This window comes from Bacillus sp. AC266, from assembly GCF_979253805.1.
The window spans coordinates 1-57,671 of the sequence record NZ_CEEDEC010000010.1 but is presented as its reverse complement, the minus strand read 5'-3'; the positions used below and the strand labels follow the sequence as shown (position 1 = coordinate 57,671).

General features: G+C 35.4%; 56 protein-coding genes, 2 tRNA genes, 2 pseudogenes and 3 riboswitches (1 of these 63 running past the window's edge). Of the genes and pseudogenes, 22 read left to right on the top strand and 38 right to left on the bottom strand.

Going from position 1 to position 57,671, the window contains the following annotated elements:
* Both abc-f and AC0IXC_RS27155 read right to left on the bottom strand, forming a co-directional pair.
* Nucleotides 1-692: the 5' portion of a ribosomal protection-like ABC-F family protein gene (gene abc-f, locus AC0IXC_RS27160; protein ID WP_471653598.1), read on the bottom strand. Its footprint begins 1,195 nt before the window's first position; 692 of the gene's 1,887 nt are visible here — the first part of the coding sequence; its start codon is at nt 690-692; its stop codon lies beyond the left edge, outside the window.
* 124 nt (nt 693-816) lie between these two features.
* Nucleotides 817-951: an RAxF-45 family protein gene (locus tag AC0IXC_RS27155; protein WP_002139888.1), complete on the bottom strand. Its 135-nt coding sequence runs from the start codon at nt 949-951 to the stop codon at nt 817-819.
* A gap of 420 nt (nt 952-1,371) precedes the next feature.
* On the opposite strand from AC0IXC_RS27155, the gene AC0IXC_RS27150 reads away from it, so the two are divergent.
* Together AC0IXC_RS27150 and AC0IXC_RS27145 are read left to right on the top strand one after the other, a co-directional pair.
* On the top strand, nt 1,372-1,500 hold the full coding sequence (locus AC0IXC_RS27150; RefSeq protein ID WP_002029408.1) for a hypothetical protein: 129 nt from the start codon (nt 1,372-1,374) through the stop codon (nt 1,498-1,500).
* A gap of 135 nt (nt 1,501-1,635) precedes the next feature.
* A complete protein-coding gene (locus AC0IXC_RS27145; RefSeq protein WP_471653597.1) occupies nt 1,636-2,430 on the top strand; it encodes a DUF4931 domain-containing protein in 795 nt (264 codons plus the stop codon).
* A gap of 11 nt (nt 2,431-2,441) precedes the next feature.
* Here the strand turns inward: AC0IXC_RS27145 and AC0IXC_RS27140 are convergent, their stop codons facing one another.
* Nucleotides 2,442-2,975 (bottom strand): transglycosylase SLT domain-containing protein, encoded by a 534-nt coding sequence (locus AC0IXC_RS27140; RefSeq protein ID WP_000713256.1) that lies wholly within the window; start codon nt 2,973-2,975, stop codon nt 2,442-2,444.
* Between the two features lie 248 nt (nt 2,976-3,223).
* Here AC0IXC_RS27140 and AC0IXC_RS27135 point away from each other — a divergent pair, with 248 nt between their 5' ends.
* Nucleotides 3,224-4,873, top strand: a complete 1,650-nt coding sequence (locus AC0IXC_RS27135) for a DUF2334 domain-containing protein (RefSeq protein ID WP_471653596.1) — start codon at nt 3,224-3,226, stop codon at nt 4,871-4,873.
* 31 nt (nt 4,874-4,904) lie between these two features.
* Here AC0IXC_RS27135 and AC0IXC_RS27130 read toward each other — a convergent pair whose 3' ends face one another.
* The 5 genes from AC0IXC_RS27130 to AC0IXC_RS27110 form a co-directional block, all read right to left on the bottom strand.
* Nucleotides 4,905-5,675 carry a TatD family hydrolase gene (locus AC0IXC_RS27130; protein WP_002140148.1) on the bottom strand — a complete coding sequence of 257 codons (771 nt, stop codon included), beginning with the start codon at nt 5,673-5,675 and terminating at the stop codon, nt 4,905-4,907.
* A gap of 745 nt (nt 5,676-6,420) precedes the next feature.
* Entirely contained in the window at nt 6,421-6,777 is a 357-nt protein-coding gene (locus tag AC0IXC_RS27125; protein WP_002029403.1) for a YxeA family protein, read from the bottom strand.
* 249 nt (nt 6,778-7,026) lie between these two features.
* Nucleotides 7,027-7,863 carry a YitT family protein gene (locus AC0IXC_RS27120; protein ID WP_002009911.1) on the bottom strand — a complete coding sequence of 279 codons (837 nt, stop codon included), beginning with the start codon at nt 7,861-7,863 and terminating at the stop codon, nt 7,027-7,029.
* 117 nt (nt 7,864-7,980) lie between these two features.
* On the bottom strand, nt 7,981-8,310 hold the full coding sequence (locus AC0IXC_RS27115) for a PH domain-containing protein (RefSeq protein ID WP_326997242.1): 330 nt from the start codon (nt 8,308-8,310) through the stop codon (nt 7,981-7,983).
* A gap of 160 nt (nt 8,311-8,470) precedes the next feature.
* A complete protein-coding gene (locus AC0IXC_RS27110; protein ID WP_326997243.1) occupies nt 8,471-9,448 on the bottom strand; it encodes a LacI family DNA-binding transcriptional regulator in 978 nt (325 codons plus the stop codon).
* Nucleotides 9,449-9,753: 305 nt separating this feature from the next.
* On the opposite strand from AC0IXC_RS27110, the gene AC0IXC_RS27105 reads away from it, so the two are divergent.
* Nucleotides 9,754-9,846, top strand: a complete 93-nt coding sequence (locus tag AC0IXC_RS27105; RefSeq protein ID WP_012260201.1) for a DUF3948 family protein — start codon at nt 9,754-9,756, stop codon at nt 9,844-9,846.
* A 220-nt stretch (nt 9,847-10,066) separates the two neighbouring features.
* Here AC0IXC_RS27105 and AC0IXC_RS27100 read toward each other — a convergent pair whose 3' ends face one another.
* Nucleotides 10,067-10,672: a lysophospholipid acyltransferase family protein gene (locus AC0IXC_RS27100; protein ID WP_002091412.1), complete on the bottom strand. Its 606-nt coding sequence runs from the start codon at nt 10,670-10,672 to the stop codon at nt 10,067-10,069.
* A gap of 336 nt (nt 10,673-11,008) precedes the next feature.
* Between AC0IXC_RS27100 and AC0IXC_RS27095 the strand changes: the two genes are divergently transcribed.
* On the top strand, nt 11,009-11,104 hold the full coding sequence (locus tag AC0IXC_RS27095; protein WP_002124767.1) for a DUF3948 family protein: 96 nt from the start codon (nt 11,009-11,011) through the stop codon (nt 11,102-11,104).
* A gap of 69 nt (nt 11,105-11,173) precedes the next feature.
* Here the strand turns inward: AC0IXC_RS27095 and AC0IXC_RS27090 are convergent, their stop codons facing one another.
* Nucleotides 11,174-11,314: a YrzO family protein gene (locus AC0IXC_RS27090; RefSeq protein ID WP_002063481.1), complete on the bottom strand. Its 141-nt coding sequence runs from the start codon at nt 11,312-11,314 to the stop codon at nt 11,174-11,176.
* A 21-nt stretch (nt 11,315-11,335) separates the two neighbouring features.
* The gene (locus AC0IXC_RS27085; RefSeq protein ID WP_040963027.1) at nt 11,336-12,304 is read right to left on the bottom strand and encodes a DMT family transporter; all 969 of its coding nucleotides are present in this window, start codon (nt 12,302-12,304) and stop codon (nt 11,336-11,338) included.
* A 127-nt stretch (nt 12,305-12,431) separates the two neighbouring features.
* Here AC0IXC_RS27085 and AC0IXC_RS27080 point away from each other — a divergent pair, with 127 nt between their 5' ends.
* Complete coding sequence (locus AC0IXC_RS27080; protein WP_002063480.1) at nt 12,432-13,298, top strand: LysR family transcriptional regulator; 867 nt, start codon at nt 12,432-12,434, stop codon at nt 13,296-13,298.
* 427 nt (nt 13,299-13,725) lie between these two features.
* Nucleotides 13,726-13,806: pseudogene (locus AC0IXC_RS27075) on the top strand (DUF3948 family protein); the annotation flags it as partial.
* Nucleotides 13,807-13,871: 65 nt separating this feature from the next.
* Here the strand turns inward: AC0IXC_RS27075 and AC0IXC_RS27070 are convergent.
* The gene (locus AC0IXC_RS27070) at nt 13,872-14,819 is read right to left on the bottom strand and encodes a substrate-binding domain-containing protein (protein WP_471653603.1); all 948 of its coding nucleotides are present in this window, start codon (nt 14,817-14,819) and stop codon (nt 13,872-13,874) included.
* Between the two features lie 131 nt (nt 14,820-14,950).
* On the opposite strand from AC0IXC_RS27070, the gene modA reads away from it, so the two are divergent.
* The 3 genes from modA to AC0IXC_RS27055 all read left to right on the top strand — a co-directional run bounded on the left by modA (nt 14,951) and on the right by AC0IXC_RS27055 (nt 17,577).
* Nucleotides 14,951-15,748, top strand: coding sequence for a molybdate ABC transporter substrate-binding protein (gene modA / locus AC0IXC_RS27065; protein ID WP_471653595.1), 798 nt, complete (start codon nt 14,951-14,953; stop codon nt 15,746-15,748).
* Between the two features lie 5 nt (nt 15,749-15,753).
* Entirely contained in the window at nt 15,754-16,428 is a 675-nt protein-coding gene (gene modB / locus AC0IXC_RS27060; protein ID WP_002029397.1) for a molybdate ABC transporter permease subunit, read from the top strand.
* A gap of 297 nt (nt 16,429-16,725) precedes the next feature.
* Nucleotides 16,726-17,577, top strand: a complete 852-nt coding sequence (locus AC0IXC_RS27055) for a GRP family sugar transporter (protein ID WP_002009926.1) — start codon at nt 16,726-16,728, stop codon at nt 17,575-17,577.
* Nucleotides 17,578-17,644: 67 nt separating this feature from the next.
* Here AC0IXC_RS27055 and pnuC read toward each other — a convergent pair whose 3' ends face one another.
* The gene (gene pnuC, locus AC0IXC_RS27050) at nt 17,645-18,295 is read right to left on the bottom strand and encodes a nicotinamide riboside transporter PnuC (RefSeq protein WP_149190087.1); all 651 of its coding nucleotides are present in this window, start codon (nt 18,293-18,295) and stop codon (nt 17,645-17,647) included.
* A gap of 196 nt (nt 18,296-18,491) precedes the next feature.
* Between pnuC and proC the strand changes: the two genes are divergently transcribed.
* From proC to AC0IXC_RS27030, 4 genes are all read left to right on the top strand, one after another.
* Nucleotides 18,492-19,295, top strand: coding sequence for a pyrroline-5-carboxylate reductase (gene proC, locus AC0IXC_RS27045; RefSeq protein WP_002029400.1), 804 nt, complete (start codon nt 18,492-18,494; stop codon nt 19,293-19,295).
* Nucleotide 19,296: 1 nt separating this feature from the next.
* A complete protein-coding gene (locus AC0IXC_RS27040) occupies nt 19,297-20,130 on the top strand; it encodes an aldo/keto reductase (protein ID WP_002063472.1) in 834 nt (277 codons plus the stop codon).
* A 148-nt stretch (nt 20,131-20,278) separates the two neighbouring features.
* Nucleotides 20,279-20,383: riboswitch (SAM riboswitch) on the top strand.
* Nucleotides 20,384-20,518: 135 nt separating this feature from the next.
* Nucleotides 20,519-22,159, top strand: coding sequence for a peptide ABC transporter substrate-binding protein (locus AC0IXC_RS27035; RefSeq protein WP_215590572.1), 1,641 nt, complete (start codon nt 20,519-20,521; stop codon nt 22,157-22,159).
* Between the two features lie 505 nt (nt 22,160-22,664).
* Nucleotides 22,665-24,305 (top strand): peptide ABC transporter substrate-binding protein, encoded by a 1,641-nt coding sequence (locus tag AC0IXC_RS27030; protein WP_471653594.1) that lies wholly within the window; start codon nt 22,665-22,667, stop codon nt 24,303-24,305.
* Between the two features lie 45 nt (nt 24,306-24,350).
* On the opposite strand, the gene AC0IXC_RS27025 is transcribed toward AC0IXC_RS27030, so the two are convergent.
* From AC0IXC_RS27025 to AC0IXC_RS27015, 3 genes are read right to left on the bottom strand one after another with little or no spacing between them, the layout of a single operon-like run.
* Nucleotides 24,351-24,623: a hypothetical protein gene (locus tag AC0IXC_RS27025; protein WP_193653049.1), complete on the bottom strand. Its 273-nt coding sequence runs from the start codon at nt 24,621-24,623 to the stop codon at nt 24,351-24,353.
* The gene (locus tag AC0IXC_RS27020) at nt 24,610-24,801 is read right to left on the bottom strand and encodes a hypothetical protein (RefSeq protein ID WP_002124741.1); all 192 of its coding nucleotides are present in this window, start codon (nt 24,799-24,801) and stop codon (nt 24,610-24,612) included. Before AC0IXC_RS27020 ends, AC0IXC_RS27025 begins: the two co-directional genes overlap by 14 nt.
* A gap of 18 nt (nt 24,802-24,819) precedes the next feature.
* Complete coding sequence (locus AC0IXC_RS27015; protein WP_215590571.1) at nt 24,820-25,719, bottom strand: helix-turn-helix domain-containing protein; 900 nt, start codon at nt 25,717-25,719, stop codon at nt 24,820-24,822.
* Between the two features lie 172 nt (nt 25,720-25,891).
* Between AC0IXC_RS27015 and AC0IXC_RS27010 the strand changes: the two genes are divergently transcribed.
* Entirely contained in the window at nt 25,892-26,359 is a 468-nt protein-coding gene (locus AC0IXC_RS27010) for a YusW family protein (RefSeq protein WP_001221531.1), read from the top strand.
* Nucleotides 26,360-26,383: 24 nt separating this feature from the next.
* Here AC0IXC_RS27010 and AC0IXC_RS27005 read toward each other — a convergent pair whose 3' ends face one another.
* Genes AC0IXC_RS27005 through AC0IXC_RS26985 form a run of 5 tightly spaced genes read right to left on the bottom strand, consistent with a single transcriptional unit; the run spans nt 26,384 to nt 31,683 of the window.
* Nucleotides 26,384-27,994: a peptide ABC transporter substrate-binding protein gene (locus tag AC0IXC_RS27005; RefSeq protein WP_088038171.1), complete on the bottom strand. Its 1,611-nt coding sequence runs from the start codon at nt 27,992-27,994 to the stop codon at nt 26,384-26,386.
* A gap of 13 nt (nt 27,995-28,007) precedes the next feature.
* On the bottom strand, nt 28,008-28,781 hold the full coding sequence (locus AC0IXC_RS27000) for an ABC transporter ATP-binding protein (RefSeq protein WP_002091442.1): 774 nt from the start codon (nt 28,779-28,781) through the stop codon (nt 28,008-28,010).
* A complete protein-coding gene (locus tag AC0IXC_RS26995; RefSeq protein WP_471653593.1) occupies nt 28,778-29,788 on the bottom strand; it encodes an ABC transporter ATP-binding protein in 1,011 nt (336 codons plus the stop codon). The genes AC0IXC_RS27000 and AC0IXC_RS26995 overlap by 4 nt, the downstream gene beginning before the upstream one ends.
* On the bottom strand, nt 29,745-30,749 hold the full coding sequence (locus tag AC0IXC_RS26990) for an ABC transporter permease (RefSeq protein ID WP_002029386.1): 1,005 nt from the start codon (nt 30,747-30,749) through the stop codon (nt 29,745-29,747). The genes AC0IXC_RS26995 and AC0IXC_RS26990 overlap by 44 nt, the downstream gene beginning before the upstream one ends.
* Nucleotides 30,750-30,765: 16 nt before the next feature.
* The gene (locus AC0IXC_RS26985) at nt 30,766-31,683 is read right to left on the bottom strand and encodes an ABC transporter permease (RefSeq protein ID WP_002140132.1); all 918 of its coding nucleotides are present in this window, start codon (nt 31,681-31,683) and stop codon (nt 30,766-30,768) included.
* A 137-nt stretch (nt 31,684-31,820) separates the two neighbouring features.
* A riboswitch (SAM riboswitch) is annotated at nt 31,821-31,926 on the bottom strand.
* Between the two features lie 173 nt (nt 31,927-32,099).
* Here AC0IXC_RS26985 and AC0IXC_RS26980 point away from each other — a divergent pair.
* Nucleotides 32,100-32,315, top strand: coding sequence for a DUF3951 domain-containing protein (locus tag AC0IXC_RS26980; protein ID WP_215590567.1), 216 nt, complete (start codon nt 32,100-32,102; stop codon nt 32,313-32,315).
* A gap of 18 nt (nt 32,316-32,333) precedes the next feature.
* Here AC0IXC_RS26980 and AC0IXC_RS26975 read toward each other — a convergent pair whose 3' ends face one another.
* The 6 genes from AC0IXC_RS26975 to AC0IXC_RS26950 all read right to left on the bottom strand — a co-directional run bounded on the left by AC0IXC_RS26975 (nt 32,334) and on the right by AC0IXC_RS26950 (nt 39,111).
* On the bottom strand, nt 32,334-32,837 hold the full coding sequence (locus tag AC0IXC_RS26975; protein ID WP_215590566.1) for a hypothetical protein: 504 nt from the start codon (nt 32,835-32,837) through the stop codon (nt 32,334-32,336).
* Nucleotides 32,838-33,087: 250 nt separating this feature from the next.
* Nucleotides 33,088-34,347 carry a multidrug effflux MFS transporter gene (locus tag AC0IXC_RS26970; protein ID WP_215590565.1) on the bottom strand — a complete coding sequence of 420 codons (1,260 nt, stop codon included), beginning with the start codon at nt 34,345-34,347 and terminating at the stop codon, nt 33,088-33,090.
* A 117-nt stretch (nt 34,348-34,464) separates the two neighbouring features.
* Nucleotides 34,465-36,183 (bottom strand): DUF3981 domain-containing protein, encoded by a 1,719-nt coding sequence (locus tag AC0IXC_RS26965; protein ID WP_033709756.1) that lies wholly within the window; start codon nt 36,181-36,183, stop codon nt 34,465-34,467.
* 78 nt (nt 36,184-36,261) lie between these two features.
* Nucleotides 36,262-36,795, bottom strand: a complete 534-nt coding sequence (locus AC0IXC_RS26960) for an MFS transporter (protein WP_012260185.1) — start codon at nt 36,793-36,795, stop codon at nt 36,262-36,264.
* A complete protein-coding gene (locus AC0IXC_RS26955) occupies nt 36,792-38,228 on the bottom strand; it encodes an FAD-binding oxidoreductase (protein WP_002140126.1) in 1,437 nt (478 codons plus the stop codon). The genes AC0IXC_RS26960 and AC0IXC_RS26955 overlap by 4 nt, the downstream gene beginning before the upstream one ends.
* A gap of 118 nt (nt 38,229-38,346) precedes the next feature.
* Nucleotides 38,347-39,111 (bottom strand): DUF6612 family protein, encoded by a 765-nt coding sequence (locus AC0IXC_RS26950; protein WP_002191718.1) that lies wholly within the window; start codon nt 39,109-39,111, stop codon nt 38,347-38,349.
* Nucleotides 39,112-39,256: 145 nt separating this feature from the next.
* Here AC0IXC_RS26950 and AC0IXC_RS26945 point away from each other — a divergent pair, with 145 nt between their 5' ends.
* From AC0IXC_RS26945 to AC0IXC_RS26930, 4 genes are all read left to right on the top strand, one after another.
* Nucleotides 39,257-40,165, top strand: a complete 909-nt coding sequence (locus tag AC0IXC_RS26945; RefSeq protein ID WP_002167148.1) for an NAD(P)-dependent alcohol dehydrogenase — start codon at nt 39,257-39,259, stop codon at nt 40,163-40,165.
* An 80-nt stretch (nt 40,166-40,245) separates the two neighbouring features.
* Nucleotides 40,246-40,359, top strand: a riboswitch (SAM riboswitch).
* Nucleotides 40,360-40,444: 85 nt separating this feature from the next.
* The gene (locus AC0IXC_RS26940; RefSeq protein WP_000756967.1) at nt 40,445-41,257 is read left to right on the top strand and encodes a MetQ/NlpA family ABC transporter substrate-binding protein; all 813 of its coding nucleotides are present in this window, start codon (nt 40,445-40,447) and stop codon (nt 41,255-41,257) included.
* 12 nt (nt 41,258-41,269) lie between these two features.
* Entirely contained in the window at nt 41,270-42,310 is a 1,041-nt protein-coding gene (locus tag AC0IXC_RS26935) for a methionine ABC transporter ATP-binding protein (RefSeq protein ID WP_471653592.1), read from the top strand.
* Nucleotides 42,285-42,953 (top strand): methionine ABC transporter permease, encoded by a 669-nt coding sequence (locus AC0IXC_RS26930; RefSeq protein WP_002124718.1) that lies wholly within the window; start codon nt 42,285-42,287, stop codon nt 42,951-42,953. Before AC0IXC_RS26935 ends, AC0IXC_RS26930 begins: the two co-directional genes overlap by 26 nt.
* Before the next feature lie 48 nt (nt 42,954-43,001).
* On the opposite strand, the gene AC0IXC_RS26925 is transcribed toward AC0IXC_RS26930, so the two are convergent.
* On the bottom strand, nt 43,002-43,778 hold the full coding sequence (locus tag AC0IXC_RS26925) for an SDR family oxidoreductase (protein WP_002124715.1): 777 nt from the start codon (nt 43,776-43,778) through the stop codon (nt 43,002-43,004).
* Between the two features lie 500 nt (nt 43,779-44,278).
* Between AC0IXC_RS26925 and AC0IXC_RS26920 the strand changes: the two genes are divergently transcribed.
* Nucleotides 44,279-45,580, top strand: coding sequence for a DUF5068 domain-containing protein (locus tag AC0IXC_RS26920; protein ID WP_002191716.1), 1,302 nt, complete (start codon nt 44,279-44,281; stop codon nt 45,578-45,580).
* A gap of 159 nt (nt 45,581-45,739) precedes the next feature.
* Entirely contained in the window at nt 45,740-46,246 is a 507-nt protein-coding gene (locus AC0IXC_RS26915; protein ID WP_471653591.1) for a DoxX family membrane protein, read from the top strand.
* Nucleotides 46,247-46,427: 181 nt separating this feature from the next.
* Here the strand turns inward: AC0IXC_RS26915 and AC0IXC_RS26910 are convergent, their stop codons facing one another.
* The 10 genes and pseudogenes from AC0IXC_RS26910 to AC0IXC_RS26865 all read right to left on the bottom strand — a co-directional run bounded on the left by AC0IXC_RS26910 (nt 46,428) and on the right by AC0IXC_RS26865 (nt 57,593).
* Nucleotides 46,428-48,392 carry an alpha/beta hydrolase family protein gene (locus tag AC0IXC_RS26910; protein ID WP_471653590.1) on the bottom strand — a complete coding sequence of 655 codons (1,965 nt, stop codon included), beginning with the start codon at nt 48,390-48,392 and terminating at the stop codon, nt 46,428-46,430.
* Between the two features lie 419 nt (nt 48,393-48,811).
* The gene (gene glmS / locus AC0IXC_RS26905; protein WP_471653589.1) at nt 48,812-50,614 is read right to left on the bottom strand and encodes a glutamine--fructose-6-phosphate transaminase (isomerizing); all 1,803 of its coding nucleotides are present in this window, start codon (nt 50,612-50,614) and stop codon (nt 48,812-48,814) included.
* Nucleotides 50,615-50,626: 12 nt separating this feature from the next.
* Nucleotides 50,627-50,811 (bottom strand): annotated as a pseudogene (locus tag AC0IXC_RS26900) (hypothetical protein).
* 285 nt (nt 50,812-51,096) lie between these two features.
* Complete coding sequence (gene glmM / locus AC0IXC_RS26895) at nt 51,097-52,443, bottom strand: phosphoglucosamine mutase (protein WP_002139928.1); 1,347 nt, start codon at nt 52,441-52,443, stop codon at nt 51,097-51,099.
* On the bottom strand, nt 52,436-53,941 hold the full coding sequence (locus AC0IXC_RS26890) for a CdaR family protein (protein ID WP_471653588.1): 1,506 nt from the start codon (nt 53,939-53,941) through the stop codon (nt 52,436-52,438). Before AC0IXC_RS26890 ends, glmM begins: the two co-directional genes overlap by 8 nt.
* Nucleotides 53,934-54,755, bottom strand: coding sequence for a diadenylate cyclase CdaA (cdaA, locus tag AC0IXC_RS26885; protein ID WP_002124707.1), 822 nt, complete (start codon nt 54,753-54,755; stop codon nt 53,934-53,936). The genes AC0IXC_RS26890 and cdaA overlap by 8 nt, the downstream gene beginning before the upstream one ends.
* A gap of 248 nt (nt 54,756-55,003) precedes the next feature.
* Entirely contained in the window at nt 55,004-55,897 is an 894-nt protein-coding gene (rocF, locus tag AC0IXC_RS26880) for an arginase (protein WP_002029355.1), read from the bottom strand.
* Between the two features lie 270 nt (nt 55,898-56,167).
* Nucleotides 56,168-57,313 carry a glycerate kinase gene (locus tag AC0IXC_RS26875; RefSeq protein ID WP_002124706.1) on the bottom strand — a complete coding sequence of 382 codons (1,146 nt, stop codon included), beginning with the start codon at nt 57,311-57,313 and terminating at the stop codon, nt 56,168-56,170.
* Nucleotides 57,314-57,438: 125 nt separating this feature from the next.
* Nucleotides 57,439-57,511: transfer RNA gene (locus AC0IXC_RS26870), tRNA-Ala, on the bottom strand.
* A 10-nt stretch (nt 57,512-57,521) separates the two neighbouring features.
* Nucleotides 57,522-57,593, bottom strand: a tRNA-Gly gene (locus AC0IXC_RS26865).
* Nucleotides 57,594-57,671: the final 78 nt, after the last annotated feature.

Sequence of the window (57,671 nt, the reverse complement as noted above, 5' to 3'; positions counted from 1 at the left end):
TCAAAAATTTTCGTTACAACTTCATCAAGGAAATAGCGATCATGCGAAATGACCATAACTGTTCCTGTATATTCTTTTAGAAATTGCTCTAACCACTCGACTGCAAATAAGTCCAAATGATTTGTTGGTTCATCTAACAAAAGTAGATCTGGTTTCTGCAATAGCATATACGCAAGACTTACTTTTGTTTGTTCTCCACCACTTAACTCCATAAATGATCGGGGAAATAGTTCCGTCACCTGTAGACCATTTGCTACCTTCATAATATTCGCTTCTATTTCATAGCCACCGAGAAACGCGTATCTTTCTTGAATTACTCCGTATCTCTCCATCAATTTTTGTAAAGCAGATGCTTCCTGTTCTTCCGCCATATTTTTTTCTAAAGCATGCATTTCTATCTCCAACTCTTTTTCCTTTTTAAAAGCGGAGCTTAATACATCATATACATTCATTTCATTATTAAATTTTGGAATTTGTGCTACATGACCAATGCGCGTACCTTTCTTCACATGAATAGCTCCCGCATCCAAACCCTCAATTCCTGTTAAAAGCTGAAAGATAGTTGTCTTCCCACTACCGTTACGACCAACTAATCCAATACGTTCTCCATTCTTTATTTCAAGCGATATATTTTCAAATATGATGTTTCCACCAAAAGATTTCTTTACATTATTTACACTACAAATTGTCATTTTCCGTACTCCTTTCAATATAAAAAACCATGGGAAAGAAACATTCCCCATGGTTTTTGTCATAGAAAAAGGAAGCCAAATAGCTCCCTTTTCACACGTTTATCAAAAATGGGTGAAGAGACTTCTATCGTTCAATAGCTACTATGCAATTGTTAAAAAAGGGCATACGTATCCCGTTAACAACTACATCATGAAAAATCGCACGACAAATATAGATATAATCTAAAAATTTTGCGCGCGTAGCTAAAGAACATTTCATCTCATTCACTCCTTTCGTACGGAATTTAATACTTACTTCTTTATTATACTTCCCCGATTTATGTTTGAATAGTCATTTTTCTGAAAATAATAAAGATAGACTAAACATTTCAATAAGTGACATCAAATCTTACAAAACTGTTATGTTCACGTAATGGAAAGCGATAGTACGAAAAGATACCTCCCTATACAATAAAGATGTAAACAAGAGAGACAAAAACAAGGAGGAAACAATCATGATGAAAGAAATCGTAAAAGCAATCTTTGAGGTATTAGTGAACGGACAAGCAGTTGTAAAAGAACTAAACGAACTATAAAAGGGAGGAAAGAACTATGATGAACATGGTAAAAATGATCTTACATGCTTTAGTTGATGCGAAAGCAGTTAGCCAAGAATTAAACCAACAATAAAAAGGGGTATATGAATATGAAGAAAGCCATTATTGTAATCGCAAGTACAGCAATTGCCTTATACACAATAAAAAATAGAAAAAAGAAACAAAATGAAAATGCTCTATATTATCCATACACACTATTAAAGAAAAAATAAAAGACAAGGTACCCTATTGCAATGAGGATATCTTGTCTTTTATTTTTCCCTATTCCCTTTAAAGGATTTCCTTCTCCTTTTCCCGAATGTATTAAGCGGGATTTTTACATATATTTTAAAGGGGCATATATACAAATGGATACACAACAACTATATTTTTTAAACGATATCGGTAAACAAAAACCAGAAAGTATTCGGAACAGAGACACTGCATGTCCTTTTTGTGACAGAGAAAATTTAACGGATATTTTAGCAACTGAGGGCTCTATTATTTGGTTAAAAAATAAATTCCCTACATTACAGGATACCTTTCAAACCGTGCTAATCGAAACAGATAATTGCGAAGACCATATCGCAACATATACAGAAAAACATATGAGAAAACTAATTCGCTTCTCTATTCTCCATTGGTTAAACTTACAGGAAAATGAAGAATTCACTTCTGTGATTTTATACAAAAATCATGGTCCATTTTCAGGCGGAAGTTTGCATCATGCACATATGCAAATTATCGGAATGAAACATGTAGACTATCTTGAAAATATTGAGGAAGCAAATTTCCAAGGGGTAATTGTTCAAAAAAATGAACGCATTGAACTCAACATTTCAGAGCGTCCTATTATTGGCTTTACTGAATTTAACATAGTCATTGAAGATATTGCATTTATAGATGAAATGGCAAATTATATTCAGCAAACTGTACGTTACATACTGACAGATTTCCATAAAGGATGTAGTAGTTATAACTTATTCTTCTATCATCTAAATGGAAAAATCATTTGTAAAGTTGTTCCTAGGTTTGTCGTTTCACCGTTGTATGTAGGATATAAAATACCACAAGTTTCTACAAAACTAGAAGATGTGAAAATACAACTAGCGCAGTATTTCATGAAGCACGAAGACAAAATTATTCACAAAAAAACAGAGTAGGTATAGAAAACCTACTCTTTGATTACACCTTTATTTCGATAGTATACATCCTCTAATCCGATGTTATACTTCATATTGTTATCCGTCCACTCTGGTCCTAAATTCCCTGGCCATCCAGATGTATTCGCTATATATTTCAGTAATGCAAAATCAGTCAAACCTTTTTGCACCCCGCGCTTATAACCTTTCATTAAATGCGGCATTGCAATTTGCGCATTTGTACGTGGATCTTTCAGCTCTTCATCAGTTAAATGATCTGGCGCAAGCCCACCACCGCGGTGTAATTGAAACAATCCGAATGAAGTTCCGTTATCTCCAACACTTCTTGGATTTAACCTACTTTCGTGTTCGGCAATTGTAAGAGGTATCCATTCCGGAAGGTTTACTTTCTTTGCTTCCTCTATAATGATTTGTTTCATCTGTTTTGCTTCTTCTGAATCAACATAGCTTGTCTCATTCATTAGCTTACCCATTCCTTCAGACTTTCCTTGGAAATATAAATACACTCCAAGAACAACTAAAAATCCTACAAAGAATTTCTTCACTACCTCTACCTCTTTCTCCGCTGAAATTTGTCCCCTTTCAGCCTTTCTTTTACAATTACCAACACTCTATCATTCTCTTACCTTTCAATCATAGCAAATTACTATACATATTATCATCATGCTTTAGACCGATTTTGCGAAAAAACATATGGTAAATACGTGCAAAAATGTAACTTACATGGACTATAACTTATTTCTTGTATATAATTGTAAATTGAATTCCATATATAGAATAGGAGCATAAATAAATGAAAAGAACTCTACTAATCTTTTTCAGCATTTTACTACTCATTCCTATACATACCTCTGCACAAACATCACCAAAATCAAAAATACTCGTTTTGTATAGTACAGAAGACAACAAAATTACAAACAATGTACAAATCCTTAATACTCAGTTAGGGCACTTTACAAAAGATATAACAGTAAAAAGCTTAAAGGAAATAAAGGAAAGTACTAAATCATCTTCTTATACACATATTGTTTATATCGGAGAGAAAAAAGAAGATTTTTCTATTGCAGCAAAACAATTTCTAGAAAACTTCTCAGGTCCCATATTAGTTTTAGGACAAAATGTTGAACAATTATCTAATCGTTTTTCTTTCATTACCTCGAAAGAAACCGATATACGAATTCACACTATAGAATATCCGACTAACCAGTTAAAAAATGAATTACATGAAGAACGCTTAATGAAGAAAATTGAAACAAAAGGAACAACTCTTGCTTACGCCTTGAGTGCTGATGGAACTCATCCGTTAATCATTCAGCAAGGAACATCCTATTATGTTGCAACTCCAAACCTTTTCGATTGGATGTCTCATTACGTCGGTGAAATGTTATTTTCTTATTTCGGACAAAAACCTGAAACAAATAAAACTTCAGCTTATTTACGTCTTGAAGACGTTCATCCAGCTGTAGATGTAAAGCAATTAAAAGAAATCGCTGAATTACTAAAAGAGAAAAAGCTCCCTTATATGATTACCGTTATCCCTGTTTACAAAGATCCAGACACAGGAAAAACAGTACATTTAAAGGATAACTCTGAATTAATCGATGTTTTACACTTTATGCAAGATAATGGTGGCTCTATCGTTATGCATGGTTACACACATCAGTTTTATGATAGTGAAACTGGCGAAGGTTTTGAATTTTGGGATGTAAAAACAGATCAACCAATTCGCCAACCAAACCATGAAAAATCAAAAACAAAAAAAGATTTTCAGTCTACAGAAGACTATAATAAATACGTAAAAAACGGGAAAGCCTTCGAAGAAAAATATATTAAAGATCATATTGAAAAAGGGATTACAGAGCTTGTAGAAGCGAAATTATATCCAGTTGCCTTTGAAGCTCCGCACTATACAATGTCTCAAAAAGGATATGAAATACTATCACAATATTTTTCAACTTATGTAGGACAAATACAACTAAACGATACAACTTGGAAATCAATGCACTCACCAGCTTATATAAGTACACCGTCATTTTTGCATGGGATGAAATTAATTCCTGAAACTGTTGGCTTTATTGAAGAAGGGAAGCCACAAGCTATAGCAAAAATGAAAGAACGTGCTTTATCTATCACTAAACTATCTGATGGAATTATCGGTGCATTTTATCATCCTTACTTGGGCGTTGAACCATTAAAAGAAGTATTAAAAGAACTAGAAAGTATTCCAAACATAGAGTGGATTGATTTACAAAAAGACATGAATGAAGTAAAAATGAAAGATATTCATATTACTACTAATAAAGAAGGCATTCACGTTGAAAAACCAACAAGTGCGAATGACATAATTGATTATATAAAACAATATGGGTTCTTCCTTATAATTGGGTTCATTATAATTGTCTTTCTTTTATTATTAAGACGTGCGAAAAAATTAGAGTCATAAAAAAACACCAAGCGAGATGCTTGGTGTTTTTTTATGACTCACTAACTTTATAAAATCGCACCGTATTCGCATATATTTGCTCAGTAACTTTCTCTACTGATATTTTTTTTATTATACTAATTTCTTGTAATACATCTTTTATCATATAAGGATGTGTCATCGTATCCTTCTGAAATTCCCACGGCCCATCTGTTTCTACCATCATATATTCAAGCGGATAATACGAAACTATTTTTCTAATTTTCTCCTTATGTAAAACATCCGGTGTGATAGAAATATAATAACCGTTCCTCATCATCCGTTTCATTGTCTCTTCACTTCCTTTAAACCAATGAAAGTGTGCACGCGAAACTTTATATTCTTCAAGTAAATCACATACAGTGTCAGTATCTTCATAAACCGCATGCAATATAATTGGTAAATCGTATTTACTAGCTAGTTCCACAAACTTTTTTAACACCGCTATGTATGGATCAATAGCAATATTTTCATCTTCTTTCCTTAAATAATATGGCAAGCCGACTTCACCAATCGCAACGATTTCCTCTACATGATCTTCAATTAATTTATAAATTTGCTCACATTCCTCTTTATGAATCGGCTGCTCCGGATGAAAACCTATTGCTGGATGTACAAAAGGATATCGCTTTGCTAAAGATAAAGTTTCTAGACATGATTGATAATTCATAGATACTGCAATAAGCCCTTGTATCTCTTTACTGTTTTCCACATCTATAAATAATCTACTTTTCTCTTCATTCTCATATTGATCAACATGTATATGACTATCAATCAATTTCATCTTTATGCCCCCATAAAAAAAACAAGAAAGGGTCTTCCTTCTTGTTTTATCATCTATATTAGTTAACAATTAAATTTGTTATTATATCAAATAATCCAATACATACTACGGCAACAGTAAAGTAGCTACAGAAATCTTTAATTGGAAACTTCACTACTTCTTCTTTACGCATCCCAGTTTTCTCCCTTCTTAATATATCCCTAATTATTTTTTATCTATTTGTATCTATTATGCAAAAAATATGACAAATTTACTATCGAATTAACTTACGTAAACCTTACAATGTTGTAAGGTTTGAAAAAGAGCCTCATCTAAATAGAGATGAGGGCTATTAAAAATTAGTTGGTTTTTCATTCTTCATTAACATTACAAACAGAAAGTGATACAGTGAGACTTTCTAGTTACACTATATGAAATTTACTATATTTTAACCATCGAATTACATTACAGAAGGCTTACATGTTTGTAAGCTATGTGTAATGTAATTCGATAGTTTCCCTTACCTATATTTCGTACAATAAAGTTAGAAAGTAAGCCAAATAAGAAGAACACTCACATAACCAAATTACATTGCTAGTAGCCGACTCTTCTTATACCTTTCACTCATGCTACTACAATGTACCCCCTTCCCCTTTATATAATAAGAAAAGCCTTAGTCCATATGGACTAAGGTTTTTTCACGAACCTAAAATACCCCTACCTAGTATTTTTATTTTCGACAAAAAATAGGCGGGGGTATAATTCGCTATCTCATCGTTAAAAGTTTACTCTTCGCATTAATAGGAATATTTACAGCTTCAATTTCTTCAATTGCCTCGCCGTAGCGTCCTTTTGCGTACACCTTTAATGCTTCATCTCTCTTTAACATATGCTTAACAGTCTTCTTTATTTTTTGTTCTCTTCCACGTTCATCAAATGCAATAAATTCATATTCATACCATTCATCACCAACATGCTGACCAATCGCATCCACAATTGTATAGTATTCTTTCGTCGTATAAAGCGGATTATATTTATCAATAACTGGTCCAAGTTTCGTAGGTAGTAATACTACTACTATCACTACCATAGCTATTACAGTAGTAATTATTTTTTTCTTCATAATACTGATCTTCCTCCTCTGCAGGATACTTATACATCCATTCTAAAGAGCAGGAATTTAATCTACCATTCAATCCCATTACATTAGCCTTACATTTTTGTAAGAATAAAGTGAAACTTTAATCAGTGGGCGTTTACGGGCAGTTGATCTCCCACCTAACTTCTTTGCTCCAGCTGAATTTTGAGGTGGGAGTTCTACTGCCCGTTAATGCGGAATAAAAAAAGATGAACGAATTTTCTCGTTCACCTTTTAGCTTGCTTTAAAGCCACCGCCAAGTACATCACGCACATCGTGAATGACAACGAAGGCATCTTCATCAACTCTACTAATAACTTGCTTTAACTTAACAAGCTCTTGTTTATTAATAACGATATATAAAACTTCTTTATTTTTACCAGTATATCCGCCGCGTCCTTCTAATACGGTGACACCGCGTGTCATGTTTTTTGTAATAGTTTCACGTATTAAATCCGGTTGATTTGAAATGATTGTAACAGCTGTTTTTGTATCCATACCTTCCACGATGAAATCAATTACTTTCGCTCCGACAAATACAGCTACAAGTGTATACATTGCCTTTTCTTGTCCTATTATAAATACAGAACCCGCAATTACAACGATATCAATAATAAGTACGCCTTTACCAACGCTCCAACCTAAATATTGATTTGCTAGTCGCGCTAAAATTGCCGATCCTCCTGATGTACCTCCAGCTTTGAACATACAGCCTAATCCGATACCTACAAATACACCAGCAAATAAAGCTGCTAGTAACGTATCACTATTTACTTGATATTCGATATGTTCTGTAACATATAAAAACAAAGAGGTTTCCACAATACCTATAATTGTGTAAACCATCGTTTTCTTATCAAAAAATTTATAACCTACAGCTAATAAAATTGCATTCAAACCAAAATTCACAATTCCTGGTGACCAATCAAATAAATAGTACGTAACAACCGTTAAACCAATAATTCCACCCTCTGATAAACGGTTTGGAATTGCAAAATAATTAATACCAATTGCGAATAATAATGAACCAATTGTAATTAGTGTTATTTCCTTTATACGTTGATTAACCATAGTTCATACCTCCCCCCATTTGACATTGTATCACTATCTCCTAGAGGTTTAGAAGTTGTTTTTATTCCGCATTTTCCCTCACAAAGACCAAGATATTATGTTTAAACAAAGGGGTGATTAATTATTCATATTCGCTCTAACTGTACGGACAAAGCGCTCCACATTCCCACTCTGAATATACTTAGCTCTAATGGTTTCACGCTTACAAGTACATTCGAAATATGGACGGAAATCTATGTCATCTATATGCAAATATGAATACTCTTCAAATATCGCAGGATAGCACGAAAATTTCCCGTAAAATAGAAGACGTCTAGTAGTGGCAACAAAAATCCCATGTTGATAACATAAAGTAAAGTCATCCTTTTCAAATATCCCTACGACAAACGCTAAAATCTTTTCGTCATCCTCTACATATTTTTTCATACTTAATAAAAGTTCATTCATGCATATTCCTCCAAATTCTATTCATTGTTTTAACACTTGAAAAGAATCCATGGATTATTACAGACCGGTGTAACTCTTTTATAAAGTATGAAACGCGTTTCCTGTCAAAGACATTTCAAAAAATAATCCGTTATGTGATTATACACATAACGGATAAATACTAAACCGTCGAGCGTTCCACAAGTTTATACGGAATTTCCATCTTTTCTTGTTTAGAACTCTCATCACTTACTTGCCTATAAAACATTTCAAAAGCCGTCTTACCTATTCCCTTTAAATTTTGGTCAATGGTTGTCAGTTGTAAAACTTGAGAAATCGGTTGATTATCAAAACCAATAATCGCTAAATCCTCAGGAACTTCAATACCTAATTTTTTAACTTCTGTCATGATCCCAATAGCAACTTCATCTCCTGCCACTATTAATGCTTCAGGAGGATTCCCCATCTCCTTGAATTGATGTGCAACTCTTACACCATCTTCTAACGTAAAGCATTCTGTGAAAATCCGATCTTCCATCACTTCTTCATCTATTAATTGTAGCTGTTGTTTATAAGCATCAAAACGTTTCTTACTACTTGGCCCTAACTTTCTTCCCGTACAATATCCAATCTTCTTATAACCTTTTTCAATAAGGTAACTCATCCCTAATTGAAAGGCATTAAAATGATCTGTATATACACTCGATATGCTTTCAATATCATTATCCTCACAAGCAATAACCGCCCCATACGCTGCATAAGGCTCTATAGTTTCCCACTCATTGGCACGGGAACAAATGATAAGACCGTCTAGTTGCTTTGTTTTCAACATATGTAAACTTTTCATTTCTTCTTTTTTATTGTAGTTCGTTTGACAAAGAAGCACCCTGTAATTATGAGCTAACGCAACTTCCATCATTCCGCCCACCATCGCATCAAAAGACGGATGATTAATATAAGGTAAAATCACGCCAACAATATTCGTCTTCCCTTTTGATAAATGAACAGCATTTGCATTTTGCGAGTAATTCAATTTCTCAACTATTTCTAAAACAACTTTCCTTTTTTCTTCACTTACATATGGATGATCATTTAATACCCTCGAAACAGTCGTAACTGAAACCCCAGCCATCTTTGCAATATCTTTAATATTAGCCATACACTCACCTCTACTTTTAACTTAATGAATCACATGAACATATGTCAAATCTTCTCATCATGACACTTTCATTCGTTTTTCTTACAAAAGTGTAATTTTCCTGTAAGCTAATTCGATAGTGACTCTCCGCAACATTTCATATAATTAAGTCAGAAACAGGGCAACAACCATTTGAAAAGGAGCGGATCTATATGATGAACAAAATGAAAACGAACAATTTCTTAAATACAATGAGCTTGGTATTTTCCGCTCTTATCGATGCAAAAGCTGTTGCTTCTACATTAAACAAGTAAGGAGAATACATTATGAACAACATCACTTTTAATAAATTAGATTTTTTAGGACTAGCTAGCGGCACGGTTCTTCTTACTGCTTTCATTTACGCTGCTACACTATAACTTCGTGTCCCCTTTCCCCTTTATCCCGCTTTAACGGGCAGTAAGACTCCCACCTCAGAATTCGGCGAATGCGAGGAAGTTAGGCGGGAGATCAACTGCCTGTAAAAGCCCGATTGGTTCAACTAATAATCAGTGGGGATGAACACCCCCCACTGATTAAAGTTTCACTTTATATAAATAATAATAGAAAAGACGACCGTCTATGCACGATCGTCTTTTCTTATTTTTGATTTGGCTGCAAAACTTCCTTTAGTTCTTCAAACTTTGCATTTAATTCATCTGTCATCATTTTCATAGCCGTTTTTCGATCTATTTGTTCTTCAGCATCGATTTGAATTGGGTCTCCAAAAACTAATCGCGCTTTTTTTCCTTTTATCAATTCTTTTATACTTGATGGACCAACATAAGCTGCCGGTATTAACGGAACGTTAGAACGCATTGCAATCGTAACAGCCCCAGCTTTTAGTGAAACGTCTTCTGATGACCTCGTCCCACTCGGGAAAATCCCTACTACTTTTCCTTCTTTTAATAAACGTGATGGAATTTTCAATGTGCTTGGCCCTGGATTCGCACGGTCTACAGGGAATGCATTTACATTTTTAAAAAACCAATTTTTAAATTTCCCTTCAAACAATTCTTTTTTTGCCATGTAATGAATTTGGGTTGGGTACATTCCTGCCGCTAACATTAAAACATCCATAAAACTTGTATGTGTACACGCAACAACGTAAGGGCCATCTTCCGGTAATTTCTCTCTCCCTTGTACTTCTACCTTCCCAGCCATTTTAAATATATATTTCAACGAAAATGTAATTGGTTTATACATTTGTTTCGTTCCTTTCTGAATATCCGAAGTATAATTATTTTCTTAAAACGATTATAACACTAAGTTTTAGGAGTTGGTAATAAAAATAAGTATTTATTGTTAAATTTAAATTCTTACAAAAGTGTAATTTTCTTGTAAGCTAATTCGATAGTGACTCCCTCCACTATCTTATACAATTAAGTCAGAAAGTAACAACAACCATTTGAAAAGGAGCGGATCTATATGATGAACAAAATGAAAACGAACAATTTCTTAAATACAATGTGCATGGTATTCTCCGCTCTTATCGATGCAAAAGCTGTTGCTTCTATATTAAACACGTAAGGAGAATTTATAATGAATAACATGACTTTTAATAAATTAGATTTTTTAGGACTAGCTAGCGGCTCGATTCTTCTTACTGCTTTCATTTACGCTGCTACGCTTATATAACTTTGTGTCCCCTTTCCCCTTTATATAAATAATAATAGAAAAGACGACCGTCTATGCCCGGTCGTCTTTTTAATTTTTTCTTTCCTTCAAGTCTTTTAAAAGCTGTATCAGTTCAGCTTGTTGTTTTATATTTTTACGACCGTTTCGATTAATTGCTGCAAGCTCGCAGGCAACTCCAGCAGCAAAGAAAAACAATAAACTTTCTAACATATAAAATCCTCCAGTTGCCTATTAAACAGCTTGACGCAATTGCTTTTCTTGCAAAATTTGTTTATTTATATTTTCTTCTTTTCTCTGACAAACATTATTACGAATAAGCGCTGCAATAACAAATAATGTTCCTAATACATCAAATGTCGTTATTTTATATCCTTGTATCATCATAATAACTAAAGTAGTAATTGGCACAAAGTTAATAAATAAAATACCATTAATTGATGATAAGATTTTCACACCGTAGTTCCAAGCAAGTAGTGCTACGATACCTGGTAATGTCATCATAAATAACAAATCATACTTCACAATAGAAATCGTTTCCATACTTGGAACAGATACATATCCAAGCACTGTAATGACCACAGTTATAATCCCTGTGACAGTTGTACCCAATACACATGTCAAAGTAGAATAACGTAATGTTGACCAATCGCTACACGTTTGACCACCCATCGTATAAATAACCCATCCTACAACACCAACAAATATAAATACTAGTGAAAACATATTATCTTTCAATGTTAAAAAGAAACTCATATCACCTTTCGTAATAACAAATACAGCCCCTACAAACGCAATAATCATGCTCGTTATCATATATTTCTTCGGCTTTATATTTTTATATCCCCATAAAATACAAATTGAAATCATTGGCATAAGCGCCTCCATAATAGAAGCTACCATTACACCTGATTTTCCCATTAACATTTGTCCTAGAAAAATTAATACATTATATACGGTAAAAGCCATTGTTCCAAAAAAGACGAGTAACTTCCCTCTTCCTTCTAAGCGAAATGCCTTCTTTCCTTCTTTCATTAGCAATAATACAATCAATACAATTGCTACCGCCCCATAACGAATAAACGAAAAATAAAATGGATCTATGTATTCTAGAGCATGATCAGCAACCGGAAACATCGCTCCCCATGACATACTTGCAATTAAACATGCCAAAGCACCTATTATCATTTGACCTTTTCTCACCACAATCCCCCGCTTCTTTCTATTTGCACAAAGAGAATTGTAAAAGAAAAAATATATCACGTAAAATGATTCAAAATGATGTTAACTATCATTTATAATGATAGTTAACATCAAGGAGGAGCATAAAATGGAATTACGAGACTTACAAATCTTCCAGAGCGTTGCCGACCGCGGTAGTGTAAGCGGCGCAGCAAAGGAATTAAATTATGTACAATCAAATGTAACCGCACGTATTAAACAATTAGAAAACGAGCTGAAAACACCTCTCTTTTACCGTCATAAGCGAGGCATGACTTTAACAGCTGAAGGAAGAAAAATGCTCGTTTACGTTCATAAAATTTTGCAAGATGTTGAAGAGCTAAAACAAGTGTTTTTAGATAGTGAAACACCATCTGGCATATTAAAAATCGGTACAGTCGAAACAGTCAGTACATTGCCTACCATCTTGTCTTCTTACTATAAAAGCTATCCAAATGTTGATTTATCATTACAAGCTGGTCTAACGGAAGAGCTTATTAGAGAAGTACTCGATCACCAATTAGATGGCGCCTTTATATCAGGTCCTATTAAACATCCACTAATTGAACAATACGATGTTAGTACTGAGAAATTAATGCTTGTTACACAAAATAAAGCTTTTCATATAGAAGAATTTACTACGACGCCCCTACTCGTTTTTAATCAAGGATGTGGATACCGTTCCAAGCTTGAACGATGGCTTAAAGATGAAGGTTTGCTACCAAAAAGAATTATGGAATTTAACATATTAGAAACTATATTAAATAGCGTAGCGCTCGGTCTTGGGATTACACTCGTCCCCCAGTCTGCGGTGCAGCACCTTTCTACAGCAGGTAAAGTCCACTGCCATCCAATTCCGGAGAAATACGGCAGTATTTCAACTGTTTTCATACGCCGTAAAGATAGTTACATGACCAATTCGATGCGCAGCTTTTTAAAAACAATTAAAGAGCACCATCATATCAATATGCTTTGAAGGACATTCTTACACGAATGTCTTTTTTTCTTACAAAAGTGTAAGTCTTACGTAAGCCAATTCGATAGTTGCAGGCTGCTATATTTCATATAATTAAGACAGAAAGCAGGGCAACAACAATTCGAAAAGGAGCGGATACGCATGATGAACAAAATGAAATCAAACAAATTTTTCAATACAATGAGCATGGTGCTATCCGCACTTGTCGATGCAAAAGCAGTTGCAACTACATTAAACAAATAAGGAGAGATTATAATGAACAACATTACTTTCAACAAATCAGACTTTGTCCCGCATTAACGGGCAGTAAGACTCCCACTTCAAAATTCAGCGAAATCAAAGAAGTTAGGTTTGGGATCAACTGCCCGTAAAAGCCCGATTGGTGAGGGCTAATAATCAGCGAGGGATACCCCGCCCTCACTGATTAAAGTTTCACTTTATCGGACTTGCAAGTGGAGCTACTCTTCTTACTGCATTCATTTATGCACTTGCTCAAAGTCTTATTTAACACTTTGTTTCCCCCAACCCCTTTATATATAGAAAAGGCTGCTCGTCTTATAGACAAGCAGCCTTTTAGTTTGTTTCATATACAATTTGGCCTGTTTTGCTTATATCATATCCACCAATTGCTTTTAATTCATTGTGAAACTCTTCAGATTGCAAAATTCCTTTTATAACCTCAATAAGTTCATCATTTTCTTTATTCTTCAGAAGTACTAAATCATACTGTTCTTTCATTATTGGAATAAAGTCTACGTTCACAATTTGGGAAAACTTTTCTGATCCTACCCCAACATCAGCTTTTCCATTCGCGACTTGCGAGGCAACACCAAGGTGATTCGATTCTTCCCATTCATACCCGTTAATACCTTCTTTACTTAATTTTCGAATTCGCAATTGCTCATCCACTAACACTCTAATACCAGAACCTTTTTCTCGATTTACAAATCGTATAGATGACTGAGCTAAATCAGCCCATGTTTTTATATTTTGTGGATTCCCTTTTTGCACATAAAACCCAACATTTCTTGCTAATAAATTCATCATAATATATGGTTGTCCAACTAAAATACGTTTTACGTAAGGAACATTATATGTACCCGTTTCACCATCAAATAAGTGTAAACTAACGACGCTTCCTTCTCCTTGGTACATCTTCACTAAACTCGTTAAACTACCTTGATACGCTCTCAATATATTAGAATTTGGCAATCGATTTTCTATATGCTTTGCCAACATATCTAACGTTAGTTCTTGACCACTAATGATGCGTGTATTCGAACTACTAATTTCGTCCTTCTTTACAGGAGTAAATTGTACCTTCCCTGTTTTCATTTGCTTTATATATTGTTCTAAATCAGCTGCATCAATGCGCATTTGTCTACCAACCCTATAAGAAGGAAGTTCTCCTTTTTTAATTAGGTCGTATACAGTTAATTTTGATACTTTTAATTGCTTTGCTACTTCTTCCGTTGTGTAGGAATGATGATCCATAGACGATTCCTCACTTTCTTCCTTCATTGTAACAAAGAAAAGAATATTTCTCCTAGTTTTTAAAAACAACTATATCGTTCAAATTATATTCAATTATAACTAGTTATAATTAGTTATAATTAGTTATAATTAATTTAGTAAACGAAGGGAGATTTTTTATGAACAAATTTACTTTACGATCCATTGGGGTACTTATACTTTCTTTTCTTCTTATATTCAGTGTAGCTTGTTCAAGTGAAGAAAAGTCAGCTGCTAAAGAGGTAGAATCAGTGGAGCTGACTATATCAGCTGCTGCAAGTTTACAAGATGCATTAAAAGAAATTGAAAAGCAATATAAAGAGAAAGAACCAACTATTCAACTTTCCTTTAACTTCGGTGCTTCTGGTGCACTTCAACAACAAATTGAGCAAGGTGCACCTGCTGATTTATTCTTCTCTGCAGCAGAGGATAAATTCCAAACTCTTGTTAAAAAAGGATTTATTAATGAAAAAGAAGGGAAAAACCTTCTTGGAAATAAACTAGTTCTAGTCGTTCCAAAAGATAGTGCTCTTACAAAACTTCAAGATTTAAAGGATGAGAAAATCAAGAAAATCGCACTTGGTACACCCGAATCTGTACCTGCAGGAAAATATGCAAAAGCTTCTCTCACATATGAAAATCTTTGGAATGACGTTCAAAATAAAATCGTATTTACAAAAGATGTTCGCCAAGTGTTAACATATGTAGAAACAGGTAATGTTGATGCTGGTATTGTATATAAAACAGACGCTCTCGTTTCAGACAAGGTAAAAATTGTAGAAGCGGTAGCAGCTAATTCTCATGAGCCAATCCACTATCCTTTAGGTGTTATAAAGGAATCTAAGCATAAGAAAGAGGCGACTTCATTCTATGAGTATTTACAATCAAAAGATGCACAATCTATCTTTAAGAAATATGGATTTACAATCCTGCCATAATCGCTATGAGCTTTGATGCAATTTTGTCACCTGTCTTTCTATCCTTGCGAGTAGCTGCGTGCGCCACAATAATCGTTACGATCTTAGGAACGATTATTGGACGAGCATTAGCGCGCTCCTCGTGGCGATATAAAGTACTACTAGAAACTATTTTCTTATTACCAATGGTGCTTCCACCAACTGTTATCGGCTTTTTTCTAATTATCATTTTTGGAAATAACAGTCCCATTGGAAAGTGGATTGAATCATTATTTCAGCAGTCCATTATGTTTACATCTACTGCTGCTATCATTGCTTCTACAGTCGTTGCATTTCCGCTCATGTACCAATCAGCAAAAACAGGATTTTCTATCGCAAATGTACAAATTGAAGATGGCGCGCGCGATCTTGGTGCAAGTGAATATCAAGTTTTTCTACATGTTACACTCCCGCTTGCATTCCCCGCACTACTTAGCGGTATGATTTTAAGCTTTGTTCGCGCACTCGGTGAATTTGGTGCAACTTTAATGTTTGCAGGAAATATACCTGGCAAAACTCAGACGATTCCAACGGCGATTTATATGGCTATTGATGCGAGTAATATGCAACTAGCTTGGACGCTTGTAATCATAACGATTAGTATGTCCCTTCTATTCTTACTATGCATTCAACTCATTAATAGAAGAATTACTACTTCTTAAAGCAACTTTCGACAAAAGTTGCTTTTTATTTCCCGGAAAATAAAATGATTTGATTAATAACTGAATTTTTTCCCTTATTTAAATATACATTTTATTTGAATTCACTTTCTAAAATAGGTAATTTCCTGTTATTATATGAAAGTGTTTCAAAAAATGAAGAAATGAAAACGCATTTATATCGTAAATTCTTCATCCTGTTTTAGCGATCGGTAATCTTCTACTCTATTAGTGGGGCATTACCGATCGTTAGAACGCTATGTAATTATATTGGTATAGAAAACCGAAGGGAGTCTTGTAATGGACATTTTATTAGCGCTTCTTCCTGCAATCGCATGGGGAAACATCTTATTAGTAAGCGTAAAAATGGGCGGTGGTGCATATAGCCAAACGGTAGGTATGACAATCGGTGCTCTATTCTTCGCAACAACTATGTATGTATTTACTCAACCAACTTTAACAATGACAGTCTTGATTGTTGGCTTTATTTCAGGTTTATTCTGGGCTTTAGGACAAGTAAACCAATTAAAAACAGTTGAAAAACTAGGTGTTTCAACTACTGTAACTATTTCTACTGGTATGCAACTTGTTGCAACTTCTATCTTTGGAGTTATCGCTTTTCGTGAGTGGACTACTACTACAACGATTGTTCTGGGAACGATTGCAATCCTATTAATCGTAGTTGGTGTAGTATTCACATCACTAGATGATAAAGAAAATGCACAGCCACCAGGACAATTGAAAAAGGGACTTCTTACTTTAATTGTTTCTACTTTCGGCTATCTTGTATATGTAATTATTATTCGTTGGTATAATATCGATGGTTGGTCTGCTATTTTACCACAGGCAGTTGGTATGTTCGTTGGTGCGGTTGTACTGACGTCTAAACATAAACCATTTAACAAATATGCAATTCGTAATGCTGTATCTGGTTTACTTTGGGGAACAGGAAACTTATTCTTACTTCTTTCATTACCACGTGTCGGAGTAGCGACAAGCTTCCCATTATCTCAAACTGGAATCGTTATCTCAACATTCGGTGCGATTGTCTTCTTAGGTGAAAAGAAAACAAAACGTCAATTGATCTTTATTGCTCTAGGTAGTGTTTTAATTATCGGCGGCGCTGTATTGCTTGGTATGACAAAAGCATAAATTTACACTATATTTAAACCCCCTGAAACGTATATGCTTCAGGGGGTTTTTGGATTACAATTATTTTCTAAATATAATTATTTATACGTTCTCGCTCTTTATGGTTTTTCTTCCATTCTAGCAAGCCATCGATACATAAAAATAGATTAATAATAGCTAATACTAACATGACGTATAAGCCCGTTGAAATATAAATCACAATGCTAACTATGTTATACAAAATCCATAAATGCCAATTTTCTAAGATTTTTCGGCTCAGCATAAATTGAGCTACTAATCCTAATACAGCGTTTAAAGCATCTAAATATGGACTTGTCGATTCTAAATAACGGACTTGATAATATCCCCAACCAATCCAAGCAACTAAAATAAAAAGTATATAAATAATCCATCCTTTCAAATCTAAGCGAACTGTCGGTTTTACCTTCTCCTCCCCACTACGCGCAATCCAGTAATACCAACCGTACACATTAAATATAAATTGGAAGGCTGCTAATACTGCCATTGCGTATAAGCCTTGTGTAGTGAAAATATACAGAAATACCGCAACTGTAATCATCCCAAATAAAAAGTTTGATACCTTTTCCCTTGCAAGTAACCAAACATTAATAATCCCCATAACCGATGCGAAAATTTCAATATAACTTGATCGGATATAGAATCCAACTAATATGCAAACAATACTAGAAATGAGTAAAAAAAGTGGACTTCTAACCATATTTATCTCTCCCCAGATATGTAATAAACTCCCTATCAACAGTATAAGAAATAACTCTTATACTTACTATAAATTTTCTCCTGTAAAACTCCCCACTCATCTATTCCACTTACGATAAGCCGTTTCTTTTTACAAAATTCTCTTAAAAATGGTATCGTTTTTTATAACATATTCTCATCAGAAAGGAATAAAGGATATGCCTAATAAACATCGAATTTTATTTATTGGTGCCGGTCGTATGGCAGAAGCTATATTTGCTGGACTACTTACAACAAGTAAAGAATACATCGAAGAAATTATTGTTTCCAACCGAAGTAACATAGAAAAACTAACGCAATTACAAACTAAATATGATCTATCGATTACAACAGATTGGAAACAGCATATTAAATCTGTAGATACAATCGTTTTAGCAATGCCGCCTGTCGCACATGAACAGCTATTAGCGGATCTATCCCCTCTTCTAACTAATCAATTTGTCGTGACAGTTGCTGCCGGAATCGGACCATCTTATCTAGAAGAAAGACTTCCCCAAGGGACACCTGTTGCTTGGATTATGCCAAATACAGCTGCTGGGATTGGAAAGTCTATCTCCTTATATACGACGGGACATTCTGTAGATGAAACACATCAAGAAACGTTACAACTTCTTTTAAAAGGTATCGGTACCTCACAGTTTTGTACCGAAGAGGAAGTTCACCAACTTACCGCAGTTACTGGTAGTGCACCCGCTTTTCTCTATCACTTTGCTGAAGGTTTAATTGAAGCAACGAAAAGCTATGGTATTGATGAGGAAACAGCAAAACACCTTGTCATTCAAATGATTGCTGGCTCTGCCGCTATGCTCCAGCAAAATCAGGATCCAGCTATGCTCCGCGAACAAGTAACAACACCAGGAGGTTCAACGGCTGAAGGCTTAAAAGTTCTATATGAAAATAATTTTTCAGAAGTCATTCAACAAGCAGTTGAAGCGACCAATAAAAAAGCTAGGGGGAATTAATATGACTTTAACAAGTTTAAACGACTATACAACATTACATAACGGCGTGAAAATGCCTTGGTTCGGCTTGGGTGTTTTTAAAGTTGAAGATGGTACAGAAGTAATTGATTCTGTAAAAGCAGCTATAAAAAATGGATACCGTAGTATCGATACTGCTGCGATATATAAAAACGAAGAAGGCGTTGGACAGGCAATTCAAGAATCTGGTATTCCTCGTGAAGAGTTATTCATCACTTCAAAAGTGTGGAATAGTGATCAAGGTTACGAGTCAACACTACAAGCATTTGAAACTACATTAGAAAAATTAGGTCTAGAATATTTAGATCTATATTTAGTACATTGGCCTGTAAAAGGAAAATACACTGAATCATGGAAAGCTTTAGAGCAGCTTTATAAAGATGGTCGTGTTCGTGCTATCGGTGTGAGTAATTTCCATATTCACCATTTGCAAGACGTATTTGAAATTGCAGAAATTAAACCAATGGTTAACCAAGTGGAATACCACCCACGTTTAGCACAAGAAGAATTACATGCCTTCTGTAAAGAACATAACATCCAGCTTGAAGCTTGGTCACCATTAATGCAGGGGCAGCTACTTAATCACCCAACATTACAAGAAATCGCTACGAAATATAATAAATCGACTGCACAAGTTATTTTACGTTGGGATCTACAAAATGAAGTTGTAACAATCCCTAAGTCTATTAAAGAACACCGCATTATTGAAAATGCAAACATCTTTGACTTTGAATTAAGCTCGGATGATATGAAAGCAATTCAAGCTTTAAATGAAAATCATCGCGTTGGTCCAGATCCAGATAACTTTAACTTCTAGTAGGGAAACCACTGCCATATGCAGTGGTTTTTTTATTTTTAATAAAACTGAAAATTTGAACTATATTCCATTTGATTGACACTTCATTATCTAAGGTGTAAGATTTTGAATTATCAAAGAAACACAAAAATTAATAAAATTTATTCTCATTGTATCAAGAGAGGTGGAGGGACTGGCCCTTTGAAACCTCGGCAGCAGGTTCATTTTGAATACTGTGCCACTTCCTGCAAGCTTTATGCTTGAAAGATAGAATGAGGGACTTCGTTTATATACGGGTGCATAACTTGTACGTAAAAATCCCTCTTTCTCAATACGAAAAGAGGGATTTTTTGTTTTTCATTTCCCTCATCATCATCCAATCTTATTAACTATTTAGGAGGAAAATCAAATGAAAAAGAAGTTTGTACCCGGTATTGCATCAGTTGTAGGAGTAAGTATTTTATTATCTGGTTGCGGTAGTTATAAAAACGAAGCGAGCGGAGCAAATGCAAAAGATGAGGCACCTAGTAAGCAAGTTTTAAACTTATCTTCACCTACTGAGATTCGAACAATGGATACGGCTCGTGCTACAGATACTGATTCTGGTCAAGTAATGAGAAACGTATTTGAAGGTTTATACAATCTTGGTGAAGGTAATAAACCTGTTCCTGGCGTTGCGAAATCTCATGAAGTAAGTGCTGATAAAACGAAATACACATTCCATTTACGAGATTCAAAATGGTCGAACGGCACACCTGTAACAGCGAAAGATTTCGTCTTCGCTTGGCAAAGAGCTGTCGATCCAGCAACAGCTTCTGAATATGCTTTTTTATTCCTGGATATTAAAAACGCTAAAAAAATTAATAGCAAAGAACTCCCATCCGATCAACTTGGTATAAAAGCAGTTGATGACCATACGTTTGAAGTAGAATTAGAGCGCCCTGTTCCGTATTTTATTAGCTTAACGGCGTTCCCAACATTTCTACCAATCAACGAGGAATTCTTTAAAGCACAAGGTGATAAGTACGCTTTAGAAGATAACAAAATCTTGTACAACGGAGCTTTTACACTAAGTGATTGGAAGCATGAACAAAGCTTTAAATTTAAGAAAAACCCTACCTATTGGGATAAAGATAATGTCAAACTCGAAGAAATCAATTTCAACGTTGTGAAAGAGAAATCAACAGAAGTAAATTTATTCGAATCCAAACAATTAGACCGTATAAAACTAACATCTGACTTCGTTGATAAATATAAAAAGGATGCTAACTTTAAAGAACGTCCGAACGTAGGGGTACAGTTTTTACGTATGAATCAGCAAAACAAAGTACTTCAAAACGTTTCTGCACGCCAAGCAATCGATCAAACAATTGATCGAAAATCTTTTGTAAATACGTTATTAAATGATGGCTCTACACCAACCTTTAGTCTCGTGCCGAAAAACTTTGCAAAAGGGCCTGATGGAAAAGACTTCCGTACTGCAAACGGCGATTTAACAAAAGTTGATACAACATCTGCACAAGAATTATGGAAGAAAGCAAAAAAAGAACTTGGTTCTGAAAAGATAACATTAGAATTATTAACAAGTGATGGTGACCTTGAGAAGAAAACTGGTGAGTTCCTAAAAGGACAACTAGAAAAGAATTTAGATGGCTTAACGGTAAATATAAAACCGCAACCACGTAAACAACAAGTTTCACTCTTATTAAAAGGTGACTACGAGATTGGAATTGACGGTTGGAGCCCTGACTTTGCTGATCCAATTACATTCCTTGAACTATTTACGACGAATAACCCTTACAATTTAGATCATTACTCTAATAAAGAGTTTGATGACACAATTGAAAAAGTTAAAACTACTTTGGCTGGTGATGAAAAAGCTCGCTGGGAAGCGTTACTAGCATCAGAAAAAATCTTATTTAGGGACTCTGTTATCGCTCCTCTTTACCAAAAAGGAGAATCTTATTTAGAGCGTTCTTATGTGAAAGGCATTGTGCAAGTAGACTTTGCAGGTCAATTAAACTTCAAATGGGCAAAAATTGAAAAATAAAGTGAAACTTTAATCAGCCCTCACCAATCGGGCTTTTACGGGCAGTTGATCCCCCCTAACTTCTTTGCTTTCACTGAATTTTGAGGTGAGGATCTTACTGCCCGTTAATGCCGGATAAAATGCAACTTAGATCATCGTGTTCTCACCCACACCCATTGTTTTTTTAGCAAAATATATTAAAAGCAGATTCCCTAATATGAGGAAATCTGCTTTTTCAATATATTATTCCAAGAAATTAACACTCCACTTTTTATTATTGACATATAGTTCTTTCCAGTGTTAATATTCTAAATAATCAAAGAAACAAAATATTTTACCATCAAAATGTAATGTCTACTAAGTTGAAACATATAACGATAGATTATAGTTCAACATGTATATACATATAGAATACCTGATTACCTATATACACATATTTATAATAGGTTTTCTCTCCTTCTATAGCTACACTTCAAGACATGGACATTATGACGTTACGAACAACACATTTAGGGAGGAAAGAACAATGAAGAAAAAAGTTGTACCTGTTGTTGCATCTGTTTTAGGGGCAAGTCTACTACTAACTGCTTGCGGGGGAAATAAAGATAATGCAGGCGGAGCAAAAGCGAACGATAAAGCACCTGATAAACAAGCGATTAACTTATCATTTGCTTCAGAAATTCCAACAATGGATGTTGCAAAAGCGACGGATGGGGAATCCATGAATGTAATGAGAAATGTTTTTGAAGGTTTATATGCTATAGGAGAAGATAATAAACCGATCCCTGGTGTTGCTGAATCGGTTGACATTAGTCCGGATAAAACAAAGTATACTTTCCATCTTCGTGATTCAAAATGGTCAAACGGTACTCCTGTTACAGCAAAAGATTTTATTTTCGCTTGGCAACGTGCCGTTAACCCTGAAACAGCTGCTGAATATGCATTCTTATTCTTTGATATAAAAAATGCGAAACAAATAAACCAAAAAGAAGTAGCAATCGATCAATTAGGCGTTAAAGCTCTTGACGATAAAACTTTAGAAGTACAACTAGACCGCCCTGTTCCCTACTTCTTAAGCTTAACGACATTTGCAACATTCTTACCAATCAATGAAGAGTATTTAAAATCTCAAGGCGATAAATACGCTTTAGAAACAAATCATTTAATTTACAATGGTGCTTTCACATTAGATAACTGGAAACATGAACAAAGCTTCCAATTGAAGAAGAACCCTAACTATTGGGATGCTAAAACTGTAAAACTAGAAGAAATCAACTTCAATGTCGTTAAAGATAAATCTACAGAAGTTAACTTATATGATTCAGGACAAATTGATCGTGTTGCTTTAACTGCGGAGTTTGTTGATAAGTATAAGAACGATTCCAACTTCAAGGAACGCGCTGAAGTCGGTATCCAATTCTTACGACTAAATCAGAAAAATGCAGTATTAAAAAATCAACATGCACGCCTCGCTATTAACGAAGCAATGAATAAAAAAGCGTACGTAGAAACAATTTTAAATAACGGTGCAATCCCAGCAGAAGGAATGGTTCCTGCGAAATTCGCAAAAAGTCCAGACGGTAATGACTTCCGTAAAGAGAATGGAAATCTAGTCAAAGATGATGTGAAATCTGCAAAAGAAAACTGGAAAAAAGCGAAACAAGAACTTGGTACTGACAAAGTAACAATTGAACTATTAACAAGCGATAATGCTTTAGCTAAGAAAACTGGCGAATATTTAAAAGGTGAATTAGAAAAGAATCTAGATGGATTAACAGTGAATTTAAAACCTCAACCACGTAAACAACAGTTAAAACTACTATTAAGTGGTGATTACGAAATTGGAATCGATGGCTGGGGCCCTGACTTCGCGGATCCTATTACATTCTTAGATCTATTCACAACAGATAGTGCTTATAACTTCGATAAATACTCTAACAAAGAGTACGACGAGCTTATTCGTAAAGTAAAAACTGATTTAGCTGGTGATGAAAAAGGTCGCTGGGAAGCAATGAAGCAAGCTGAAAAAATCTTATTACAAGATGGTGCTGTCGCTCCTTTATACCAACAAGGTCGCTCTTACTTACAACGCTCTTTCATTAAAGGACTTGTAACAACTGACTTCGGCGGTGAATTTAACTACAAGTGGACAGAAGTTGCAAAATAATAAACACTAGTAAAAAAGGTATCCCACGAAGGATACTTTTTTACTTTATGCTTCTTTAACTACAGAACTTCCCCTCTTTACTATCACTTTTATACCTATAGTGATTCCCGCTACCAATTGTGTAACTAGTATAATAAGTAATAATGAAATAATATTTTCCACTAAATTAACTCCGCCAAATATTATTGTGTAATAGCCATTCGCTGCATATGTTGCGGGAAATAATCCCGAACGGCAAACCTGTTTTTCCAATGCAGTGATAAATACATATGTATTAATACTAAGAAGACTAAAAGGACGATTATCAACTCTCTTCATAGCTCTCTTTTTGTATTGAACCAAAACTCATCATAAATATAACCATAAATATCAAATATGTTCTCCACGTCAAAGAAGGTATATGCCCTGACCAAAGATAACTAATTAAATAGTTGATTCCCATAATACACGATGATACTACTAAACTAATACTTATCAATTTCACATATTTGAGCATATCTTTTCTCCTTACTTTTTAATTTTCTATTTCTTCAAATTGCAGATTCACCGGCTCTTCTAGGAGTGTTTCATAAAAGTTTTCTGCCAAATCTGTTGAAGGAATTTTTTCATCCACTTCATCAAAACGAATACTATCTAGCCAGATACAGCCTTCTCCTGATAATAAAACACCAAATGCAATACCAAGTGCTTCTTCTTTTATATCTAGTACAACCGAGTATGATTGCCAGTTATTCGTATTTTTAATTGGACGATTTTGCATGTTATCCATAGCAATAGGCTCTGTATCTTTTCCGTCTACTCGCATCCACAATCCTGCCCAGTCTTTTACATTTTCACTCTTAATAAATGCTGTTAAACGCAACCTCTTACCTACATATTTATCCGCTCGGAACATTTGCATTAATGTTGAAAACCCTCCGTGTGTAACGTTCTCTTTTCCTTTTATATATGCAGATACTTTTCCTTGATGAACAACTTCGTAATCTAAACCCATCTCATATTCAGCAGGATGACTTCCACTTAATACCCATCCTTTCGGTATACCTTTTTCCATTAAAACGCCCTCTCTTTCTATATAAAATGACTGGAAATATTTCCGATATTTTTTTGGTGGTAATTGAAACATTCTTTTAAAAGCTCTAGTAAATGCCTCTTGTGAGGAAAAGCCATTTTGCACTGCAATATCAATGACTGCTCTTTCAGTCGATACTAAAGCCTGTGCAGCATGAGTTAATCTTCTCTTACGAACATAATCCGTTACACTCATCCCAATATAACTTTGAAAAATACGATGAAAATGGTACATCGATACTGCCCCGTGAAATGCCACTCTTTCTGTTGTAAGCTCTTCATGTAAATGATTCTCTATATATTCGATTGCTTTTTTTATCATCTCTTTATATTCTTCATGCATTTCAGTACCTCCTTACAACTTCAATTTACCATATACATACAAATCATTTTTGATTTAAATTGCGGATTAATTCTTAAAGCTATAAGTAAATAATTTATTTTCAACACATACATAATTACACAAAATTAGGAAAAACTTGTATAGAAAGAAGTTACATAAGGAGGAATTTATAATGAGAATTTTACTATCAATTTTATTAGCTCTTATGCTAGTACCTGCATTAACAGGATGTAAAGCTCCTGCAAAAGAAGATACAACTTCTAATAAGAAAACGACTGAAGAAGCAAAAAATGAGGCTCCTGCAGATTTAAAACTAAACTTTAATGAATTTGATTTAAAGGCAGACTATCAAGATACGAAGAAAGACTACGAAGCTGATTATAAAAATGTAGCAGCGGACAAGAAAATGGAAGCAAAGATTGAAGACCATAAAACAGATGTAAAGTTCACAGGCGACGAGGCTATTACAAAATTAAGCCCTCTTCTACAAGAATTAAAATTCGATAAAAACACACCAGATCAAGAAGTAATTGATCAAGTAGTCAATGTATTCAAACTTGATAAAGACTACCAAAAATTCGATTTAGAAGTTGTCTTCTCTGATGGAACGAAAAAAGAATATAAAAGAGAAATAAAATAAAGAAGTAGGCGGTTGCCTACTTCTTTATTTTTTAATTTTTACGTATCTTAGTTCTGGACTAGAACCGATAATGAATTGGACGCCAGATACTGATGATTTTTGTAAATATGAAGAGCTTGGGAAAATAATTGGGATTAATGGTGTTTCATCAAACATAATGTCTTCTGCTTTATGCAATAAGTCAAAACGCTTATCTTCGTTTTGTTCAACTTTTGCCTCTTTTACTAAAGCATCAAATTCTTTATTATGCCATTTTGCATAGTTGTTTGGACCATCACCTGCATATAAATCTAGTTTAGTAATCGGATCCAATAGAGAGCCGCCCCATCCCATATAAGCTAATTGGAAATCACTTTGCTTATATGTGTCAATGTAACTCTTCCACTCTTTATTTTCTAATTTAATATCTACACCAAGATTTTTCTTAAACATTTCTTGCATTGCTTCTGCTACTTTTTTATGTTGTGTATCTGTAGTGAATTTTAATGTTACTTCAGGTAATGTAGACCAACCTTGCTCTTTCATGCCCTCTTCTAATAATTTTTTCGCTTCTGCTGAATCAAATTTTACGTAATCGCCTTTTTCTTTACGGAAATCACGACCACCTTGTGTTTTTGCCCCTTCTGGAACAAAAGCATATGCTTCTTGTGCATTATTTTTATACAGTTTTTCAACGATAAACTTACGATCAACCGCTAATGAAAATGCCTTACGTACTTTTGCATTTGTAAACGGCTCTTTTTCTACGTTAAACGAATAAATATAAGATGAAAATCCTGCAACACGTTTATATTCTTTATTTTCTTTTTCTTTCTCAATCATCTCTTGTGGTAAACCACTTAGTAAATCTAATTCTTTTGATTTAAATAATTGATACGCTGTTTTAGAGTCTGGAATAATACGAAACTCAATTTCTTTTAATGTTACCTTTTTATCATAGTATTCTTTATTTTTTTGTACTGTAATTGCTTGGTTATGCTTCCATTCTTTTAACGTGAATGGTCCGTTCGTAATTAACTCTTTTGGATCTGTTTTTAATTTATTATTATCATCAATTGATTTTTTAGATAATGGAATAAATAATGAACTTGCTAATTTTTGTTTAATAGAAGCAACTGGGTGCTCGAGTGTTACCTTTAATGTTTGAGGATCAACGACTTGAATACCAACTTGTCCTTCTTCACCTTTTCCAGTATTATATGCCTCTGCTCCTTTAATAAAGTACATTTCTGTCGCATTCATAGAACCTGTTTTCGGGTTTAATAATCGCTTCCATGCGAACTCAAAATCATTTGCTGTAATAGAAGAGCCATCTGACCATTTAATATCTTTCTTTAAATGAATTGTATATTCAGTTCCATCCGCATTTACTTCTTCTTTCTCTGCCAATTCATTTTGATATTTCCCATCACTATCTTGCGTATATAAACTTGAAAACAACTGTCCAATTACATAACCTGACGTGCTATCTGTCGCAATAGCAGAATCAAGGGTATACGGATCACTGCTAATATTCGTTACTAATCGATCCCCTTCTCCCTTACCAGCACTCGCCTTTTGCGTCTCTTTCTTACCACAAGCGACAGAAGTTATTGCTAAAACAGTCATAATGACAAATAATAAAAACTTCTTCATCCTACATTCTCCTTTAACCTGAAATTTTTGGTGTTGATGCTAATAATGTTTTTGTATAAGAATGTTGTGGATTACGGAATACTTCGTCCGTATATCCAAATTCAACAAGTTCTCCTTTGTATAAGACAGCCACTTTTTCACATAAATAGTGAACCATCGGTAAATCATGCGCGATAAATAAATATGTATAGCCTTGTTCCTTTTGAATCTTTTGCAGTAAATGTACAATTTGGATTTGCAGTGAAACATCTAATGCTGAAATTGGTTCATCAAGGATTAATACTTCTGGCTCACATAATAGCGCTCTTGCAATGGCAATACGTTGACGTTGTCCTCCGCTAAATTCGTGTGGATAGCGATCAATATATCGTCTATCTAATCCAACACGCTCTAGTGCATCACCTGCGACTTTATCTTTCAATCCTTTATCGCCTAAACCGAATGAAATATAGCCTTCTGTTACAATATCGCGTACTTTCCAGCGCGGATTTAATGCAGCTGTGGAATCTTGAAAAATGAACTGTACTTTCTGCAAGAAATCCCGCTTATGAGCTGACTTCAGCTTGTGAACAACTTGACCGTTATAATCAATTTCACCAGACGTTGGACGCTCGATCCCAGCTATGAGCTTACCAAGTGTTGTCTTTCCAGAACCACTTTCTCCAATAATGCCAAGCGTTGTTCCTTTTGGGATAGAAAGTGATATACCTTTTAACGCTGCGATTTCTTTATTTTTACTTCCATACGTTTTCGTTACTTGCTTTACAGTAATTAAATCTGTCGTCATGAGGCATTCACCCTCTCTTTTGATTTCGCTTTATTATGCTCCAGAATATGCTGCCAGCAATGTGAACTATGCTCCTCAGAATATGTTGTTCTCTCTGGGAATCGATGAATACATTCTTTTATCGCTACAGGACAACGATTCACAAACGGGCATCCAAAACTATTTAACGTTTCAATTGAAGGTGTTGTTCCCTCAATTGCTCTAAGTACCTTTTCTGAATCATCCATATTCGGAATTGCTTGCAATAAACTTTTTGTGTAAGGGTGCTTAGGTGAGTCAATTACTTCTTGTATCGTTCCTTTTTCAACAACACGTCCCCCGTACATAACTACTACTCGGTCAGCTACTTCACGTACAAGTGCCAAATCATGTGTAATTAATAAAATACTCGTATTTTGTTTTTCCTTTCTTTCTTTTAACAACTCCATAATTTGCTTTTGAATCGTTACATCTAATGCTGTTGTAGGTTCATCTGCAATAACGAGCTTCGGGTGACAAGCAAATGCAATTGCTAAACAAATACGCTGCCTCATACCTCCGCTCAACTGATACGGGTATTGTTCAAAGCGTTTCTCTGCTTCATGTATCCCTAAATCATTTAGTAAGTTAATTGCAATTTCTTTTGCCTCTTTTTTCGATTTCTTTTCATGCTGCGCAATTACTTCTGTAATTTGTCTTCCAACCTTCATCGTCGGATTTAAAGATGAAAGCGGGTCTTGAAAGATAAAGGAAATATCTTTCCCGCGAATTTGATTCCATTCTGATTCTTGTAAATCCGTTAATTCCTTTGATTGGAAAGATATATTTCCATCATCAATATGAATCGATTCTTGATTTAAGCCGATAATTGATTGTGCTGTAACACTTTTCCCTGAACCACTTTCTCCGACAAGTGCAACTATTTCACCTTCGTTAATAGAAAAGGAAACATGCTTCACAATTGCTCGCTTACTATTCTCTTTTTCAACGGCCAACGTTACGTTTTCTAAAGATAAGATTTGTGCCATGTTTTTTCTCCTTTCGATTACGTTTTACGATTTTCGGATCAATCGCATCTTGCAAACCATCACCAATCGCATTAAATGCGAACATGATGAATGCAATCATGATTGCCGGGAAGAAAAGTTGCCACCACTCTCCGCTTAGTAATGTCCCGAGTGCATCGTTTGTCATCGTGCCCCAGCTCGCTGCTGGTGATTGTACTCCAAGTCCGATAAAACTTAAAAATGATTCTGAGAAAATAGCTGCTGGAATTGTAAATGATAAATTGACGATAATAATCCCCGTTAAGTTTGGAATTAAATGCCCATATATAATTTTCATATGAGATGTACCTAATCGCTCTGCTGCAATAACAAATTCTCTTTGTTTCAATGAAAGTACTTGCGCCCGAATGAGACGTGCCATGCCAATCCATCCCGTTAACGCAAGAGCTATAATAATTGTAAAAAGTCCTGGTTTCATAATGATTAATAGTAAAATAACAATCAGTAAATATGGGATACCGTATAACACTTCAATCCCTCTTATAATCCACTCATCAATTAACGTTCCAAGACGATTACGTCCTCTCACATATCCACTAAAGCCACCGATAAGTACACCAAGCCCTATATCAAGAGCTGCTGCTACCAATCCAACTGTTAATGAAATTTTCCCACCAGCCCAAGTACGCGCCCAAATATCTCTCCCTAAATCGTCTGTTCCGAACCAATGCTCACTACTAGGCGGTAAATTAGTTGCTTCTTTTACTTGTTCACTCGCAGTAAATGGTGTTAAACTTTCGCCAATAAGCGAGAAAACAATAATTAGTAATAACGTCACTGCCCCTAAAACTGCTATAGGGTTTGATATAAACTTGCGAAACACTTCCTTTTTCCGGCTAATCGTTTGCTGATCTTTATTTATCGTTAATTCTTTTTTCTCTTCATTCGTTAATAACTGGTCATTAATTTCATAAGCCCCCATTTAAACATCACCCTCCTTACGTAATAGAACGAATGCGCGGATCAACAATACGATGAATGATATCTGTAATAAAAATACATACAATTAATAGCGCACTATAGAAAATGGTTGTTCCCATAATCACCGGATAATCTCGGTTGAAAATACTGTCTACAAAATATTTTCCTAAACCAGGAATTGAAAAGATTTTTTCAATAACGAAAGTCCCTGTTAAAAGTCCAGCCATTAATGGGCCAACAAATGTAAGTACCGGAACAATCGCATTTCGAAGAGCATGTCTTATAATGATTTTCTTAATTGGTATACCTTTCGCTCTCGCTAGCTTAATATAATCACTCTGCAACACTTCAATCATATTAGAGCGAACAAATCTTGTAATAACTGCGATTGGTCCTAACGCTAATGCGAAGGAGGGTAATACAGTATGCTCAAATGTTCCCCAAGACGCCACTGGTAGTAATTCAAATTGTATGGCGAATACTTGTATAAATAGTGGTGCTAAAATAAAACTAGGAATAGAAATACCGAGAATCGCAAGCAAGCTCACACTATAATCAATCACTTTCCCATGATATAGCGCGGCAAATGTACCTGCGGCAATTCCGACTAACAATGAAATAACAAGTGCTTGTAAACCAATAATTGCCGATGGTCCAAAACCAGTTGTTATAATTTCCGATACACCTTGACCTGTCGATTGAACAGATTCGCCAAAATCAAAATGAACTACCCCATCCAAATAAGCAACATACTGATTCCATAACGGTTCATCAAGGTGATACTTCGCTCTCATGTTTTGTATTACTTCTTCAGGAAAGATTTTCGCATCTGATGAAAACGGATCACCTGGAATAATATGCATAATTAAAAATGTTACTGTCGTAATGACCCATAGCGTGAATACCATAACCGATAGTTTTTTAATAACATACACTTCAATAACCCCCTAAACAAATGAATTTACTTTGTTTTATTGACATATTTGTTGCCATTACTCCTTCTCTACTTCTTAAAACACAAAAAGCCTTGATCTTAAAAAATAAGATCAAGGCTTAATAAACGAAGGCCCATCACTTATCTTTCAAGACTTGCTTGCTGGAATTAGCACGGTGTTCCTGTTACAGAACCCGCTGCTGAGGTGTCATAGGGCCAGTCCCTCTACCTCTCTGGATAAGTAAATTGCTATATTATTATTTGGTTCAAATTGTATATTTCGAATTATAATTCTGAAAAAATGAAAAGTCAATCAAATTGGATATATTTAGAAAAATCAGTTTTCTATTATATTAGTTATTGAAATTACAATCTTTCGCTTATAATAAAAAGAAATTGTATTAAAGGAGTTATAAGATGGATCCACTACTTCTGGCTACTATAGGATTGCCATTAACAATCGTCATACTCTTCATCATTGGCTTCTATAAACTCTTCATTAAAAAGAAAAGCATCACTTCTTTTTACACTCCATTCGATAATATTACTGGCCAAACAATTTCAGAATTTCACGAAGAACAGAAGGTATTAGTATCCGAGGATGAAGACGGAGATGTTAAAAAGAAAAAATAACCTTGCGCATGCGCAAGGTTATTTTTTCGCCTCTGTTTGAAAACGTTTATAGTATGTCGATGCTGTTGAAAAATTAACTTCTATATCACGAATCAACGATGAATCTTCTTCTTTAGCTAACTTCTGTAATTTTTTCATCGCTTGTTCTGCTTCATTTAAGAAACCAACATATAGTTCATGTTCATCCTCTTTCGACTTCGGCACACGAATTTCTTTACGCATATGATCAATATCTTCTAACATGCCCGTTGTTACCGTTCGCACGTCTTCTTTATATTTAGCACTAGTTATTTCCTTACCGCCCTTTTCTTTTGCCACTTCCCATAACTGTAACGCTTTATTAATTTCTTTGTTCATCTTCACATCATACTTTTCATGTACCTCGTTATATACTTTCATATCTTCTGTTTGCTCAGTAGATTGCTCTACCTTTTCTTTCGGTTCTTTCGTGTCTTTATTTCCATCACATCCCGCTAGAAGGAGCATACCCCCAAGCATAGCAATACCGAAAACCTTCTTCATCTCTTATTCTCCTTTTATCTACAGCTATTACTCATTATAGTTTCTTTTATCTCCACTTGTTATTATACCGAGAACACCCTACTTTTTACACTTAAGACGAGATCTTAATATACACACCAACATTTTTGTCACAGTATCGTCACTTTATGCAAATAACTTTTGCATCACCTTACAACACTGTATAAGTTATTTCAAAGAAATGAAAAAAGAGCTGATTCAACACATGTTTGAATCAGCTCTTTTTTATAAATTAAGCCTCTAAATTTTGTCTTTGTTGCAGTTCAAACTGCTTCTCACTTCTTCTGGCCATAAATAGATAACATAACACAGCACCAATTTCACAAAGAGCTATAACAACCCCCATAGGAAGTGCTGTATTGCTTCCACCAATACCTACTAGCGGTGCAACAAGTGCTCCTGAAATGAACTGTAATAAACCTAGTAAAGCTGATGCTGTTCCTGCTGCTTGTTTTTGATTTCTCATCGCTAACGAGAAGCCAGTTGTTGATACAACCCCAACACTTGATACAACAAGAAATAGCGAGCATAAAACACCGATTAGCCCTATTCCTAATACGATTGTAAGTAGTAATGATAGACCGCCAACAGCCGCAATAATAATACCAGCAACAAATAAAGTTTTCTCATTAACTTTCCCTGCTAAGCGGCCAGTAACTTGGCTAGCAATAATAATACCAATACCGTTAATCGCAAAGAACAAACTAAACTGTTGTGGTGATGCCCCGTATATATTTTGCAACACGAACGGTGAACCAGAAATATAAGCAAACATTGCAGCTGTTACTAATCCTTGCGACAATGCATACCCCATAAATAAACGATCTTTCAGAAGCTTTCCGTATGTTGCAAGCGTTCCTGATAATCCACCTGTCTCTCTTTCTTCAGGAGGTAATGTTTCACGTAATACGAAAGTAGCTGATATTAGCATGAATACACTAATTGCTCCAAGAACGATAAAAACGCCGCGCCATGATGTGAACTGTAATAATTGCCCTCCAATAATCGGTGCCAAAATAGGCGCTGCTCCGTTTACTAACATAAGTAATGAGAAAAACTTCGTCATTTCAGAACCTGAATACATATCACGTACCATTGCACGTGATATAACGATACCAGCAGATCCTGAAGCACCTTGTAAGAAACGTAAAAGCACTAAACTCCAAATAGATGGTGCAATAGCACAAAGTAAAGAAGAAGCAACATAAATAATAAGAGCGATAATAAGAGGTTTGCGTCTTCCGTAAATGTCACTAATTGAACCAATAAATAACTGCCCTACTGAAAGCCCAAGCAGACAAGCAGTTAATGTAAGCTGCGCGAGGGATGCACCCGTTTGTAAATCATCCGTTAACTTTGGTAAAGAAGGCAAATACATATCAATAGATAATGGCCCAATTGCCGTAAGTGTCCCTAATACAAGAATCATCCATAACCTGTTTGTCTTTACAGGTTTATATATTTCGTGATTAACTCCATTCACTTTTTCCATTCACCCTTTCATATAAACACTTAATCGTAACAATTATAGTTACAACATGAATATACGTCAAGTATACCGTATTTTCCTGTTTAATAATGTAAAAAAAGCGATAGAATCTCTATCGCTTTACTTTTTCAAATTACTATTTGTAAATTTAGATACAGATGCCATCATTTCTCCTGTGTCTAAATATGTGATTTGAATTGGATCTCCTACTTCTGTAAACATTGCATATGGGAATTTCTTCGCCGGTACCATGAATACTTTTTGCTCGTTTTCTAATAGTACGTACACAATCGTATTTTCACCTGATTTTTCTTTATACACACGTTGTACAGTACCTTCTTTTTGCGCTTCTTTCCCATTTGAAGTCGGTCTAAATGAATCACCACTTCCGCTCAGCGCATTTTTATAATTCTCAAGTGCTTCTTTTTGCGTTGAACCTGTTGCAAACACTTTTGCATTAGAAGCATATATGACAGTATGAGCACGTACTAATCCGCCGTCATCAATAACCGGTACAATCCAAGAAGGTTTACCATATACGTTATAAATAACCGGCATTGTTCCATGCCATTTCTCTCTCTTAAAGGAATTATCCACTACTTCTGTAGCAGCCGAACCATCCATAATTCCCTTTACTTCTTTTCCGTTATAGTAATACAACTTACCTGTACGCGCATCAATAAGCGAATAGCCTAGTGCAGAATCTACTCCTTCTTTCGGAGAGGTGAAATCAGTAAAATAATATAACGTTCCATCCTTACCAAAGATTGGTGTAACTCCTTCTTTCGTTCCCCACTCAGTCGGAATCTTCATATCCGTTTGTGAGAATTTTGTATTCCAAAATCCGTGAATATATTTACCAAAATACGTATTTAATGTAGATGCAGTCTCGTGATTTAATACGCCATCAACGAATTTAGGTGCCTTTCCTTTGTCGTATCTTTTCACTTCACCTGTTTGTGCGTCTACTACTACAACACCTTCTACTTCAAATCCAGATCTTCCTGAAATAAATTCACCATACGTCATTGTATAATACGGTTTCCCTTTATCATCAACTTCAAATTTTGGTTTCCCTTTAAAAACTAAATCTGGCTCTGCTTTTCGAACGACACGTTCTAATTTATTACCGAAAAACATGCTTGGCACATATTTCATTTTATAACCAAGGTGCAGTTTCGCTTCCGCATCAGGATTCGTACCTGACATCGTTACGTACCCTGGAATTGTCTCAGCTTTACGTGCTTTAAAAAATCCTGAAACTTCAATTGGTGCTACATATAAGGCCTCGCCATTTACCATTTGTGGCGTTAATTCTCCTAGCTCAAAATAAGCTACTTTCGGAATATCCCCAAATACTTTTTTCATCTTATTCTCCGCTGTCTTTGGCGGCACTGTAAACGGCTGATCATTTTCAGTAAATGGCTCTGAAATATCTTTCTCGATCTTCACAACAGAATCATATTTTTTTTGCGTGATTACTATATCGTGCAAATAACCAAAATAGCCGTAACTTGCGAGTAAGACAAACATTAGAAGTCCCTTTAACGTACCTTCTAATTTCCCTACCTGCTCTTGTGAGAATAAAACAAGCCCAATTAAAATCGCTACTGCAACAGAATAATGAGTAAGAATAGAATCTGCTCGATCATCAATTAGCCAGAAATATTCATAGATTGCAATACCTATCCAAAATAAAACAGGAATAACTAAAATAGATGATTTCTTACCCTTTACAACTTTCTCATTTCCTCCTTTATCCACCGCGCGAATTTTATTACCGCTTCTAGTCCATGGAATCAAAAACAAAGTGAGAATAGCTAAAACTATAAATTTCATCAAAGGCAATGTCCCCTTTTCTTTTGTCTTCTCCATAAGTATAACAAATAAAGGGTAATCAGGTAAAAATGGGTATGATTATATTTTTTTGCTACTTAATACAATTCCACTCACTGCATATAAAATAGATGCTATATAAAAAATGGTGCCAATCGTAAAGAAATCTACTAAATATCCCGTTGCAATAACTGCTACTGCTCCTCCAACCGATGTCCACACATGATATTTTCCAATCTCATAACCAGCTTTTTTCTGTTCTACCTTTCGTGCTAACGATGTCTTCTCCGTATTACGCTGCACAGCACCTAAAATACCCATTAAAATTTGGAGAATGTATACATGCCAAACTTCTGTTGCAATAGGGAAAAAAAGCATTAATATAGCCATGGACCATGCGTATATAATTAATAACTTTCTATCACCTACCCTATCAGAGATTCTTCCAACTAACGGATATACTAGAGCTGAAGTTAAGGCAAATAAGCCGTACGCCCAGCCAAATTGCGAGAAACTATTTCCTACATTTCGAAGCAATAGTATATAAAAAGGAAATACCATACTACCTGCCATCATAATAATGCTTTGTGAGGCTACAAATCTTCTATATGTCATTTGCTATACTCCTTATAAAATAAATTCACAAACCTTTCCTCTGGGTCTACTTCCTTTTTCTTCTGAAGGAATTCTTCTATGCGAGGATACGCTTTCTTTAGTTGCTCCTTTTCCGGATAAGAATAATACGGTAAATAATAACTTCCATTATGCTTTAACGTAACATCAATCATCTTTTGAATGACCACTTTTGTTTTCTTTATTTCATCTTCAGAACGCCCTTGATTAATTAGAAGCACAAGCGCAAACATATCATCTTTCGCATAAGATAGCACCGCATTCTCATTCTTTTCTACATAGCGGATTGTAATGTTAAGAAGGTTTAATTCCTCTTCATTTAAAACGCTTCGCAAATCATCTATATACGCTGCAAAACCATCTATCGGTACAAAGTACTCTTGTAAAACTTCGGTCAAGTTTGGATTATCGTATTCCATAAAAGCACTATCAGATCTCATTACGTTATTTCGAGTTTCGTACTTACCATCTGTACGTTCAAAATAACTTCTTTGTATATCCCAAAATGCGCCCTTTCCCCAGTCACTATAACGTGATAACCCAAGTAAAAATTTCGGTGCAGCTATAATATTTTCTTCTTTTAATTTGCTGTACTCTCCCAGCTTCTGTTGATCTTCTGCCAGTACATAATCTGTTACATACATTTCTTTTAAAAATGAATTTGGGGCAACAGAAATACGTGCTAAATGCATACGTATATTCTCATCCCTTCGCACTTTATTCTTAAAGTATGAAGAGTATTCTTTATAATCTAGTACTTTCGTATGCGTTTCATACAATTCATCGTTTGTTAACTGTAGCGTCACATCTAAAATCACACCAAATAATCCATATCCCCCAATTACATATGGAAACAAGTCCGCATTTTCTTCTCTATTTACATTACGCACCGTACCATCTGCCATTAACAATCTGAACGACTCTACTGTATCAATCAATGCTTCATGACGAATATCACGCCCATGTACATTTACACTTAATGAACCACCAACAGTAAAAATATTTTGAGATTGCATCACTTGAACTGCAAGACCATATGGATTGATTTTCTTTTGAATGTCATTCCATGTGACACCGCTTTGCACCCTAATCCTCTTCTTCTCCGGATCGAATTCTAATATTTCATTATATCCTTTCATATCAAGCATCGTACCGTTCGGATAATACGTCTGTCCGCCTTGGCTATGTTGCATACCTGCAATAGAAATCTTCTCTCCAGAAACATTTGCATCTTGCACTAACTGTTTTAATGAACGTTCATCCTCAGCATTTTCAACACGTTTAATTTTCGTTGGAAGCAACTTCCCTACATCACTCATAATAGGATGATCCAGTTGCCCTTTGTATGTATATACAGATGTCGCGAGCAACACTGTATACGCTACAATAACAACTGCTATCTTTCTTTTTTTCAAATGGCACTCTCCTCTTCTAACGTTCTTCCTCTTCATATTGTACCTACTTTCCTACGAAGAAGGTATTAACAAAAAAGAGAGAGACCCTTTATTTTAGGTCCCTCCCTCATCAAGACTGTTACTTTGCTGCTGGCAGCTGTATTGGCTCAAACTTTTCGTACGATGTATATTTTGCATTCGTAATAATGTGTGCCTTATCCTTACCATTACTACTCATAATCATATCTATCTTCGCTGATTCATATTTAAAATCTTTTGTAATGATATATTCTGCATCCACTTCTTCTATCTTTGCGTTTTGTGCTTGTAGCATTTTCTTCTGCGTTTCATCCATGCTAGTTAACATACTTTCTGTTTCTTGCCCTTTTAATGTAAATTTCAGTTTATATTTATCTCCGCTTTTCTCCATCTTCATTTTATCTAAAACTACTGCTGGTACTTCTAACTTATCTATAATATCTTGAGTCGCTTTCATTCCACCAGCGTTTAATTGCTCCTCTGGTACGGTTATAACTTCTCCTGTATTAGGGTTTTTCACCTCACCAGCAACTTTACCATCCACTGTATACACTACAACATCTGTACCAGAAATATTCATTTCAGAACGAGAATTCTTTGTCTTTGGCTCTAATTGCATCTTAGCCTTTAATATATCCATCTCTGTTCCCTCAGCTTTTATCCCTACATCATATGTCATCGTTACATTTTCTTCATTTTTAAAAGCTTCGTTCGTTTTCTTGAAAACATCCTTCGCTGCTAATTCCTTTTCTTTTTGCATGGCTTCTTTTTTCGGTTCATCAGTCTTTGTTGTTTTCTCATTGCTACACCCTACCCCCAGACTGATTGCAAGCACTAAACTTGAAATAAAAATAGTTTTTTTCATAATGTCGCCCCCTTTCTCAAAATAATATCACCTCTTTTCCTACGAAATCTATATAATTTTTAATCTTTATTCGCTATATAGCGACATGTTTAATGAAGGTTTTAAATATGATGTAAATAACAACAACTCATTTCAGGAGGTCATTATGAAGGCGATTATTTGCACACAGTATGGACCACCTAACGTTCTTCAGCTTCAAAATATAGAGAAACCTACACCTAAGAAGAACGAAGTATTAATTAAAATTCACGCAACAAGTGTAACGACTGGAGATTGTAGAATACGCGGCTTTAATAGCCCCCTCTTATTTTGGATTCCTATGCGGATCATATTAGGTTTCAGAAAACCGAGAAAACCTGTACTCGGCGTAGAGTTATCCGGTGAAATCGAAGAAGTAGGAACAGATGTAACTCAATTTAAAAAAGGTGATCCAATTTTTGCATTAACAGAACTAAACCTCGGTGGTTATGCCGAGTACACATGCGTACATGAAAGTGGATTAATAACATTAAAACCTACCAATGTGACGTATGAAGAAGCGGCAGTTATTCCTTTTGGTGGAACTTCAGCATTACATTTCCTGAGAAAGGGCCGTATAAAAAAAGGGCAACAAGTGCTCATATATGGTGCCTCCGGATCAGTAGGAACAGCTGCTGTACAACTTGCTAAATATTTCGGCGCGACCGTTACGGCTGTTTGTAGTAATTCAAATTTTGAACTCGTGCAATCTTTAGGAGCTGATAAAGTAATTGATTATACGAAAGAAGATTTTACTAAGCAAGGCAAATGCTACGATATTATATTTGATGCAGTTGGGAAGTATAAAAAATCCCTTTGTACAAATACATTAACACCCAATGGAAAATATGTATCTGTTAATGGAATGATGGCCAAGGTAAGTAAAGAGGATATGATTCTATTAAAAAAACTAGTCGAAACGGAAAAACTAAAGCCCGTTATTGATAGAACTTACCGATTAGAAGAAATTGCTGAAGCTCATATGTATGTGGAAAAGGGACATAAAAAAGGGAACGTTTCGATTACCTTAAAATAAAATATATTCAGAAAATAATATTGACAATTCTTTTTGTAAGATTTACTATTAGTACCATATTTAAAAACTACATACACATACTCTTATCAAGAGTGGCGGAGGGACTGGCCCGATGATGCCCGGCAACCGAGCTTAGAACGTATAAGCTAAGGTGCTAATTCCTGCAGAACGATTTTCGTTTTGGAAGATAAGAGAGGAACCTATTTCGTCTATTCGGCACCTCTCTTATTTTTGAGAGGTGCTTTTTATTTTGGAACGTATATTAAGGGGGAATTATAGATGAAAAAGGTATTATTAAGTATTGTAAGCGGAGCTGTATTATTGTTAGGTGCGTGTGGTGCTAATTCTGATAAAGAGGTAAAAGCATTAGATGAGAAAAAGATTACTGTCGGTGTAACAGGCGGACCACATGAACAAATTTTTGAAAAGGTAAAAGAAGTGGCAGCAAAAGATGGTCTCGAAATTGATGTAAAGGTATTTAATGATTATGTAGCACCAAACGTATCTTTAGATGAAAAAAGCCTCGATGTAAATAGCTATCAAACTAAATCTTATTTAGACGTATTTAAAGCTGAACGCAACATGAAATTAACTGAAGTATTTTCCACAGTAACATTCCCTATGGGTGTATATTCTAAAAGCTTAAAAGATGTAAAAGAATTAAAAGAGGGCGATGCAATCGCTGTCCCAAATGATCCAACAAATGAGCTTCGTGCTTTAAAGCTATTTGAAAAAGCAGGTGTTTTAAAGGTTGATCCAAAAGCTACAGAAAAAGCGACTGCAAAAGATGTAATTGAAAACCCGAAAAATTTAAAGATTGTTGAATTAGAGGCATCTCAATTACCAACACAACTAAGTGAAGTAAAGGCAGCTGCAATTAATACAAACTTTGCATTAGGTGCAAAATTAAGCCCAGCGAAAGATTCTATTTTCCGCGAAGGAAAAGATTCACCATATGTGAATTGGGTCGTTGTTCGTACTGAAAATAAAGATGATGCTGTTGTTAATAAATTAAAGAAAGCTTATCAATCTAAAGAAGTAAAAGATTTCATTGAGAAAAAATTCGATGGTTCTGTTTTACCGTCTTGGTAGGAGCTGACTATAATGATTGAATTAAAAAATGTCTCCAAAGTATTTACAACAAAAAAAGGGAATGTTGAGGCTCTTAAATCAACTTCCCTTAAAGTAAAAAAGGGCGAAGTATTTGGAATCATCGGATATAGTGGCGCTGGTAAAAGTACATTAATCCGTTGTGTAAATTTATTAGAAAAACCAACGACAGGAGATATCATTGTAAATGAACAAGAGTTAACAACCTTATCGACAAAAGAACTCGCAAAGGCGAGAAAAAAGATCGGCATGATTTTTCAAGGATTCAATTTACTTAAAACCGTTACCGTTTATGAAAATATCGCACTACCCTTACGTCTATCTGGTCTTCCCAAAAATGAAATTGAAAAAAGGGTAGAAAAGTATTTACGCATTGTTGATCTCTTTAATAAAAAAGATGCCTATCCAGGTGAATTATCTGGTGGTCAAAAACAACGTGTAGCGATCGCTCGCGCACTATCTCATGAGCCTGAAGTTTTATTAAGTGATGAAGCAACGAGCGCATTAGATCCGGAAACGACCGATTCTATTCTTGATTTATTATTAAAGATCAACGAAGAAATCGGAATTACGATTTTGCTAATTACACACGAAATGAATGTCATCCAGCGTATTTGTGACCAAGTTGCTGTAATGGAACATGGGGCGGTAGTCGAAAGTGGAACCGTAAAAGATATTTTCACAAACCCACAACATGTAACAACGAAGAAATTTGTAAATAGCGCGTTTGCAGCTAAAATTCCAGAAGATGTACAGAAAGAACTACAAAGCACCGGGGAAATCGTAACACTTTCATTTATAGGAACCGCTTCAGGAGAACCAGCGTTAGCTATCGCTACAAAACGTTTCCACGTATATCCGAATATTTTATCAGGCAATATTACGCAGTTAAAACATGAGGCATATGGGAAACTGACCGTTCATATGCAAGGTGAAAAAAGTGAAGTACACCGTGCCTTATCATTTTTACAAGAACAAGGGATCATCGTAGAAGGAGGTAGAACAGATTATGGGAAACAAGTCCTTTTTGGATGAGTGGGGTAACGTAATATGGGAAGCAACAATTCAAACATTTCAAATGACATCTATTTCACTACTTATCTCTATTCTTATTGCATTACCACTCGGCGTCACACTTGTTTTAACGAGACCTGGTGGACAGCGAGAAAATAAGATTATCTATCCTATTCTTAATACAGTTATTAATATCATTCGTTCTCTTCCATTTATCATTCTATTATTCTTCATTTTACCTTTTACAAAGTTTCTAATGGGAACGTCCATTGGCGTGCAAGGTGTTATCGTACCACTTGTTGTCTTCACAGCCCCTTACATTGCCCGTTTAATGGAAACTGCTTTATTAGAAGTGGATCGCGGTGTCATTGAAGCATATCAAGCAATGGGAGTCTCTACTTTAAAAATCATTTGGCACGTTATGGTTAAAGAAGCTCGCCCGTCTCTCGTACTTGGATTAACAATCGCAACGATCGGCTTAATCGGTGCAACAGCAATGGCTGGACTTGTAGGTGCTGGCGGCCTTGGTGATTTAGCATATCGATTCGGACATTTACGCTACGAACCTGAAGTAATGTATGCAACAGTCTTTATTTTGATTATCCTCGTTCAAGGATTACAGTCTTTAGGGAATGGTGTTGCACGAAGATTGAAGAAAGATTAAAAAGAAGGTATCTCATTGAAATGAGATACCTTCTTTTTAATTATAAAATTATCTCTTAAATCCACCTTCTGAATGAATAACTTGCCCTGTAATCCATTCGGCTTCTTCGCTCACTAAAAACTTAATAAGTCTTGCTGCATCCTTTGGCTCACCAATTCTGCCGAAAGGAAACATCGGTCTTAATCCTTGCTTTATCTCCTCAGTCATCCATCCTGTACTAGTTGGACCTGGATTAATTGCATTCACTGTTATCCCTAAATGGGCCACTTCCGCTGACAACGTACTAGTAAGAGCGTCAATTGCTCCCTTCGTTGTTGCATACGCTAATTCTCCTGCCATAGGTCCTTTAAATTGTCCCGACGTCATATTCACAATTCTACCACCAGATTTCTTATCAAAACCTTGGGCAAATTGACTACTTAACAATGTAGTCGCACGAACATTTACCATGTAGTGCTTATCTAGTTCTTCAGCAGTCAAATTAGAGAAATCATTATTTGTAGAATATGCTGCATTATTAATTAATATATGAGGGTACCCTAATTGTTCAGTAACTTTATTTATAAGCTGATTTGATGCATCATTCTGAGTTAGATCTAACTCCATGCTCGATACTTTGACACCGTTTTGTATCAACTTTTCTTTTAATTGTATTTGTTCATTTTTATCAACGCCCCAAGGCATCTCTTTATCGTATTCTGTCCAATACGTAAAAAATATATCGTATCCAGCCTCTGCTAACTCCGTGCAAATAGCTGCTCCTATACCGTCTAGACGACTAACACCTGTAACAACAGCTACTTTATTTTTCAATTGATTCATCATATACTCCTCCAAGTTTAAAGGACGCATATTTTATATAAGAGATATAAATTTCCCCACATAGGCATCTACCCTTACAAAGGGGATGTACAAGCTAAATATGCAGTCCTTGAATGATTTACAGATAGCTAAATAAACCCTCACTTATGAGAGAAAAATTCATCTATCTAATTTCTAATCATTACAAGTTCGTACACATATCGAGTCTTTGTCCCCTTTCAATATATCTCTATTATTTACTCTAACAAAAAGATTCAATATTTAAAATAGAAAAGATAATCTTCTCTCTCTTTTGGCGGAAAAATATTGTAATTACCTATATAAGCTTTAAATATGTTTCTATTAAAAATAATCATTAAGATATCAAAATAATAAAAACAACCAGAAAAACACTGGTAAATACTGGTTCACTTTCTTATAATAAAACGTGGGGCTAATGTGAGAGATATAAAGGGTCTGATTATACAGACCCAACTGGTTTTAAACAAATAGGGGGAAGAAACATGTCAAAAAAATTACTTTCTTTATTTTCTACACTAATCGTAGCAGCTTTTGTAATAACTGGCTGTGGTCAAAGCGATACGACAAATAAAGAACAAAAAGAAGATGTAACGCAAGAAAACAAAACAGAAAAAACGGATACAACGAAAGAAAATAAACCTGAAGAAAAAAAATCCGAAGATAAAAAAGCTGAAGATAAAAAGCCTGAAAATACAGCTACTAGCTCAAGCGATTACTCTAAGCTGATTTCCTATATGGAAAAAGAAACAGGTGGTAAAACAAAAGTTCTTTTTGAAAATAAGGAACCACAAGTGTATAAAGCTGAAGATGTTTCAGTAACAATGAATGGTTATACATTAGTTGAATTAAATGGATTCCATACAAACTTCGACATTCCGTTTAATCGTCAAACAGAGGGCGGAGTTATTCTTGTGAACTACAGCGTAAAAAATAGTTCAGCTAAAGATATTTATTATATGCCAGCATTGGACATGTCATTTACTGGTGCTCAGAAAGCATATAGTAACTATAGAGATTTAATTCCAACAGAAGATCAGCTACCAACTAAGCTTGCTCCAACGAATGATTACTTAGTAAAAGCAGGAGAAACTATTTCTGGTTATATCGCTTATCCATTCGGAAAAGATGATCTAGCGAAAATTTCAAATCTCTCAACGGTCTCAGTCACAGTCCCAACTGCACAAGCTAATAAAGGAAAATTTGATGCTCCAATCGGAAGTCCTGGAAGCTTTTCATTAAGTTTAAACAAACAAGGTGCTGAAAAGGTTGCAACAGATAACACTTTCTACCAAGATAAAGCTACAGCTAATAACATGGGCGATAAAAAAATGTTAAAAGAGAAATCAAGTATTAATAACAGCCAAGAATTAGGCGCTGTTAATGTTACATTAGACGGATACCAATTCACTCAATTCACACCAAATTCCGTCGAAGCTCCACGCTTTGCAAATTTTAAAAACGGTCTTGTTCTGTTAACAGTAAAATTCAAGCTTGATAACAAAGATGCTCAAGACGTTTCACTATCTCCTATAAGCTCTACATTAAGAGTGAATGATGGTACACAATATACGATTAATGAAGGTATGCTATTAAATTACGACTATAACGCTGCAGTTAAAACTGGAACATCTGGAGAATTGCTGCAAGTATATATTTTAGATCAAGAGCAGTACGAAAAGATTTGGAAAGAAAAAAGCTTTGAGATTGAGTTAGGACCTATGAGAAATAAAGAAGCTAAAGATATTTCACAAGGTAAAAAAGTTAAATTTACATTACCTAAATAAATTACTAAGTATATATTAGAAAAGGCATATAACATATGATTGTTATATGCCTTTTTTATTTTATAAAAACACCATTTTTGTTCACACTTTATCCATTGTGAATTTATTCACAATGGATATATAATAAACATGTAAATACAATACATTGGAGGGATTTCAATGGTTATCAATTTTTTAAGAACTGATAAACGCGCTACTTTCATATTATTATTTTTACGACTTTACATAGGATATGCATGGCTCGCTGCTGGAATAGGAAAAGTTTTTGGACAGTCTTTTGATGCAAGTGGTTTTCTAAAAGGAGCTATCGCTCAAGCATCAGGTGACCACCCTGCAGTACAAGGTTGGTGGGCAGATTTTCTTCAACATTTTGTTCTTCCAAACGCAGACCTATTTAGCTTTTTAGTTCAATGGGGAGAAATTTTAGTAGGTCTAGGTTTGATTTTAGGTGGATTAACAAAAACAGCTGCATTTTTCGGCATCATAATGAACCTTTCATTTTTATTAAGCGGAACTGTTAGTGTAAACCCAAACCTACTTATTTTAACTATGTTCATTTTAGTTGCAGGACATAGTGCTGGACGTATTGGATTAGATGGTTATGTTTTCCCAAAACTTTTCAAAAAAAATAACCGTGAAGCATATAAATTAAGTAAAACTGCATAAGAATAGTTCATCTTTTAAATATAAATAAGGAAAGAGCCTACATTCAGGCTCTTTTCTCATTTACACCAAAATATTTCACAGTTTGCCTTATCCGAAATGTTAAACTCAATCATATATAACCGGATAAATGTGTACGACTTTATTTCAAACACCTAAAAAGCTTAAAGACTAAAACAAGCCATTATAAAACCCTAAAACCTTTCATACTTTCTCCAAGAATATAGTGTGAAAACCACATCAAATTCTGCTTCATAATAGCCACATTAATTCCTGGCTGATCAGAACTATATGCCATTCCTTTAAAAATAATTAATTCTGTATCAACTTCCATATCCCTTAACCCTTGATATAGCTCATATGCATTGGAAGTTGGAATCCTTGCATCCTTTTCGCCATGTTGGATTAAGGTAGGCGTACAGGCTGATTTAATATACGTCATTGGTGATGTTTTCGTATATATCTCTGGATCATTCCATGGAGTATTTCCTAAATACATCCTAATAAAGTAAGGTATATCTGTATTCACATAATGGGTACTCCAGTTAGTAATTCCACCTCCAACTGAAATAGCTTTAAATCTATTACTAAATGTAGAACAGAAAGCTGATATATATCCCCCGTTGCTCCATCCCATAACCCCTACTCTATCTTTATCTGCAATCCCTTGCTCAACTAGTTTATCCACTCCAGATATAACATCATCGTAGTCAGCAATTCCCTGTTTTCTATAGTTGGCTTTTAAGAACTCATTACCATAGCCAGAACTTCCTCTATAGTTTGGCTCTAAAACTATAAAGCCTTTTTCGATAAACTGCTCAATCGGATATTTCTCATTAAAACAGTCTGAGAATATCGGAAAAGATGCCCAAGCCGGACCATCATGGATTACTACTAATAAGGGATATTTTTTGTTGGCATCAAAATCTACTGGGGTTGATAAAACACCCTTTATTTCAAAACCATCACTACTTTGCCATGAGATTATTTCCCTGTTACTTTTCAGCTTCCCTTTAAAAAAGCTATTTTCATCCGTTATTTTTTTATCGTCTAAATAGATTTCAAAGGTTTCATTTGTTATGGCCTTACTATAGGATATATGACGTCCATCCCTTGTTATAGAAGCATCCATTATAAAGCCATCTACTTTTTCACTTAACATTTCCACAGTGCCATCTTCACATAGCAACCCAATGAGATAATTAGTTTTATCCTGCCATCTAATTAAAATCCCCTTATCTGTCCACTGTAATAGCATAACCGTACTATCAAAGTTTGTTAGAGGCTGAATTACCTCTCCAGTATTCATATCATATATCTCTAATGTACTTTCTTGTATATGGTTTCTATAGTACTCCTTCTCCCTTATGCTTGCTGAGTAACATATTTTGCTGCCCTCAGGAGAAAAGCAAACGCTCCCGCCCAACAACTTATCTACATTCATCTTTTGTAGTTCCTCAGCTTCAACATCTAATATGTATAGATCACCATTCATATGATCGTTTAGGCTTGGTGTAGCCATAAATACAACCTTTGTCCCATCATTTGAAATATCAAAGTTATGTATATAAAAATCCTTACCATTCGTTAGTTGATAAACACTGCTAACCTTCCGTTCCCCTTTATCATTTTGTATCCCTTTTTCTATTTCAACGTAGTATAAACAATTATTCCGATGTTCCTTACCTACATGGTGGAAATCTCCATATCGTTCCTTACGCTTCTTTATTTCCTCACATTCTTTTGACTGGGCAACATAATAAAAACCTTTACCAGTAGGCTCCCTTTTGAATGTATTAACTCCTTCCTTCTCATCCGTAATTTGAACCTTACTACCACCATCTATTGACTTAACAAAGATCTGATTTGTATTAGCTCCGTCACCGCCTGGACTAAGGTATGCAATAGTCTTAGAATCTGGAGACCATAATGGATGTGTACTATCTATATCCCCATCTGTTAGTGGGTAACTCTGCTCTTTATCCTTTTCATATATCCATACATAATTTCTATACGTATTGTCTTCCCAGTTAGCTGTCTTCTTTACAAATGCTACATTTTTGCCATCGTCACTTATGTTTGTACCTGATAAGGTTGGTAATGAAATAATCTCTTCTATACTTAGATATGTTTTTTCATTCATTTTCATTAATAAACCCCTTCGTAATGTCTAGTAATCTAATTTGTTCAATAAAGTGAAACTCTAATCAGTGGTTTTTTTCCATCAACGAATATCTGAAATAACAACAGAAAATTCAGTTAAATGAAAGTAATTCCATCCCAAATTCAATAAAACCTCATGTTGTCTGCCGGTTTTTATACTTTTTAAATCCCACTGACCGATCTAATGAGGGATCATCTTGAATTTCAAGACAAGGCTGATAATCTCTCCCACTGCCAGTTCCTTGCCCCTCTTTAATCCACTTATCGATTTTAGATGTTCTTTTTTTTCGACACAAAAATGCCCCTTTAGATAATCATATCCAAAGGGGCAAAGCTTCACAACTTTTTTATAAACGTCGTGACTTTATTTTAAATTTACAATAATCTAGTTACTCTACCAATCTCCTACTCAACAGTAACAGATTTAGCTAAGTTACGTGGCTTATCAACGTCACATTCGCGGTGAAGTGCTGCGTAGTATGAGATAAGTTGGAATGGAATAACTGCTACTAGCGGTGCTAGTGCTTCGTGTACAGCTGGTAATACGAAGCTGTCACCTTCCATTTCTAAGCCTTTCATTGAGATGATACATGGGTTAGCTCCGCGTGCTACTACTTCTTTCACGTTACCACGAATTCCAAGGTTTACGTGCTCTTGTGTAGCAAGTGCGATAACTGGTGTACCGTTTTCGATTAAGGCAATTGTACCGTGTTTTAATTCTCCTCCAGCAAATCCTTCTGCTTGGATGTAAGAGATTTCTTTTAGTTTTAACGCACCTTCTAAACCTACGAAGAAGTCTACGCTACGTCCGATGAAGAAGCAGTTACGCGTTGTTGCTAAAAATTGTTTTGCTAATGCGTCCATTTCTTCTTTTTGATCACAAAGTTCTATCATTGCATTTGCTACAAGTCCTAATTCGTGTGTTAAATCAAAATCAAGAACTTCGCCTTTTGCTTTAGCAATGTCCGCAGCTAAAATTGAAAGTACCGCAAGCTGTGCTGTGTAAGCTTTCGTTGATGCAACTGCGATTTCTGGTCCCGCGTATAACGGAAGTGTATAATCAGCTTCACGAGAAAGCGTAGAACCAGGTACGTTTGTAATCGTTAATGCTTTATGACCCATTTCATTCGTTTGTACAAGTACTGCACGGCTATCAGCTGTTTCACCACTTTGTGAAATGTAAATGAAGAATGGTCTCTCTGTTAATAATGGCATGTTATAAGAAAATTCACTTGCTACATGCACTTCAACTGGCATTTTTGCAAACTTCTCGATAAATTGTTTTCCAACAAGACCTGCATGATAACTTGTTCCACATGCAATGATGTAAATACGATCGCTATCTAAAATTGCGTTACGGATATCTTCATTCAGTTCAATCTCGCCATTTTCATCTTGGTACTTTTGAATTATATTACGGATTACAAGTGGTTGCTCATCGATTTCTTTAAGCATGAAATGAGGGTATGTTCCTTTTTCAATATCACTTGCGTCTAATTCCGCTGTAAACGGTGCACGTTCAATCGTTTCACCTTGTAAGTTTTTAATTGTAATACTTTCTTTCGTTACGATTACGATTTCTTTATCCATTAACTCAATAAATTGATCTGTAACTTGTAACATCGCCATAGCGTCGCTCGCCACAACATTAAAGTTGTCACCAACACCTACTAATAGCGGGCTTTTGTTTTTAGCAACATAAATCATGTTTGGATTTTCAGCATCAAGTAATCCGATTGCATAAGAGCCATGTAAAAGAGATAGCGTATTACGGAACGCTTCTTCTACACTTAGTCCTGTGCTCACTTGTTGTTCCATAAGTTGCACGATAATTTCTGTATCTGTTTCACTTACGAACGTTACATCTTGTAAATATTCCTTTTCCACTAACTCATAGTTTTCAATTACACCGTTATGAACTAGTGTAAAGCGTTTTGATGTACTTTGATGCGGATGCGCGTTTAGTTTGCTTGGAACACCGTGTGTAGCCCAGCGTGTGTGACCGATTCCCACGCTTGCTGCTACGTTTTCTTCTACGACTTCGCGAAGTTTTGCAATACGGCCTTTTTCTTTGTATACAACAACACCGTTCTCTGCTTGTACTGCAATACCTGCTGAATCATATCCGCGATATTCTAGCTTTTCTAAACCTTTTAATAAAATTTCCTTTGCATCTTGCTCTCCAATAAATCCTACGATTCCACACATGTTTAGTCGCCGTTACAAATGCTTACACTGCTTTGCGAACATGTAACGACATAGTCCGATACCATTTATTTATATTAAAAAAACGGATTACATATTGCTAGCCCTGTAAGCTTGTAACGGCTTTCACCTTCCTCTCGATTGGGTTAAAGTCCGTATATACTTATACAGCTAGTATTCATCCGTTCCTTTTCTCTCATCACACTTTCACCTTTGTCCACTAAGTCACCTTAATGTTTTAAGTAAAAGATTGCGGTTGTGATGAACAACCGGGAGTCATCCGCCGAAATCTCGATAAACTCCACCTCGTCAACTACACTACTTGTAGTTCTGGCGCTTTTATAATTTACAATATTTCCTTTGAGAAAAAGAACAAGACCATCGTATAACAAACAATATAAATCGTCAATGAAATTTTTTTCATTGTCTATAAAACATATGAAAAAGGAGCACTTTTTGTGCTCCTTTTAAATAAAATCGGCTAATTATTCAACGCCAACTTCCGCTTTCACAACTTCTACAATACGATGTACATACCCATCACAAATTTCTTGTGTCGGTGCTTCTGCCATTACACGAATAAGTGGTTCTGTTCCAGATGGACGAACAAGAATACGACCGTCTCCGTTCATTTCTTCCTCTACAACACGAATAATTTCTTTAATTTTCTCATTTTCTAATGCTAGTTTTTTATCTGTTACACGAACGTTTACTAGTAATTGTGGGAATTTTGTCATCTCGCCTGCAAGCTCAGATAATGGCTTTTTCGTCATTTTCATGATGTTTACAAGTTGAAGTGCACTTAACATTCCATCACCAGTTGTAATGTAATCAAGTAAGATAATATGACCTGATTGTTCTCCGCCCAGGTTATATCCACCACGTTTCATCTCTTCCATTACGTAGCGATCACCAACTGCTGTTTTATCACTTGTAATATTGTTTGCTTCAAGCGCTTTGTAGAAACCTAAGTTACTCATAACTGTTGAAACAACTGTATTATGTTTCAATTGACCAGTTTCTTTCATATACTTCGCGCAAATAAACATAATTTGATCGCCATCAACGATGTTTCCTTTTTCGTCTACTGCGATTAAACGGTCTCCGTCACCATCAAAAGCAAGACCAATGTCAGCACCTTTTTCTTTTACTAATTCAGCTAACACTTCTGGATGCGTAGAACCTACTCCAGCGTTAATATTCATACCGTTCGGTGAAGTTCCCATTGTTGAAATATCAGCTTCTAAATCTGCAAATAAATATGGAGCTAAAGAAGATGTAGCACCATGTGCACAATCTAAAGCAATATGTAAACCAGAGAAATCTTCCTCTACAGTTTGTTTAATGTATTGTAAATATTTTTGTCCACCTTCAAAGTAATCACTCACTTGTCCAAGGTTAGTACCTGTTGGACGTGGTAGCTCATCAACTTCTTTGTCTAATAACGCTTCAATTTCTGCTTCTTGCTCATCTGTTAATTTAAATCCATCTGAACCGAAGAACTTAATTCCATTATCTTGTACTGGGTTATGAGATGCAGAGATCATAACACCTGCTTGCGCCCCTAAAGCTTTTGTTAAATAAGCCACACCTGGTGTAGAAATAACACCAAGGCGCATTACTTCCGCTCCAGTTGATAATAGGCCTGCTACTAAAGCTCCTTCTAGCATATGTCCAGATACACGTGTATCACGGCCAATAATTACTTTTGGACGATCTGTATCTTTTGTTAATACATAGCCACCAAAACGTCCTATTTTAAAAGCTAATTCAGGTGTTAATTCCTTATTTGCAACCCCGCGTACTCCGTCTGTACCAAAATATTTACCCATTATTGTTCGCTCCTTTTTCGTGCTCTTTTTGATTATCTACTGTTGGTTCTTGGCTCGTTTCTTGGCCATTTTCTTTTTCTTTGTCTTTTTCTTTTTCTTTGTCTTTTTCTTTTTCTTTTTCTTTTTCCTGATCCTTTTCTGGATCTGGTTCAGGATTTTTTGGTTTTTCAGTTTGATTTTCTTGATTGTTTTTTGAATCTGGTTGTTCAATATTACCCTGTACTTCTTTATCCGGCTTTTCTTTCTTCACAATTGTGACTTTAGCACTTTTTTGTTTTGCTTCTATCGAAATATTACCAGGACCACTCACTTGAATAGAAACATCTTTCGTCCCCGGAGATACATTTTGAAGATTAATCGCCGCTGTTATTTGAGCAGCTGTTATTTTATCTACTATACTTGCTTCTCCTGAAATATCAACGCTTATCTTTCCATCTTGTGGCAAAAGTAGCTGCGCAGTAACATCATTCGGAATTCCACTTTTTTGAATCGGGATACCATCAATAGTTTTACTTTTCGTTTGTTTTACCTTTTGTACCCCTACGGAAACCTTCACTTGATTTGGTTTTGCACTTGTTACACCTTTTGGCAATAAAACAGAGGCATCGAATGTTGTAGAATCCGTCAATTGACTAAAATCTACCTCGACCCCCTCTATAGATTGTATATTATCCAAAATGTCTTTTGGACCTGCTATCGTTACTTCTCTCGGCTCAACGCTAATATTTGTAACAGTCAATCCTTCTGGCAAACTCCCCTTTTTCGTATACGTCACAGGAACAGTTTTTTCAGTATTATTGGCCGTAGCTTGTGTCGCCACATTCAATGTTACACTAATTTTAGATGGACTCGTTCTTACATTTAAACGTTTTCCTTCTTTATTGTATAATGTAACTTCGGCTGTTTTTGTAACAGTTTTATTAACACCTTTTAAATCAATATACGCCTTAGCAGATGAAATACTTTCGATTTCTTCTTTCGTCCCAACTACCTCAACAGTATCAGGTTTAATGTTTGATTTTTCGAGAGTAGCACCCGCTAGCATTTGATCCTCATTTGATAATTTTAAGTCTACATGAACATATTTTCTCGCTTTTTCATGAAGAGTAACTTTGATTGTTGCTGGTTGGACTGTTCCTTTCACATCATCTGGAAGCCCATTCGCTTTTAAAGAAACTTCATAAGTTCCTTTTTGACTATCTCGCAAATCAACTGATATATCAAATTGTTTTTTTGCTTTCGCTGTAGCAACTGCTGATTTTGGACCTTCCAACTTCACCTTAACTCCACCTGATGGAATACCACTTACAATATATTTCTCTTCATCATACTTCAGGGTAATAGGATAATCAGTTAATGTTTCTTTCGTTTCATTTACGAAAGGTAATATACTCGATGTCGTATTTTTTTCAGTTAAAGTTGCTGACATGAAAAGCATACACGCCAATAGTAATGAGATTCCTTTTAAAAACCAATGATTCTCCATTAACTTATCCATGACGCTTTCTCCTCCAATTCCATAAAGACGAAGAAGTCGTTTTTTCGTTCCCACTAAATTCTGCTAACAACATGTCCTTCAGCTGTTCTGTCTTCAAATCACGATGTAACTTACCGTTTTTCGTTAAAGAAATTTGGCCTGTTTCTTCCGACACAACTACTGTAATACTATCAGTGACTTCACTAACTCCCATTGCAGCGCGATGCCTAGTTCCTAACTCCTTAGAAATAAATGGGCTTTCTGATAACGGAAGGTAACATGCTGCTGCTTTAATTGTACTTCCCTGCATAATTACTGCTCCATCATGAAGAGGGGTATTAGGGATAAAAATATTAATGAGTAATTCCGATGATACATTTGCATTTAGCGGAATACCCGTTTCTACATAATCATCCATCCCAGTCTCCTTTGACAAAGTAATTAGTGCACCAATTCTACGTTTTCCCATATATTCCGTTGCTTTAGCTATCGCTGTTGCAACAATTTCAGGTTCATCTTCCCCCTGATTTCCCACACGCGAAAATAAGCTACCCCGTCCTAGCTGCTCAAGTGCTCTTCTCAATTCTGGCTGGAAGATAATAATAACGGCTAAAAATCCCCACGTTAATACTTGTTCCGTTAGCCAATATAGCGTATGCAATTCAAGTAAAATACTAATCATCCGGACGACAATAATAACTGTAATACCTTTTAAAAGTTGCACAGCCTTCGTGCCCCGAATTATAAGAATTAGCTTATATATAATAAACCATACAACAGCAATATCTAATGCCGTACTAAGATATTTCAAAATGGTCGTATCTTCAAAAGGCATGCTAACCCTTCCTCCTACTTACGAGCAATTCTATCCATATATTGAAATATTATTTTATGCTCTATCTGTATGTATTTCCAACAACTAGTTAATTATACCATACATGAACCAAACGACAATTACAAACGCCCCCCTTTAGCTTAAATTGGTAAGATGTCAAACTTTATTATCCTACAGTATAATATAAGTCATTATTATACGCCTATTTTCAAATAAAAAAAGCAACTTCTCAGTTGCTTTTCTTACATTTATTTTAGTTTTTCACCGAACAAAGAACCCATTAAAGCAACCGCTGTTGTTGCTGTTCTGTTTCTCTCATCTAAAATCGTATTTACTTCAACAAATTCAGCAGATGTAACAATATCAGCTTCTGCTAACATCTCCATCGCTAAGTGGCTTTCACGATAAGATAGACCACCAATTACAGGTGTTCCAACTCCTGGTGCGTCATGAGGATCAAGCCCATCTAAATCTAATGATAAATGAACACCGTCAGTATGAGATAAATACGCAATTGTTTCTTCCATAACAGCCGTCATACCCATACGATCAATTTCATGCATTGAGAATACTTTAATGCCTTCTTCACGAATAAAGTCCTTTTCTCCTTCATCTAATGCACGTGCACCTATAATTACAACGTTCTCTTTTTTTACTTTCGGGTATGCCCCGTATAAATCTACAAGTGAAGAATGTCCATAACCTAAACTTGCAGCAAGTGACATACCGTGAATATTTCCAGATGGTGATGTTTCTTCTGTATTTAAATCACCGTGTGCATCATACCAAATAACACCTAAATTTTTATAATGTTTCGCCACACCAGCTAGCGTACCGATAGCAATACTATGATCACCGCCTAATACAAGTGGAAAACGACCTTCTTCTATAATATGATCAACCTTAGTCGCTAGTTCATTACATACAGTTGCAACTTGAGTAAGGTTTCGTAACTTTGTATTTTCATCTACTTCTTTTTCTCTCTCTATACATATATCTCCCATATCTTTTACGTCATATCCAATTTGTTCAATTCTTTCAACTACCCCTGCATAACGGATCGCGCTTGGTCCCATATCAACCCCGCGACGCATCTGTCCTAAATCCATTGGAACTCCAATAACTGAGATTTCTTTTTTCATAGATAGTATCCCCCTTTTATGCCTTCACTAAATATTTTAAATCTTTTATATAGTCTGACTCAACTCGACATTTTTCTGCATGGATATACATTTTATTCACTTATATTTACGTTGGACTCCCGATTTTCAAACTATTCTATGTATAAAGTTAACTTAATGAACCAACTAACTTTTCTATCAGCTAATATTTTTATCCGTGCCTTTCTCCATCAATACCTAGAATTACACAAAATATCCTCAAATAACTGAATTTAAAAAACACTTCTACACTTAGAAGCGTTTTTCTGATGCTAGTTTCCACACTGCTGCAATATTTCTCGCTGTCATTTCTATATTCTCTTCTGCCCTTTTATATGCCTCTTCTAATGTCATTGGACTTGCTGTAATACTAAATACTGCATCAATTCCCTTTTCATAAACAATTGTATAGTTCGGAGATACAGATCCACCAATAGCAATTACAGGAATATGACGGCATTTCGCCCGCTTCGCGACACCAACAGGAGCTTTTCCATAAGCTGTTTGTTCATCTATCCTTCCCTCACCAGTTACAATAAGATCGGCACCCTCTATACACTTATCAAAATTTGTATAATCTAATACAATTTCAATCCCTTTTCTTAGCTGTCCCTTTAGTACTGCAACGACAGCGGCTCCCATTCCTCCAGCTGCCCCTGCACCAGGTATTAGGGACACATCAAAAGATACGTACTGTTTAAGTATATTAGCATAATGTTTTAAATTCCCGTCTAGCTCTTTCATCATCTCTACATTCGCACCCTTTTGTCTCCCAAATACAAAAGACGCTCCCTTTGGTCCAACTAATGGATTGTCGACATCACATGCTGCTTCTAGCTTTATATCCTTCAAACGTGTATCCATACGAGAAAGGTTAAGAGCAGTAATCAAATGTAATGTTCCTCCAGAGGGCTCAATTACTTCACCTTTCCTATTAATAAACTCTACGCCTAAAGCAGACAACATACCTGCCCCACCATCATTTGTAGCACTTCCTCCAAGCCCTAAAATAATGTGTTTAGCTCCTTGATCTAATGCATGTAATATCAGTTCACCTGTCCCTTTTGTCGTTGTAATAAGTGGGTTTCTCTTTTCAATTGGAACGTGTTGTAATCCTGATGCTGCCGCCATTTCAATAAATGCTGTCTCCTTATCCTTAGACATACCATAATAGGCTTGCACACTCTCCCCAAGCGGCCCTGTCACATTAAGTGATATAATTCCCCCCATTGTAGCACCAACAAGAGATTCGACCGTTCCTTCACCTCCATCTCCAATTGGTACTTTAACGTACTCTGCTTTAGGAAAAACTGCTGCAAAGCCCCTTTCAATAGCTTCACATACCTCTATAGCTTTCAGGCTTTCTTTATATGAATCCGATGCAATGACAACTTTCATAATTATCCCCCCTTATTCAATCCCTTTTCTTCATTTTAAACGATATACGGAAAAGTTTCCTTTTTGAGTGGAATTTAAACACAAAAAAAGCTTACATCATTTGATGTAAGCTTTTCCTATTTATATGGAGCCTAGCGGGATCGAACCGCTGACCTCCTGCGTGCAAGGCAGGCGCTCTCCCAGCTGAGCTAAGGCCCCTTAGTAATTAAGCGGAAGACGGGATTCGAACCCGCGACCCCAACCTTGGCAAGGTTGTATTCTACCACTGAACTACTTCCGCGAAAATGGTGAGCCATGAAGGATTCGAACCTTCGACCCTCTGATTAAAAGTCAGATGCTCTACCAACTGAGCTAATGG

Bases quoted from the DNA above. Each gene is read 5' to 3' on its own strand.
- AC0IXC_RS27155 (WP_002139888.1), bottom strand. From the start codon at position 951: ATGAAATGTTCTTTAGCTACGCGCGCAAAATTTTTAGATTATATCTAT.
- AC0IXC_RS27150 (WP_002029408.1), top strand. From the start codon at position 1,372: ATGAATATGAAGAAAGCCATTATTGTAATCGCAAGTACAGCAATTGCC.
- AC0IXC_RS27145 (WP_471653597.1), top strand. From the start codon at position 1,636: ATGGATACACAACAACTATATTTTTTAAACGATATCGGTAAACAAAAA.
- AC0IXC_RS27135 (WP_471653596.1), top strand. From the start codon at position 3,224: ATGAAAAGAACTCTACTAATCTTTTTCAGCATTTTACTACTCATTCCT.
- AC0IXC_RS27130 (WP_002140148.1), bottom strand. From the start codon at position 5,675: ATGAAATTGATTGATAGTCATATACATGTTGATCAATATGAGAATGAA.
- AC0IXC_RS27125 (WP_002029403.1), bottom strand. From the start codon at position 6,777: ATGAAGAAAAAAATAATTACTACTGTAATAGCTATGGTAGTGATAGTA.
- AC0IXC_RS27120 (WP_002009911.1), bottom strand. From the start codon at position 7,863: ATGGTTAATCAACGTATAAAGGAAATAACACTAATTACAATTGGTTCA.
- AC0IXC_RS27115 (WP_326997242.1), bottom strand. From the start codon at position 8,310: ATGAATGAACTTTTATTAAGTATGAAAAAATATGTAGAGGATGACGAA.
- AC0IXC_RS27110 (WP_326997243.1), bottom strand. From the start codon at position 9,448: ATGGCTAATATTAAAGATATTGCAAAGATGGCTGGGGTTTCAGTTACG.
- AC0IXC_RS27105 (WP_012260201.1), top strand. From the start codon at position 9,754: ATGAACAACATCACTTTTAATAAATTAGATTTTTTAGGACTAGCTAGC.
- AC0IXC_RS27100 (WP_002091412.1), bottom strand. From the start codon at position 10,672: ATGTATAAACCAATTACATTTTCGTTGAAATATATATTTAAAATGGCT.
- AC0IXC_RS27095 (WP_002124767.1), top strand. From the start codon at position 11,009: ATGAATAACATGACTTTTAATAAATTAGATTTTTTAGGACTAGCTAGC.
- AC0IXC_RS27090 (WP_002063481.1), bottom strand. From the start codon at position 11,314: ATGTTAGAAAGTTTATTGTTTTTCTTTGCTGCTGGAGTTGCCTGCGAG.
- AC0IXC_RS27080 (WP_002063480.1), top strand. From the start codon at position 12,432: ATGGAATTACGAGACTTACAAATCTTCCAGAGCGTTGCCGACCGCGGT.
- AC0IXC_RS27070 (WP_471653603.1), bottom strand. From the start codon at position 14,819: ATGAAGGAAGAAAGTGAGGAATCGTCTATGGATCATCATTCCTACACA.
- modA (WP_471653595.1), top strand. From the start codon at position 14,951: ATGAACAAATTTACTTTACGATCCATTGGGGTACTTATACTTTCTTTT.
- modB (WP_002029397.1), top strand. From the start codon at position 15,754: ATGAGCTTTGATGCAATTTTGTCACCTGTCTTTCTATCCTTGCGAGTA.
- AC0IXC_RS27055 (WP_002009926.1), top strand. From the start codon at position 16,726: ATGGACATTTTATTAGCGCTTCTTCCTGCAATCGCATGGGGAAACATC.
- pnuC (WP_149190087.1), bottom strand. From the start codon at position 18,295: ATGGTTAGAAGTCCACTTTTTTTACTCATTTCTAGTATTGTTTGCATA.
- proC (WP_002029400.1), top strand. From the start codon at position 18,492: ATGCCTAATAAACATCGAATTTTATTTATTGGTGCCGGTCGTATGGCA.
- AC0IXC_RS27040 (WP_002063472.1), top strand. From the start codon at position 19,297: ATGACTTTAACAAGTTTAAACGACTATACAACATTACATAACGGCGTG.
- AC0IXC_RS27035 (WP_215590572.1), top strand. From the start codon at position 20,519: ATGAAAAAGAAGTTTGTACCCGGTATTGCATCAGTTGTAGGAGTAAGT.
- AC0IXC_RS27030 (WP_471653594.1), top strand. From the start codon at position 22,665: ATGAAGAAAAAAGTTGTACCTGTTGTTGCATCTGTTTTAGGGGCAAGT.
- AC0IXC_RS27025 (WP_193653049.1), bottom strand. From the start codon at position 24,623: ATGAAGAGAGTTGATAATCGTCCTTTTAGTCTTCTTAGTATTAATACA.
- AC0IXC_RS27020 (WP_002124741.1), bottom strand. From the start codon at position 24,801: ATGCTCAAATATGTGAAATTGATAAGTATTAGTTTAGTAGTATCATCG.
- AC0IXC_RS27015 (WP_215590571.1), bottom strand. From the start codon at position 25,719: ATGCATGAAGAATATAAAGAGATGATAAAAAAAGCAATCGAATATATA.
- AC0IXC_RS27010 (WP_001221531.1), top strand. From the start codon at position 25,892: ATGAGAATTTTACTATCAATTTTATTAGCTCTTATGCTAGTACCTGCA.
- AC0IXC_RS27005 (WP_088038171.1), bottom strand. From the start codon at position 27,994: ATGAAGAAGTTTTTATTATTTGTCATTATGACTGTTTTAGCAATAACT.
- AC0IXC_RS27000 (WP_002091442.1), bottom strand. From the start codon at position 28,781: ATGACGACAGATTTAATTACTGTAAAGCAAGTAACGAAAACGTATGGA.
- AC0IXC_RS26995 (WP_471653593.1), bottom strand. From the start codon at position 29,788: ATGGCACAAATCTTATCTTTAGAAAACGTAACGTTGGCCGTTGAAAAA.
- AC0IXC_RS26990 (WP_002029386.1), bottom strand. From the start codon at position 30,749: ATGGGGGCTTATGAAATTAATGACCAGTTATTAACGAATGAAGAGAAA.
- AC0IXC_RS26980 (WP_215590567.1), top strand. From the start codon at position 32,100: ATGGATCCACTACTTCTGGCTACTATAGGATTGCCATTAACAATCGTC.
- AC0IXC_RS26975 (WP_215590566.1), bottom strand. From the start codon at position 32,837: ATGAAGAAGGTTTTCGGTATTGCTATGCTTGGGGGTATGCTCCTTCTA.
- AC0IXC_RS26970 (WP_215590565.1), bottom strand. From the start codon at position 34,347: ATGGAAAAAGTGAATGGAGTTAATCACGAAATATATAAACCTGTAAAG.
- AC0IXC_RS26965 (WP_033709756.1), bottom strand. From the start codon at position 36,183: ATGAAATTTATAGTTTTAGCTATTCTCACTTTGTTTTTGATTCCATGG.
- AC0IXC_RS26960 (WP_012260185.1), bottom strand. From the start codon at position 36,795: ATGACATATAGAAGATTTGTAGCCTCACAAAGCATTATTATGATGGCA.
- AC0IXC_RS26950 (WP_002191718.1), bottom strand. From the start codon at position 39,111: ATGAAAAAAACTATTTTTATTTCAAGTTTAGTGCTTGCAATCAGTCTG.
- AC0IXC_RS26945 (WP_002167148.1), top strand. From the start codon at position 39,257: ATGAAGGCGATTATTTGCACACAGTATGGACCACCTAACGTTCTTCAG.
- AC0IXC_RS26940 (WP_000756967.1), top strand. From the start codon at position 40,445: ATGAAAAAGGTATTATTAAGTATTGTAAGCGGAGCTGTATTATTGTTA.
- AC0IXC_RS26935 (WP_471653592.1), top strand. From the start codon at position 41,270: ATGATTGAATTAAAAAATGTCTCCAAAGTATTTACAACAAAAAAAGGG.
- AC0IXC_RS26930 (WP_002124718.1), top strand. From the start codon at position 42,285: ATGGGAAACAAGTCCTTTTTGGATGAGTGGGGTAACGTAATATGGGAA.
- AC0IXC_RS26925 (WP_002124715.1), bottom strand. From the start codon at position 43,778: ATGATGAATCAATTGAAAAATAAAGTAGCTGTTGTTACAGGTGTTAGT.
- AC0IXC_RS26920 (WP_002191716.1), top strand. From the start codon at position 44,279: ATGTCAAAAAAATTACTTTCTTTATTTTCTACACTAATCGTAGCAGCT.
- AC0IXC_RS26915 (WP_471653591.1), top strand. From the start codon at position 45,740: ATGGTTATCAATTTTTTAAGAACTGATAAACGCGCTACTTTCATATTA.
- AC0IXC_RS26910 (WP_471653590.1), bottom strand. From the start codon at position 48,392: ATGAAAATGAATGAAAAAACATATCTAAGTATAGAAGAGATTATTTCA.
- glmS (WP_471653589.1), bottom strand. From the start codon at position 50,614: ATGTGTGGAATCGTAGGATTTATTGGAGAGCAAGATGCAAAGGAAATT.
- glmM (WP_002139928.1), bottom strand. From the start codon at position 52,443: ATGGGTAAATATTTTGGTACAGACGGAGTACGCGGGGTTGCAAATAAG.
- AC0IXC_RS26890 (WP_471653588.1), bottom strand. From the start codon at position 53,941: ATGGATAAGTTAATGGAGAATCATTGGTTTTTAAAAGGAATCTCATTA.
- cdaA (WP_002124707.1), bottom strand. From the start codon at position 54,755: ATGCCTTTTGAAGATACGACCATTTTGAAATATCTTAGTACGGCATTA.
- rocF (WP_002029355.1), bottom strand. From the start codon at position 55,897: ATGAAAAAAGAAATCTCAGTTATTGGAGTTCCAATGGATTTAGGACAG.
- AC0IXC_RS26875 (WP_002124706.1), bottom strand. From the start codon at position 57,313: ATGAAAGTTGTCATTGCATCGGATTCATATAAAGAAAGCCTGAAAGCT.